The organism is Mycolicibacterium nivoides, from assembly GCF_003855255.1.
GTDB lineage: Bacteria > Actinomycetota > Actinomycetes > Mycobacteriales > Mycobacteriaceae > Mycobacterium > Mycobacterium nivoides.
In genome coordinates, this window is sequence record NZ_CP034072.1 from 3,675,184 (window position 1) to 3,729,235 (window position 54,052).

71 protein-coding genes are annotated in these 54,052 nt (G+C 63.7%); 25 read left to right on the top strand and 46 right to left on the bottom strand.

Annotated elements, in window-relative coordinates:
- Positions 1-365: 365 nt before the first annotated feature.
- The 31 genes from EH231_RS17985 to EH231_RS18135 all read right to left on the bottom strand — a co-directional run bounded on the left by EH231_RS17985 (position 366) and on the right by EH231_RS18135 (position 19,048).
- The gene (locus EH231_RS17985; protein WP_206429592.1) at positions 366-548 is read right to left on the bottom strand and encodes a hypothetical protein; all 183 of its coding nucleotides are present in this window, start codon (positions 546-548) and stop codon (positions 366-368) included.
- Between the two features lie 114 nt (positions 549-662).
- Positions 663-1,589 (bottom strand): phosphatase domain-containing protein, encoded by a 927-nt coding sequence (locus EH231_RS17990; protein WP_124712975.1) that lies wholly within the window; start codon positions 1,587-1,589, stop codon positions 663-665.
- 86 nt (positions 1,590-1,675) lie between these two features.
- Positions 1,676-3,160, bottom strand: a complete 1,485-nt coding sequence (locus tag EH231_RS17995) for a nicotinate phosphoribosyltransferase (RefSeq protein ID WP_124712976.1) — start codon at positions 3,158-3,160, stop codon at positions 1,676-1,678.
- Positions 3,157-4,020: a phosphoribosyltransferase family protein gene (locus EH231_RS18000; protein WP_124712977.1), complete on the bottom strand. Its 864-nt coding sequence runs from the start codon at positions 4,018-4,020 to the stop codon at positions 3,157-3,159. The genes EH231_RS17995 and EH231_RS18000 overlap by 4 nt, the downstream gene beginning before the upstream one ends.
- A complete protein-coding gene (locus EH231_RS18005) occupies positions 4,005-4,145 on the bottom strand; it encodes a hypothetical protein (RefSeq protein ID WP_164481212.1) in 141 nt (46 codons plus the stop codon). Before EH231_RS18005 ends, EH231_RS18000 begins: the two co-directional genes overlap by 16 nt.
- 98 nt (positions 4,146-4,243) lie before the next feature.
- Positions 4,244-4,474 (bottom strand): WhiB family transcriptional regulator, encoded by a 231-nt coding sequence (locus EH231_RS34810; protein ID WP_420891975.1) that lies wholly within the window; start codon positions 4,472-4,474, stop codon positions 4,244-4,246.
- 20 nt (positions 4,475-4,494) lie between these two features.
- On the bottom strand, positions 4,495-5,760 hold the full coding sequence (locus EH231_RS18015; protein WP_124712980.1) for a replicative DNA helicase: 1,266 nt from the start codon (positions 5,758-5,760) through the stop codon (positions 4,495-4,497).
- Positions 5,757-6,437 carry a hypothetical protein gene (locus tag EH231_RS18020; protein WP_124712981.1) on the bottom strand — a complete coding sequence of 227 codons (681 nt, stop codon included), beginning with the start codon at positions 6,435-6,437 and terminating at the stop codon, positions 5,757-5,759. Before EH231_RS18020 ends, EH231_RS18015 begins: the two co-directional genes overlap by 4 nt.
- Complete coding sequence (locus EH231_RS18025; RefSeq protein WP_124712982.1) at positions 6,434-6,667, bottom strand: hypothetical protein; 234 nt, start codon at positions 6,665-6,667, stop codon at positions 6,434-6,436. The genes EH231_RS18020 and EH231_RS18025 overlap by 4 nt, the downstream gene beginning before the upstream one ends.
- A gap of 373 nt (positions 6,668-7,040) precedes the next feature.
- Entirely contained in the window at positions 7,041-7,400 is a 360-nt protein-coding gene (locus tag EH231_RS18035; protein WP_124712984.1) for a hypothetical protein, read from the bottom strand.
- 9 nt (positions 7,401-7,409) lie between these two features.
- A complete protein-coding gene (locus tag EH231_RS18040; RefSeq protein WP_124712985.1) occupies positions 7,410-7,682 on the bottom strand; it encodes a ParB N-terminal domain-containing protein in 273 nt (90 codons plus the stop codon).
- 196 nt (positions 7,683-7,878) lie between these two features.
- On the bottom strand, positions 7,879-8,634 hold the full coding sequence (locus tag EH231_RS18050) for an ERF family protein (RefSeq protein ID WP_124712987.1): 756 nt from the start codon (positions 8,632-8,634) through the stop codon (positions 7,879-7,881).
- Positions 8,635-8,949 (bottom strand): hypothetical protein, encoded by a 315-nt coding sequence (locus EH231_RS18055; protein WP_124712988.1) that lies wholly within the window; start codon positions 8,947-8,949, stop codon positions 8,635-8,637. It abuts the gene before it with no gap.
- Positions 8,930-9,862, bottom strand: coding sequence for a hypothetical protein (locus tag EH231_RS18060; RefSeq protein WP_124712989.1), 933 nt, complete (start codon positions 9,860-9,862; stop codon positions 8,930-8,932). Before EH231_RS18060 ends, EH231_RS18055 begins: the two co-directional genes overlap by 20 nt.
- A gap of 41 nt (positions 9,863-9,903) precedes the next feature.
- The gene (locus EH231_RS18065) at positions 9,904-10,119 is read right to left on the bottom strand and encodes a hypothetical protein (RefSeq protein ID WP_124712990.1); all 216 of its coding nucleotides are present in this window, start codon (positions 10,117-10,119) and stop codon (positions 9,904-9,906) included.
- Positions 10,120-10,293: 174 nt separating this feature from the next.
- The gene (locus EH231_RS18070) at positions 10,294-10,620 is read right to left on the bottom strand and encodes a hypothetical protein (RefSeq protein WP_124712991.1); all 327 of its coding nucleotides are present in this window, start codon (positions 10,618-10,620) and stop codon (positions 10,294-10,296) included.
- Complete coding sequence (locus EH231_RS18075) at positions 10,610-10,945, bottom strand: hypothetical protein (protein WP_124712992.1); 336 nt, start codon at positions 10,943-10,945, stop codon at positions 10,610-10,612. Before EH231_RS18075 ends, EH231_RS18070 begins: the two co-directional genes overlap by 11 nt.
- Positions 10,938-11,069, bottom strand: a complete 132-nt coding sequence (locus tag EH231_RS34620) for a hypothetical protein (protein WP_277425607.1) — start codon at positions 11,067-11,069, stop codon at positions 10,938-10,940. The genes EH231_RS18075 and EH231_RS34620 overlap by 8 nt, the downstream gene beginning before the upstream one ends.
- Positions 11,070-11,443: 374 nt before the next feature.
- Entirely contained in the window at positions 11,444-12,874 is a 1,431-nt protein-coding gene (locus tag EH231_RS18080; RefSeq protein ID WP_124712993.1) for a DUF2828 family protein, read from the bottom strand.
- 126 nt (positions 12,875-13,000) lie between these two features.
- Positions 13,001-13,240 carry a hypothetical protein gene (locus tag EH231_RS18085; RefSeq protein WP_124712994.1) on the bottom strand — a complete coding sequence of 80 codons (240 nt, stop codon included), beginning with the start codon at positions 13,238-13,240 and terminating at the stop codon, positions 13,001-13,003.
- Complete coding sequence (locus EH231_RS18090; protein WP_124712995.1) at positions 13,240-13,665, bottom strand: hypothetical protein; 426 nt, start codon at positions 13,663-13,665, stop codon at positions 13,240-13,242. Before EH231_RS18090 ends, EH231_RS18085 begins: the two co-directional genes overlap by 1 nt.
- 181 nt (positions 13,666-13,846) lie before the next feature.
- Positions 13,847-14,791 carry a membrane protease subunit, stomatin/prohibitin gene (locus EH231_RS18095; protein WP_241177761.1) on the bottom strand — a complete coding sequence of 315 codons (945 nt, stop codon included), beginning with the start codon at positions 14,789-14,791 and terminating at the stop codon, positions 13,847-13,849.
- Positions 14,792-14,897: 106 nt separating this feature from the next.
- A complete protein-coding gene (locus tag EH231_RS34625; RefSeq protein WP_277425608.1) occupies positions 14,898-15,026 on the bottom strand; it encodes a hypothetical protein in 129 nt (42 codons plus the stop codon).
- Positions 15,027-15,063: 37 nt separating this feature from the next.
- Entirely contained in the window at positions 15,064-15,309 is a 246-nt protein-coding gene (locus tag EH231_RS33920) for a hypothetical protein (protein WP_164480708.1), read from the bottom strand.
- 194 nt (positions 15,310-15,503) lie between these two features.
- Entirely contained in the window at positions 15,504-15,827 is a 324-nt protein-coding gene (locus EH231_RS18105; RefSeq protein WP_206429593.1) for a hypothetical protein, read from the bottom strand.
- Complete coding sequence (locus EH231_RS18110) at positions 15,820-16,653, bottom strand: metallophosphoesterase family protein (RefSeq protein WP_206429594.1); 834 nt, start codon at positions 16,651-16,653, stop codon at positions 15,820-15,822. Before EH231_RS18110 ends, EH231_RS18105 begins: the two co-directional genes overlap by 8 nt.
- 190 nt (positions 16,654-16,843) lie before the next feature.
- Positions 16,844-17,200, bottom strand: coding sequence for a hypothetical protein (locus EH231_RS18115; protein ID WP_124713000.1), 357 nt, complete (start codon positions 17,198-17,200; stop codon positions 16,844-16,846).
- 476 nt (positions 17,201-17,676) lie between these two features.
- Positions 17,677-17,985: a hypothetical protein gene (locus EH231_RS18120; RefSeq protein ID WP_206429595.1), complete on the bottom strand. Its 309-nt coding sequence runs from the start codon at positions 17,983-17,985 to the stop codon at positions 17,677-17,679.
- 192 nt (positions 17,986-18,177) lie between these two features.
- Positions 18,178-18,540 carry a DUF6197 family protein gene (locus EH231_RS34815; protein ID WP_124713002.1) on the bottom strand — a complete coding sequence of 121 codons (363 nt, stop codon included), beginning with the start codon at positions 18,538-18,540 and terminating at the stop codon, positions 18,178-18,180.
- Positions 18,537-18,752 (bottom strand): helix-turn-helix domain-containing protein, encoded by a 216-nt coding sequence (locus EH231_RS18130; RefSeq protein ID WP_124713003.1) that lies wholly within the window; start codon positions 18,750-18,752, stop codon positions 18,537-18,539. Before EH231_RS18130 ends, EH231_RS34815 begins: the two co-directional genes overlap by 4 nt.
- Positions 18,749-19,048, bottom strand: coding sequence for a helix-turn-helix domain-containing protein (locus EH231_RS18135; protein WP_206429596.1), 300 nt, complete (start codon positions 19,046-19,048; stop codon positions 18,749-18,751). Before EH231_RS18135 ends, EH231_RS18130 begins: the two co-directional genes overlap by 4 nt.
- Positions 19,049-19,173: 125 nt before the next feature.
- Here EH231_RS18135 and EH231_RS18140 point away from each other — a divergent pair, with 125 nt between their 5' ends.
- Both EH231_RS18140 and EH231_RS18145 read left to right on the top strand, forming a co-directional pair.
- Positions 19,174-19,554: a hypothetical protein gene (locus EH231_RS18140; protein WP_206429597.1), complete on the top strand. Its 381-nt coding sequence runs from the start codon at positions 19,174-19,176 to the stop codon at positions 19,552-19,554.
- 149 nt (positions 19,555-19,703) lie between these two features.
- Positions 19,704-20,489, top strand: a complete 786-nt coding sequence (locus EH231_RS18145) for a hypothetical protein (protein ID WP_124713005.1) — start codon at positions 19,704-19,706, stop codon at positions 20,487-20,489.
- Here EH231_RS18145 and EH231_RS18150 read toward each other — a convergent pair.
- A complete protein-coding gene (locus EH231_RS18150) occupies positions 20,486-21,787 on the bottom strand; it encodes a tyrosine-type recombinase/integrase (RefSeq protein WP_124713006.1) in 1,302 nt (433 codons plus the stop codon). The genes EH231_RS18145 and EH231_RS18150 overlap by 4 nt on opposite strands.
- Before the next feature lie 487 nt (positions 21,788-22,274).
- Between EH231_RS18150 and EH231_RS18155 the strand changes: the two genes are divergently transcribed.
- The 7 genes from EH231_RS18155 to EH231_RS18185 are packed head-to-tail and all read left to right on the top strand — an operon-like array spanning position 22,275 to position 30,325.
- Positions 22,275-23,885 carry a gamma-glutamyltransferase family protein gene (locus EH231_RS18155; RefSeq protein ID WP_234940017.1) on the top strand — a complete coding sequence of 537 codons (1,611 nt, stop codon included), beginning with the start codon at positions 22,275-22,277 and terminating at the stop codon, positions 23,883-23,885.
- Between the two features lie 29 nt (positions 23,886-23,914).
- Positions 23,915-25,111 carry a M24 family metallopeptidase gene (locus EH231_RS18160; RefSeq protein ID WP_090426709.1) on the top strand — a complete coding sequence of 399 codons (1,197 nt, stop codon included), beginning with the start codon at positions 23,915-23,917 and terminating at the stop codon, positions 25,109-25,111.
- A 29-nt stretch (positions 25,112-25,140) separates the two neighbouring features.
- A complete protein-coding gene (locus EH231_RS18165) occupies positions 25,141-26,793 on the top strand; it encodes an ABC transporter substrate-binding protein (protein WP_090426707.1) in 1,653 nt (550 codons plus the stop codon).
- 31 nt (positions 26,794-26,824) lie between these two features.
- Positions 26,825-27,775, top strand: coding sequence for an ABC transporter permease (locus tag EH231_RS18170; protein WP_205264740.1), 951 nt, complete (start codon positions 26,825-26,827; stop codon positions 27,773-27,775).
- Positions 27,772-28,644: an ABC transporter permease gene (locus EH231_RS18175; RefSeq protein WP_090426700.1), complete on the top strand. Its 873-nt coding sequence runs from the start codon at positions 27,772-27,774 to the stop codon at positions 28,642-28,644. Before EH231_RS18170 ends, EH231_RS18175 begins: the two co-directional genes overlap by 4 nt.
- The gene (locus EH231_RS18180; RefSeq protein WP_124713008.1) at positions 28,641-29,495 is read left to right on the top strand and encodes an ABC transporter ATP-binding protein; all 855 of its coding nucleotides are present in this window, start codon (positions 28,641-28,643) and stop codon (positions 29,493-29,495) included. Before EH231_RS18175 ends, EH231_RS18180 begins: the two co-directional genes overlap by 4 nt.
- Positions 29,492-30,325 carry an ABC transporter ATP-binding protein gene (locus EH231_RS18185; protein ID WP_124713009.1) on the top strand — a complete coding sequence of 278 codons (834 nt, stop codon included), beginning with the start codon at positions 29,492-29,494 and terminating at the stop codon, positions 30,323-30,325. Before EH231_RS18180 ends, EH231_RS18185 begins: the two co-directional genes overlap by 4 nt.
- A gap of 11 nt (positions 30,326-30,336) precedes the next feature.
- Here the strand turns inward: EH231_RS18185 and EH231_RS18190 are convergent, their stop codons facing one another.
- The 4 genes from EH231_RS18190 to EH231_RS18200 all read right to left on the bottom strand — a co-directional run bounded on the left by EH231_RS18190 (position 30,337) and on the right by EH231_RS18200 (position 32,479).
- Entirely contained in the window at positions 30,337-31,041 is a 705-nt protein-coding gene (locus EH231_RS18190; RefSeq protein ID WP_241177762.1) for a YoaK family protein, read from the bottom strand.
- Entirely contained in the window at positions 31,038-31,193 is a 156-nt protein-coding gene (locus tag EH231_RS33925) for a hypothetical protein (protein WP_164480936.1), read from the bottom strand. Before EH231_RS33925 ends, EH231_RS18190 begins: the two co-directional genes overlap by 4 nt.
- Positions 31,194-31,293: 100 nt before the next feature.
- On the bottom strand, positions 31,294-31,971 hold the full coding sequence (locus EH231_RS18195) for a TetR/AcrR family transcriptional regulator (RefSeq protein WP_090426692.1): 678 nt from the start codon (positions 31,969-31,971) through the stop codon (positions 31,294-31,296).
- A 142-nt stretch (positions 31,972-32,113) separates the two neighbouring features.
- Positions 32,114-32,479 carry a group I truncated hemoglobin gene (locus tag EH231_RS18200; RefSeq protein WP_090426691.1) on the bottom strand — a complete coding sequence of 122 codons (366 nt, stop codon included), beginning with the start codon at positions 32,477-32,479 and terminating at the stop codon, positions 32,114-32,116.
- A 190-nt stretch (positions 32,480-32,669) separates the two neighbouring features.
- On the opposite strand from EH231_RS18200, the gene EH231_RS18205 reads away from it, so the two are divergent.
- Positions 32,670-32,996: a DUF732 domain-containing protein gene (locus tag EH231_RS18205; protein ID WP_234927289.1), complete on the top strand. Its 327-nt coding sequence runs from the start codon at positions 32,670-32,672 to the stop codon at positions 32,994-32,996.
- 5 nt (positions 32,997-33,001) lie between these two features.
- On the opposite strand, the gene EH231_RS18210 is transcribed toward EH231_RS18205, so the two are convergent.
- Positions 33,002-34,012 (bottom strand): oxygenase MpaB family protein, encoded by a 1,011-nt coding sequence (locus tag EH231_RS18210; RefSeq protein WP_090426685.1) that lies wholly within the window; start codon positions 34,010-34,012, stop codon positions 33,002-33,004.
- 80 nt (positions 34,013-34,092) lie between these two features.
- Between EH231_RS18210 and EH231_RS18215 the strand changes: the two genes are divergently transcribed.
- Positions 34,093-34,677 (top strand): TetR/AcrR family transcriptional regulator, encoded by a 585-nt coding sequence (locus tag EH231_RS18215; RefSeq protein ID WP_090426682.1) that lies wholly within the window; start codon positions 34,093-34,095, stop codon positions 34,675-34,677.
- A gap of 15 nt (positions 34,678-34,692) precedes the next feature.
- On the opposite strand, the gene EH231_RS18220 is transcribed toward EH231_RS18215, so the two are convergent.
- A complete protein-coding gene (locus tag EH231_RS18220) occupies positions 34,693-35,133 on the bottom strand; it encodes a hypothetical protein (RefSeq protein ID WP_090426679.1) in 441 nt (146 codons plus the stop codon).
- Positions 35,134-35,313: 180 nt separating this feature from the next.
- On the bottom strand, positions 35,314-35,763 hold the full coding sequence (locus tag EH231_RS18225; protein WP_090426676.1) for a hypothetical protein: 450 nt from the start codon (positions 35,761-35,763) through the stop codon (positions 35,314-35,316).
- A gap of 198 nt (positions 35,764-35,961) precedes the next feature.
- On the opposite strand from EH231_RS18225, the gene EH231_RS18230 reads away from it, so the two are divergent.
- The 4 genes from EH231_RS18230 to phoU all read left to right on the top strand — a co-directional run bounded on the left by EH231_RS18230 (position 35,962) and on the right by phoU (position 41,514).
- Positions 35,962-36,966: an acyl-ACP desaturase gene (locus tag EH231_RS18230; protein ID WP_090426674.1), complete on the top strand. Its 1,005-nt coding sequence runs from the start codon at positions 35,962-35,964 to the stop codon at positions 36,964-36,966.
- The gene (dusB, locus tag EH231_RS18235) at positions 36,963-38,138 is read left to right on the top strand and encodes a tRNA dihydrouridine synthase DusB (RefSeq protein WP_124713010.1); all 1,176 of its coding nucleotides are present in this window, start codon (positions 36,963-36,965) and stop codon (positions 38,136-38,138) included. The genes EH231_RS18230 and dusB overlap by 4 nt, the downstream gene beginning before the upstream one ends.
- Positions 38,139-38,375: 237 nt before the next feature.
- Positions 38,376-40,760 carry an LCP family protein gene (locus tag EH231_RS18240; RefSeq protein WP_241177763.1) on the top strand — a complete coding sequence of 795 codons (2,385 nt, stop codon included), beginning with the start codon at positions 38,376-38,378 and terminating at the stop codon, positions 40,758-40,760.
- Between the two features lie 85 nt (positions 40,761-40,845).
- A complete protein-coding gene (gene phoU / locus EH231_RS18245; protein WP_124713011.1) occupies positions 40,846-41,514 on the top strand; it encodes a phosphate signaling complex protein PhoU in 669 nt (222 codons plus the stop codon).
- 1 nt (position 41,515) lies between these two features.
- Here phoU and EH231_RS18250 read toward each other — a convergent pair whose 3' ends face one another.
- Positions 41,516-42,034 (bottom strand): MarR family winged helix-turn-helix transcriptional regulator, encoded by a 519-nt coding sequence (locus tag EH231_RS18250; protein WP_164480939.1) that lies wholly within the window; start codon positions 42,032-42,034, stop codon positions 41,516-41,518.
- Positions 42,035-42,121: 87 nt separating this feature from the next.
- Between EH231_RS18250 and EH231_RS18255 the strand changes: the two genes are divergently transcribed.
- On the top strand, positions 42,122-43,096 hold the full coding sequence (locus EH231_RS18255; RefSeq protein WP_124713012.1) for a quinone oxidoreductase family protein: 975 nt from the start codon (positions 42,122-42,124) through the stop codon (positions 43,094-43,096).
- 19 nt (positions 43,097-43,115) lie between these two features.
- Here the strand turns inward: EH231_RS18255 and pstB are convergent, their stop codons facing one another.
- The 6 genes from pstB to EH231_RS18285 form a co-directional block, all read right to left on the bottom strand.
- The gene (gene pstB, locus EH231_RS18260; protein ID WP_029110412.1) at positions 43,116-43,892 is read right to left on the bottom strand and encodes a phosphate ABC transporter ATP-binding protein PstB; all 777 of its coding nucleotides are present in this window, start codon (positions 43,890-43,892) and stop codon (positions 43,116-43,118) included.
- Positions 43,893-43,901: 9 nt separating this feature from the next.
- The gene (gene pstA, locus EH231_RS18265; RefSeq protein ID WP_090426665.1) at positions 43,902-44,816 is read right to left on the bottom strand and encodes a phosphate ABC transporter permease PstA; all 915 of its coding nucleotides are present in this window, start codon (positions 44,814-44,816) and stop codon (positions 43,902-43,904) included.
- Entirely contained in the window at positions 44,813-45,868 is a 1,056-nt protein-coding gene (gene pstC, locus EH231_RS18270; protein ID WP_124713013.1) for a phosphate ABC transporter permease subunit PstC, read from the bottom strand. Before pstC ends, pstA begins: the two co-directional genes overlap by 4 nt.
- A 54-nt stretch (positions 45,869-45,922) precedes the next feature.
- Complete coding sequence (gene pstS, locus EH231_RS18275) at positions 45,923-47,050, bottom strand: phosphate ABC transporter substrate-binding protein PstS (protein WP_124713014.1); 1,128 nt, start codon at positions 47,048-47,050, stop codon at positions 45,923-45,925.
- Between the two features lie 121 nt (positions 47,051-47,171).
- Complete coding sequence (gene mshD, locus EH231_RS18280; protein ID WP_090426655.1) at positions 47,172-48,050, bottom strand: mycothiol synthase; 879 nt, start codon at positions 48,048-48,050, stop codon at positions 47,172-47,174.
- Positions 48,047-48,841: a winged helix-turn-helix transcriptional regulator gene (locus tag EH231_RS18285; protein ID WP_124714311.1), complete on the bottom strand. Its 795-nt coding sequence runs from the start codon at positions 48,839-48,841 to the stop codon at positions 48,047-48,049. Before EH231_RS18285 ends, mshD begins: the two co-directional genes overlap by 4 nt.
- A gap of 163 nt (positions 48,842-49,004) precedes the next feature.
- Between EH231_RS18285 and lmeA the strand changes: the two genes are divergently transcribed.
- The 9 genes from lmeA to EH231_RS18330 all read left to right on the top strand — a co-directional run bounded on the left by lmeA (position 49,005) and on the right by EH231_RS18330 (position 54,020).
- Entirely contained in the window at positions 49,005-49,820 is an 816-nt protein-coding gene (gene lmeA, locus EH231_RS18290; protein ID WP_124713015.1) for a mannan chain length control protein LmeA, read from the top strand.
- Positions 49,817-50,239 (top strand): thioredoxin family protein, encoded by a 423-nt coding sequence (locus tag EH231_RS18295; RefSeq protein WP_044520471.1) that lies wholly within the window; start codon positions 49,817-49,819, stop codon positions 50,237-50,239. The genes lmeA and EH231_RS18295 overlap by 4 nt, the downstream gene beginning before the upstream one ends.
- A 50-nt stretch (positions 50,240-50,289) precedes the next feature.
- Positions 50,290-50,358 (top strand): Ms5788A family Cys-rich leader peptide, encoded by a 69-nt coding sequence (locus tag EH231_RS34820; protein WP_350355364.1) that lies wholly within the window; start codon positions 50,290-50,292, stop codon positions 50,356-50,358.
- A 90-nt stretch (positions 50,359-50,448) separates the two neighbouring features.
- Positions 50,449-50,931: a DUF4395 domain-containing protein gene (locus EH231_RS18300; RefSeq protein WP_090426652.1), complete on the top strand. Its 483-nt coding sequence runs from the start codon at positions 50,449-50,451 to the stop codon at positions 50,929-50,931.
- A gap of 47 nt (positions 50,932-50,978) precedes the next feature.
- Complete coding sequence (locus EH231_RS18305; RefSeq protein WP_044520474.1) at positions 50,979-51,815, top strand: sulfurtransferase; 837 nt, start codon at positions 50,979-50,981, stop codon at positions 51,813-51,815.
- A gap of 1 nt (position 51,816) precedes the next feature.
- The gene (locus EH231_RS18310; protein ID WP_044520476.1) at positions 51,817-52,119 is read left to right on the top strand and encodes a DUF1416 domain-containing protein; all 303 of its coding nucleotides are present in this window, start codon (positions 51,817-51,819) and stop codon (positions 52,117-52,119) included.
- A 286-nt stretch (positions 52,120-52,405) separates the two neighbouring features.
- Positions 52,406-53,089 (top strand): heme-binding beta-barrel domain-containing protein, encoded by a 684-nt coding sequence (locus EH231_RS18320; protein WP_170856283.1) that lies wholly within the window; start codon positions 52,406-52,408, stop codon positions 53,087-53,089.
- Complete coding sequence (locus EH231_RS18325) at positions 53,089-53,340, top strand: hypothetical protein (protein WP_090426649.1); 252 nt, start codon at positions 53,089-53,091, stop codon at positions 53,338-53,340. Before EH231_RS18320 ends, EH231_RS18325 begins: the two co-directional genes overlap by 1 nt.
- A 221-nt stretch (positions 53,341-53,561) precedes the next feature.
- Positions 53,562-54,020 (top strand): hypothetical protein, encoded by a 459-nt coding sequence (locus tag EH231_RS18330; RefSeq protein WP_124713016.1) that lies wholly within the window; start codon positions 53,562-53,564, stop codon positions 54,018-54,020.
- The last annotated feature ends 32 nt before the right edge of the window (positions 54,021-54,052 follow it).

The following is a 54,052-nucleotide window of genomic DNA, read 5'->3' on the forward strand; positions in this document are numbered from 1 at the left end:
GAATCGGTAGCGCGCCGAGTGGGCGTGTACCAGAGGAATGACACGACGGACGGACCTAAGTCCTTAATGCCCGCCCGCCGTGCCAGTAGGGCCACCACGTCCCCTACCTCTTGCTTAGCCTTTCGGACCACTGCCCAATGTGCGCGCCGCTGATCGTTGGCGGTCATTGGTGGCCGTTTGAAAGGCGCTACTAGCAGGTGCTCCAAAACCATCCCCCGTTAGGGGAGGGGGAAAGTTAGTTAGATGGGTGCGCAGCACAGACCTCTCCGCTTCGATTCGGGTCTTGGGCCAGGCTTGGGGCGTCATGGGAACCATCCCGCCTTGGGATAGGGTCAACCACCCTTTAACGCACCCATCCAAGTCATTTACTGAAACTCGATGCGCAATTCCTGCACTTCTGCGTTGCAGTCGCGGGTCTGAACAACCCTGTCTAGCCAGTCCAGCCCGGCAACCTCAAGCACACGCTTCTTTGCGTCGTACTTAACGACTGCGTTAGTGCCCGGCACCGGGAACGTCGCCCCGGCTGGCGTGATGCTAATGGTCGCCATCAGGCCCCTCCTCGGAATAAAGCTCATCCACGTAGGTGTCCATCGCCTTGATTGCCCGCGCTAAGACAATGACCACTACGACTGCCACGAACCCGAAGATCACCAGGCCGAGCATTAGAAGTCCCCCGGCTGCACTTGCAGGCACTTAAGGCCCAGCGACCGCCACAGGTTCACAACCTGGTCCCGGTCGTCCAGCACAAAGCGCACGTTGTACTTGCCGCGAATGTTCTGGTCGAACAGGTCGTACTTGACCAGGTAATCCGGCAGCTTGTTACCGTGCTCATCCTTAGCGCCGGTAGGCCGCATGTGCAGCTCGTCGTAAGGAATGGCGTTCTTCCACAACCATTCCTGAGTCGCCACCCGGCACGAGTCGTCCCGGCCCGACACGATCAGCACGTGGACACCGTTCGGACCGCCGTAGTAGTCCACCAGGCCGACCAGCCACCGAATCTGCTCATCAACCACGTCGGTGTGGACCTGCGTGTAGTCGAACGGCGACCGGCCCGCCATGTGCGCCACCGTGCCGTCGATATCAACGATGATGGCCTCCGGCAGACCCTCAATCCACTCGACCGGCTTAGGGTCGAACGACGGGGGAGCCTGAATATTCGGCCAGTTCTTAATCGGGTGACGCTTAGCCATCCGGTTAATCACTTCGGCACCCACCGAGCGCTCGCCAGCCTCGCCGCGCTTAAAGTCCCGCACGATGCAGTACGAAGCGGGAGTGAGCACGTCGACACGCTCGAAATTCGCGCCGTACATGCTCGCCATCTTCGCCCACTTACGCAGATAAGACGGCTCCAAGTGGGTAGCGTCGACCACCACGGAGATACCGGCCTTAAGCAGTGCGCTAACCTGCGCACGCTCAACTACCGTTACCTCATCCTCGCGCTCTTTCACGCCCGAGAAATACGTGCCATGAAGCATGTAGCGCAGATCGTCGCGGCATACAACAACCGCGCCGTTCTCATCAGCGATTTCACGCGCCCTGGTGGACTTACCAGAGCCGGGGTAACCCCGCATCGCCCATAAGGTCGTCATTCCGACCCCCTCTCTTGCTCGCTTTCAAGTACAACACGTGTACTCCGGAAACATGCGAAAGTGTCCGAAAAGTCGGACACCCTCACCTACCTCTGACGCGCTAGAACGTCTCTGACCTGCGCAAACGACTGCCGGCCTAGGAACTTTCCGTTCTCCCACACAGGACGGAGCAAGCTCGCCTTCTCGTCCTCAATCGTGGCGTTCTGCTTGAGCGCCAGATCGCCCCAGATGTTCTCCAACACCGACAACCGGCCCGTAGCGGACTTCTTGGTCCCGTCGTCGGTCACCGGATTCTTGAGCAGGTTGTAACCCTTGCCGTCGACCTCAGCCCACGTCGCTTTCATCGCGGACCCGAACGTGTCGCGGGTGTTGTACTGGTACGTGTACGACCCGACGCCAAACACCACGTTGGACGACGCGTAGCCCAGCTTCTCCATACGCGCAGTGATGCTCGCAGCGCGCTCAACCGTGATTGAGTCGCCGTAAATCACACCGACGTGCGGATCAAGCTCAATGAACCCGGCAGCGTTTTTCTTGCCGCCGAAGTGCTCGTAGAGCAGCCCCAGCACGCCCATCCACTCGTTAGAGGAAACTGGCGCGTCTGTATCGCCACAAATGATCTTCTCTGGATCGCCAGAGTCGGGCCGGATCACCAGCTTGCCGTCCCGCGCCATGATTTCCTTGCGCAGGGTCGGCAAATAAGTATTCAGCACGCGCCAAAGATCGAACGTGTCACTGACAACGCTAACGATGCCGGACGGGTACAGGTCCAGCAGCCGCTTAAACGTCTCAAGCTCCCCGACCGTCTCAATGCCGGTACACATAACCGAATGCTCGGTAGCCGGAACTGACCCCGCCACGTAATCGCCGCCGTAGTAGCGGTCGATCCAATCCAGCGACACCAGCGAGTCCGTACCGGTAAAGCTCAGCAGATGAGCCGCGCCCGACGCCGCCGCGCTCTCATGCGACGACATGCCCCGGTATGAGAAGTCATGGCACTGCCAGTCGACGCCCGCCAGGTCCGCACCGGTCCGCAGAGCCGCGCTCTCAAGCACCCGCCGGTACTGCTTAGCGATGGTCGCGCTCGTGCTGGCCTGCCACACCCCGGCGCTAAGGCCGGTCTCGATGTAGTTGGTCAGCCAGTAGAACGACTCGTGGGTGTTCTCCACCGTGAACGACGGCACCCCGATAGGCACTAGCGTCCCCTCAGGCACCGCGCAGAACCGCAGCGGCAGGAACCCCAGCCCATGCAACTGCCGAATATGGTCCGACCCAATCGAGTGGGCTACATCCGGCCCGAGAATCTGAGCAACGCGCTCCTCGTAAAGCGCTGCAACCTCATTCTCCTTAGCCGCGAAGAACGGTTCGAAAGCCTCCATCAGGTGCTTAGCGATGTAAGCCTGCAACCCGAAATGGACGACCTTATCGACGCCCGGCAGCCGAGACTTGCGGTTGGTGTAATTGGAGTAGACCCGCGTCACGTCGCCGCTAAGCGCGTACTGGTCGACGTGGCCCAGCTTGTACGCGTCCGTCTCGAATAGCGCCGCGACCGGCGCAAATTTCGTGCTCACCCTATCCCCTTAAGGTCAACCATTGCCTGGTGCATGTAGGTAAATGTCGGCACAATCGACGTAGCGACACCCACTCGGTTATGGCCGGGGTGAGAGTCTGTCGTCATAATGCGCCCGTAGTAATTGCGCAGATTGGTAGCGGCCCCAGAGAAGATGCCGTGGGTAACCCACAGGTCGATATTCTCCTTAGGGAGGAACGTGTCATGCGACAGCATTAGGAAAGTGCTACCGCCGTCGCAGATATCGTCAACTACCAGGTACTTCCCACTCTTGGGCAGGTTGGGCACCTTAATTTCGTAAATCTGGCCGGTGTCAAAGTCGCGGTCCTTCTCGGCCACATACAGGTCCAGCCCGTATTCCTTAGCGACCGCCTCGGCCCGATCCCTCGCGCCCTTATCTGGCGCGATGATGCCGTCATACCGCCAGTGCCCCTGGCTCTCTAACGCCCTATTCAGCAGGGGCAGAGGATCAAGCGGACAGATGTTCCTGACCAGCCGGTTAGCGACCGGCGAATGCGGGTCAATGACAATGACGTGCTCCGCATACGCGCAGTTGTTGATCATGTCCGCATACACCCGCAGACCGAACGGCGTCCCCCGGTCCGCGCGGGCAGCCGGAAGGTACGGCAGGAACAACACGAACGCCTGGCCCTGTTGCGCAGCGTGGTCGGCCAGCAACAGCGCGGTTACCAGGTCGTCCGTACTCGCGCCCCGAACGTCCGCAATCCACGTCACGCCCTCCAAGTCCAGAGGCGACAACATGTTCTTAAGGTGCAGCTCCCCGCCGGGGAACTTGAACGGCTCCGCAGCCGCGTTAATGGTGCCTAGTTTCTCCGCATAGACCTTTAGATGAACGGCCACTTGCCCCCCAGCCCTAGAAACTTGGAAATGTTGTAGACCAGGTGTGACTTAGCAAGCTCGTCCACGGTCTCGTCGTCCAGCACTTCCCCTATCGGGTTCTCGTAGTCCTCGTCAGAATTAGTCACGCGGGTAGTCCTCCTCGTCGTCGTAACCGCCCTCGCAGCGCTCACAAGCACCGTGGCGGCATCCATAAGTCGACTGGCCGCAACCTGAACAGCGGTCTCTAACTGGCGTAAACGTGCTCACTCGGGTACCTCCATTGCCCCGCCGCGAATACCTCGATTACCTGTTCACGCTCAGCCCACTTAGCGCACTCGTTAAACACCGGACACTTGTCACACAAGAGCCGCATTTCAACGTGGTCACGCCAGCTAAGCGTTTCGACCCGACCGGTAAAACGGTCGTCGTTATCGCAAACCGCCTCGTCTTGCCAACGCAGCGGCTTACCTTCCATCAGGGCCTTAATATCAACGCTCACGTGATCCTCTGGTAGTGGCCCTCGAAATTCAGAGCCAGATCGCCCATTCGGCCATTCCGGTTCTTACCGATGATCATTTGGATAATGCCGGGATCGTCCTCGTCGTTATGCAACAGGAGAACCACGTCGCTATCCTGCTCAATCGCTCCCGACTCGCGGAGGTCCGCAATAGTCGGCGCACGCGGCTTACCGTCCTTAACGGGACCGCGATTCAACTGCGCACACTGGACCATCGCCACGTTAAGCTCACGCGCCGCAATCTTTAGCGACCGCGACATGTGCGACACCTGCTGCTCGCGCGAAACCTTGCTATCGGACGGCTTAACCAATTGCAGGTAGTCAACGACTACGACGCCCAGGTTTCCGATTGCCCGACAGTGAGCCACGATCTGCTCCGTGGTGATCGTTGCCCGGTCCACGACCTGTAGCGGAATGGCGTCGTTCAGCTTAATGAAATTGTCGATCTTCTCGCGGTCCGTAAGGTCCAAGTCCTTACGCATGATCTTTGAGAAGTCGACGCTCGACCCGGCAGCCATCAACCGCGAAGTAACCTCGTCGGTCGACATTTCCAGCGTGAAGAATGCGGACGGGAAACCCCAAAAGGCTGCATTGCTCGCTAGCTGCAATGCAGCGACACTCTTTCCGACGCCCGGCCTGGCGGCAATGGTGTAGAGCCTGCCGCGCTGTAGCCCACCGTTCAGGCGTGCATTGAGCGCTTCCCAAGGTGTCTTGATATAGCCCTCTGCGGTTGTCTGCCAGTGTTCCCAGGACGCGATCATTTGCCCGAACTCGAGCGCCCGGTCGTCCGGCTCGTGTTCCTGGCGGAAGAACTTCTCACCCTCCCCCATCAGGCAGGCAACGTCGTCGGTCGTCGTGGTCTCGGCGTAGGCCAGTTGCTTAAGCCGGTTGCCCAGCTCAGCCATGCGCCGGAGCTTGGCCTTGTCGAGAACCATCCGCGCGTACGCCTCGGCGTTAGTAGCAGTAGGCGTGTTCTCCATGCAGGTCAGAAGGTACGGTGCCCCGCCGATCCTGCGGAGCTGGCCGCGCGTCTCTAGTTCCTTAGCGACGGTCATTGCGTCGACAGCCTCACCGGCTGCCAGCAGGCCCATCGCCGCCGCAAAGATATCGGCGTGGATCGGACGGTAAAAGTCCTCGACCGTGATTAACGTCGAAAGCGTGTTAAGCGCCTTAGACGACAAGAGCAGCGACCCAATAACGCACTGCTCGGCAGTCTGATCATTAGGTGGCTGTGCCTCAGTCAAGCTGCAACCCTTCCACGGAGTTCATTCAGCCAATCCCGTTTAGCGCGGTCCATCCAAACCCGACGCTCACTCACGTCAAGGCCATCCGGCGGAACGGGAGGCGAGAAGATATATCCGTAAGCCTTAAGCGGCGAAACCTGCCCCGTCTTAAGGCACTCAGTGATCGTGTTCCTAAGTGTGGCCGCGCGCTGCGCCTCTTTCTGCGCCTCACTAACCAAGCTGGGCAGAATGCCCGGCCCGAAGTCCTTAGCGAGCCAGAGGTTAAGCGCACGTTCCAAAATTTCTGGGTCGATACCCTCACGCAGCAGCTCAGCCGTCTTTTTGACTAGCTGTTGCCGGATAGCGAACGGGTGGGATTCCGGAATTACCTTCCGGACCAGCTTGCCCGCCTCGGTGTTCGGCTCAACGTCGTCGTTCCAGTGCTCGTAGTCGTTGAACTGAATGCCGATGAACTCGCCGTCCTTATCGACCCTGCGCCAAAGCCTGGCTTTCACCAGTGCGTTAGCCTCGTCGCGTGTTCCCAGCTCTAGGGCCACATCGCGCGGGACGAACCCGCCGGATCGGTTATCCCGAGTCCACGCGTTGGCTTTGACCCAAAGGCCAAGCGCAGCGTTACCGGCCTGCTTAGCCTTTGGGTGGTCCCAGAACTTCCGGTGGATTTTCCCGAAGTCGCTCATCCCAGCGGGAGGCCCCCGAAGCCGATGCCGCCGGTCGACGGGTCCAGGTGGATACCGCCGCCCAGGTCGATACCGATACCGCCCTTAGGGCTGATAACGAAGCCTGAGCCGGAGTCGCCGGAGCTGGTGCCAGAGTCGGTGCTGATCCCGTTCTCAGCGCTCGGCTGGCACGCGGTCATAGCTAAAGCCGTCCCGAATGCTGCCAGGAGCACCTTGAGGTTTCTCGACATGCTGAATCCCTCCATCGTTGGTTAAGAGAACCCACGTCGACCCCCGCCAAAGCAGGGGAATCTCAGCAGGGTTTTGCCAAGGGCGCACATGCCAGCCCTGCGTTTCCGCTTGGGCTGGGTGGTGCTCAATCCATCCGTGGCAGCCGGTCGTACCGTGACCGCACACCAGGACGCAGTTTTCAGCCGTCCACAAGCCGCCCTGAGAGCGTTTGAGGCGATGGTGAAGGGTGAGGTTGCCCCACCGGGTACATCGCTCACAGAAGCCCTCAGAGCGGACCTTGAGTAGACGGCGGCATTTCGCCTCAGACAAGGGCTAGGACGAACAGGATGAACACGACGGTCCAAACCACCGCCCACACTTGGGAGTCATCCATTACCACTCACCCCTGCCTGCATTCGCATACGCCTGACGCACCGAAGCGCCCACCGAACGAATAGCGTCCAACTTCGAGCTAAGCGCCCGGTTGTTGTCCTTCGCGTACTCGTAAGCGACAGCCCACGCGTCCCGCTCATCTTCGGCGGTCATGACTTCATCAACGATGTTCGCCGCGACCTTTTTCTCAGTCTGCGGACCCTTATGGGCCATGAACGCCCGAGCGTAAGCACGCTTATATGCGCGCTCCGTTTCTAGCTTCTTCTCGTGAGAATCCCGCGCCGTGATAATCCCTGCCGAGATATCGTTAACGGTCGCTAAGATGTCCTGCTCTACGGAGACCGGATTGTACTCACTCAACGTTCCCCCTTACTTGACGAACTCAACCGGCAAAGGAATGCGCAAAGCCAGCGCGATAGCTACGCGGTGGTGCCCATCCCAAACCCGCTTATCGGGGCCAACCGAAACCGGTTTAGTGATTCCACCCGACGAGACAACCTCGTCAAGCAGCGCCAAGGTACGTGCCTGGTCTGCCGTCCAGAGGTATTGCAGCTCGTTAGGCCAGCCGTGGTCGCTATCGCCGGGCTGGTAAATGCCGATGAACGTGTCCGCATCGAACACCTGAGATTTGACATCGCTCAAAGCGCCTGCCTCGGTTCCAGATTCCAGAACCGGCGCGAGTCCCCGTAATCAAGACAGCCCTCGCACACCAGCTTGTGATCGTGCGAACCGACCGCGAACTCAGCCTCCTTAACGAAGCAAAGCTCACACGGAACCACGATGCCCTGTGGAGCGTCGACCAGCTCCACAGGGATACCTGCAATCGTGTTGTTGAACATTAGACGGTGACCGCCCCTGTCTCTAGAAGGTTCGTAAACGCCGTGACCTCTTCGGCAGTGGCGTCCTTAAGCTCCCGACCCTTGTTGTGCTCCGCGAACTTGTTAGCGATGCCGTTCAAGTCCCAGCTCTTAGCGGTCGCCAGCTCACGCAGCTTCGCGCGGGCCGTAGCGGAATCCGCGTTCCCGACCGGCGCGGGAGGCTGCATCCGCGCGGCGGTAGCCGGAGTGGCCCGCTCATGCGACTCAGCGTCAGGGTCCGGATCGTCCGTAGGAATCATCAGCGATTGCAGCAGGAACGTCCGCAGCGCGACCGATTCGGCCTTAGTCATCGACTTATCGCCGGAGTCGGCAGCTTCGCCGTACGCCTTACCGTCGAAGTAGTCACCGGCAGGCCCATACACACGGAAACCCATTTCCACGGTCCGGTTACACATCTGACCGCCCTTAGCGGTCTGGTAACGCTCCGCGTCATGAGCGCGCGCCTGAGGAACAACCGTCACGCCATGCGCGCGCAGCGCCGGGCCAACCGCATTCATTACCGCGTCGATGCCACGGAAATTGAACTTCTGGCCCTGGTTGTACGAATCCTTGCGAATGGACTGCACGTCCCGCATGACGAGGTTCCACGCCTCAAAGACGGTGGGGACCTCGGACTTGTCCCACTGGGGAGCGTTCTTAAGCTCCTCCTCAAGGGACTCGATCTTGGCGTCGGACTCCGCTAGCGCGGTCTCCAACTCAGCTTTGGTTGCGGTCAACTACGCCCCGTTCTTTGCCTTGGCCCACACCACGGACTGACGACCACTCGCCAGCCGCTTACGCGCGCCGGTATCCACCACAAGCCCCTGCCGCACCAGCTCAGACCGACGAGTCCGCAGACCCGAAGGCGACTGAGGCAGCACCGCGCCCCACTTGGACCGGTTGTAAACCCGCGCGATATCCGTATCGGTACCGCCCTTACGCAACCGGCCCAGCGCCTTAAGCACTGCTTTCTGCGACTCCCGCAGATAGTCCTTATCCAGCGACGCGTACGCCGCCAAGCTGGTCTCCCGGCTACCACTGATAACGGTCAAGGCTCAACTCCTTAAGCTCTGAATCCTTAGAATTGAAAACGCGGCGCGTAGCCTCGACTTGCTTACCGAGCATCGCCGCCTGCAAACCCAGCTCAAGGTCAACCCAATAGAACTTGACCTGAGGGTTCTTAGTCATGATTGGGAAATGAACCATCACTCCCCACTTGTCATTGATCTGGTTATGCAGCGGAGTCCGAGTGTTCGTCTCCTGGTCGTAACGCAGACCCGTCCCATAAGCCGCCAACTGGCACGTCACACCCATAGGGCGCTTAGCGTCCCAGCGGCCCGTCTTAAGGTCGCCCACGACGACAAGCTCTTGGTTGTGCTTAACGCCGTCCGGCGTGGTGATCCCCGGCGGCAACGCCATGAGGTAATCGACCGACCCGCACAGTTCCAGCTTGTCGTTAACGATCAGCATTTCCTGATCAATGAACTCGATAGGCTCAACCGCTTTGTCGTACTGCGCGAGCGGGGCCTTAAGGTGCTCCTGAACTACGCGTGGCGTTTCGCCCTTATTGCGAAGCTCACCGAGCTTATGGAACTCAGTGCCAGCGCTAGCAGCAGTGTGCTGACCGGCAGTGTTACGCGCTTGCTCAACAGCAGCTTTAAGCCGCTCTTTGCCGGAGCGGGTGCCGCCGTCGTCTCCCTTGTACCAGGGGTCGGCGTCGTACTCGTTGATAAGCGTTGCGACCTCTGAGCGCGCGGAGGCGTCCAAGAGGATGCCAACGGCTGCCTGACAGGCTGCCCAGTCGATAAGCCCATCTTTGGTGTCGAGACCTTTGCCCGCACCGGACGCCCGGCTATATCCCTTGGCGTCTTTGGAGTACCACCAGCGCTTTTGCTTTCCATCGCGCCCCCTGCCTTCGCGCCATTCCCCCGTTAGCGGACCCTGGAAGTCCGGTGGGTAAACCATCGGACGGTCCCAGTAGTCGCGCTTTACTTGATAATCAGTGATTAATCCTCGCTAACCTTCGGCGGGAACCGGACAAACCCGGCAGCGCGCTTCCACGGCTTGCAGGCCGCGATTCCCTTAACGATTCCCTGAGGGCCGTACTGGTCGACCAGAAGCCAACCATCCAGCGTCTTGACGTACATGTCGAAACATGGACCAGCGCCACAGCCGCAATCAGGTTCGTAATCCTTGCGATAAACAGTGCCGACTTTAGCCATCTTTGTGTTCCTTAACTCCGTAGCTAATCCAACGACCCGGCCCGTAACACAGGTACGAATCGGTAAGCATGATGGTCAGCGACCCCGCCGCACTTTCCTGCGGCAGAGTCTTTGATACAAAGTCGAACTTCTGTCCATCGTTAAGTAGGACGCTGACAAGATTCTTTGACGGCATCACCATGCGTCGATCTTCTGCGTCCAGCCAGTGACCTTGCCCCGGTCGGCGTCCGGACCATTTTCGAGGTAATCCTTAAACCCCCGCTTAACGATCTGGCCACGCGGCTGGGGGCGCGACTTACCGCGCTGAATACGCGACCGGTACGGCCTCACCAGGACGAACGAATCGCCGCTGCCCAAGCCCTCACGGAACCCGCCGAAACGGTGCGCGCGGATAGACCGGCGGTTAGGCACCCGGTAGAACTTCTCCGGCAGCGTCTCGCCCCGCTTCTTAGCCTGCGCCTCTTTGTAGCGAAGAATCGCCTCGCTAACGCTAACCGGCATCCTTAACCTCCAAGACGGTCGGGAACATCGAGAAGAACCCGTTACGCAGCCCGCCAACCTTGAGGTCGTAGGACTTGCCCTCTTCGAGCTTGGCCCACAGGTCGTAGCTGTTCATGTGGCCGACCTCGATAGCGTCCTCAACGTCGAACGCCCCGCACGTGGTGCTAATGCGCTTAGTGCGCTTAGTGGCACCCTCGCTGTCGCTGCCGTACAGCATGTCCTTTGACTGGACCTTGCAGCCGCGCTCCCAGTGCTGATTCTGGGTGGCACACCCGACCAGCGACAACGCGCCGACGAGCATTGCGGCGACGATTCCCTTACGCATTTTTCTTCTCCCCCTTACGGGCTTTCACAAGCTCCGTCTTGCCGGTCCGACCGGCTTTCTTGCGCGCCTCGGCGCTGTAGGTGATCAGCGCGTTTCCGTTGGGCGCGGACATTGGTCCAGGCATGTAAGTCCTCCCTCAAGGCAACAAAAAACCGCCCCCGGTTAGTCAGCTAGACTGGACCGGGAGCGGTATTGCGCGGCGGAACTGGTCACATTTGTTATCTATTCAGTGGAAGATGTTTTAGTTGCTGTTAGTGACCACAGCCGCTTAACTGGACTCCGTTTTTTGCATACGCGCTCTGCCCTTAAGCTACAGCGACACAGGGCCGCTACTGGGACTCGAACCCAGACCTCGCCATTAACAGTGGAAGCGTTGTAATTGCTGTAGGAGTCCACACGTTTTAACTGGACGCATTTCTTTGTTATCCGCAACAGTTTTAATTGCTGTTAGCGTCCACAAGTTTTACGATACCGGGCGGCACCCGGCATTCGGAAACATTAGGAACCGTAAACGTTGATCTGCGAGTACCGCTCGCTATTGATCACGTCATTTACCAGCTCACGAGGCGTCTTACCCTCCACAGCCATGCCGAAAGTCGTAGCCGCCAAGCCAGACACCAGCGTCACGTTCCCGTCAAGGATCGTGGCCGGGAGCTGATCATGGCGCGCGTTGACGTTCCAGAACACAACGTGCGGCAGCTCAAGGCCCGCCCTCTGGAAGTCCAGCTTGGCCGACTCAAACACGCTCAGGTCGGCGCGGTTGAGCGCCTGATTGAACTGCATGTCCGACACGACGTAGAGCGTGGCCGGGACGGTGCCCGACTGCTTACCGGCCCGCAGGATCGCCTTGAACGCCGCCTCCAAGTCCGTCGACCCACACCAGCCAGTCGAGTGCTCGATAGCGTGAAGCTTCTGCTCCAACGTCTTACCGGTCACCTGCACCAGCTCCGGCGTAGAGGCAAACGTCATGAAGTAGCCCTTATACGGCCCTGTGTTGCGCTCTGCGAAGTACAAAGCCAGCGACACAGACACGGACATAGGCCGACCCCACATGGACCCTGAAACGTCCGCCAGAACGATCGCGTCCTGGCCGGGGCGCGTGTAGTCCGGCAGGTTGTTCCAGAGCGTGTTAGCCGCAGCCGCATCGCCGCCCCGCACCATGTCGTACAGCTCGTACGGATACAGGGTCGACGTGTTCACCTTGGCCTCGCCACGGTCAACCGCGTCTAGGAACGCCTGGTACCGCTCACCGTCGTTGCGCCGGAACGCCTTAACGTGCTTACGGTGCGCCTGCGCCGGGAGCTTGCTGTAGTCGACGTTCGCGTAAACGCCCTCCGACATAGCGTGCTCAAGCAGGTCGATACGACCCCGCAGCGCGCTAAGCGTCTGGCGGTACTCACGCTGAGTCAGACCCAGCATTTCGCGGACCTCGATAGCCAACTCCAAGTTGGACCGGCTCTTATCGGACGGCAGCCACTTAGCCAACAGTGACACCTTCTCGCCACGCTCGTAGGCCGCAACGTCGGCGGTCCACTGCGCAGTGATCAGGTCGCGGATCGGCCCCCAATTGACTGGCCCAGCGGCGAACAAGTCGTCCCAACGCCCGTACGTCGGAATGTGCTCAACGACGCGCGACAGCTTGGCTGCCGACAAGGCACCCAGCCGCTTAATGCCCGCGCGGAACACGTCACGCTCCCCCTGGCCCCCGCGCACATCACGCAGATAGAACAGGGTCCGCACCGCAGCCTGCGGGTCAACGCGGAACGCCTTCTCAAACAGATCAGCGCTCGCCTCGGCGCGGTCACGCATAGCGCCCGCCAAACCGAAGTAATCGACCACTGGATCAAGCGACGACTTATGCGCCTTATCGCCGTTCTCCGTGCGAGTCGTGTTGAGCTGGCCGCTTAGGCTCTGCAAAAACGTCGTCATTAGTTCTCCTTAAGGGCAAGTCGTAGTGTCATCGTGTTTCATCACGAATTTCAGCGAGGGTGGGAAACCTGCCGCGCTCCTTACGGAAGTAATGAAGCGCGGACAGGTTCCGCCAAACGAAATTGATCATGCGTCGAGTAGCGCCCTAATGTTCCCGGCCACCTTGAGCGCCTTGTCGTGCTCTACCTCATGCTCCTTAGCGGCGTTCCGCGCCTGCGCCGCGAGCATGTTCTGAAACGAAACCTGCTCGGCCTGGTCGTTGGCGTGCGCCTCAAGCTCCGCGAGCGTGTCGCTCAGCCCCGCCGTGATAGAAGCCACGGACTTAGGGGCGACGAATACGGGCGCAGCCTTTTTGAACAGCGCCATCAGAAGATATTCCCGAAGCTCGCCAGCATCCCATCCAGAATGGGCAGGCCGGTCAGGGTCGCGGGGCCAGCCTTAGCGAAGGCATCCCCGAGAGCGACGACGAGCGGCAGCACGGACTTGAGGGCCGCGTATTCCTGCGCGGTGCCGATGACGATGGTCTCCCGGTCGTCGCTCAGCATCATGTAGTCGCCCGCCTTGATATCGACGGTGCCGTCCTCGTCAACCAGCCGGACGTGCGACAGCGAGCCGTCCGCCTCAAAGTAGGACTTGACGATGGTCCGCTTACCAAGCGTCTCGCCGCTCACCGACGCCAGCAGGGACACGGCGTGCATGTTGCGCCCGGTGACCTTAACGCCGACCGGCAGGTCCGCGCCGGGGATCAATTGCTCGACACCCGGTTGCTTGAACAGGGACTTTTTGGACATGTTTTTCCTTAGGTTTCATGAAAGGGTTTAGGTTGCGCGTGCGTTAATCACCCCTAGATATGCGCGCCCCATCTAGGGAGGGTTAGTTAGGCGAGGAACGCCAATCCGATCAGGACGCCGATAATGACACCAACGCAGATCAGTAGAAAGCGCCTATCGCCCGGTGTAATGCGGCTAAGCATTAGCGACCGGTCGCGCCAACGCCCGCCACAATGGGCGACGGGTACGGGTTCAGGCCACGCGCGATAGCCTCACGCTTGGCGGCGATTTCCTGCGCGTCAAGGTAAGCCTCAACGGACGGGTAACCGCGCACCTCAGCCTGACGCTTAAGCGCCTCCTGCTCAGCCACCTTGGTCTGAGCCTCAGCGGCCTTAACATCCGCGTCAGCCTTAGCCTCCGCAGCCTCAGCGTCAGCAACGCCCTTCGCCTTAGTCGCGTTGGCCTGAGCGATGGCCTGCTGTTCCGCAATGATCGCGGACTTGAGGTTAGGGTCAACCGGGTCAGGCTTCATCACCGTCACCTGAAAGTTGGTGAAGTAGTCGACGCCGTTAGTACGGTCCCGCGACACCTTAGGCAGCGTCTCGCGCAGCGCGTTCTGGAACTCGACGCGCACGGCCTCGTCGTTCCAAATCTTGCGCCACTCATACTTCTGCGCAATCGACACCAACGTGTTCTGCAACGGCTGGCCGACGACGTAATTCAGCAGGTCTTTCCAGCCCTGCGAAGTGGTGCCGTCATCGTTAAGCCAGCCCTGGTACTTGGTACCGAAGTCCCGATGGAACTGCTTAAGCAGCTCACAGTCCGACGTGAGGTCGAACGTCACCGTCACCGGCACCTTAAGCTCAGCCGGAGCCGCCGCATTGGACACGACGACGGTGGCCGGGGCCTCCGAACCTTGCGCGTCCAGAGCGTCGTAGCTGATCTGCCGCGCCGGGTACATGTACGCCTTGAACCCGCCGATGGGATTAAACTCGTTCGTTTCCGGCTTCATGCAGCCCTCGACGGTCGGGTCGGTCGGAATGAACGCGTAGTCCTCCACCTTGACCGCAGTCACGCCAGCCGGGACGGAAGTAGAGCACGCAACAACGGGAAGAACGGCAGCCGCCGCCAGGGCGATAGCCGCCACTTTCTTACGATTCAACGTAAGGGTTCCTTTCTAAAGGGATTTGTTTTTAAGGCACAACAAAGCCCCCACCAACCGGAGTCAGTGGGGGCTTAGTTGGGAAGTGCGGTTAGTAGGTCAGCGAGCCGTCCTCGATACCGGCCTTGAGCTGCGCCTGGTCGGTCTCGTCCAGCGCCTTCCACTCCTTCATGAAAGCGCCAGCCGACGTGAAACCGAAGAACTCCATGATCTTCTTCATTTTGGTGCGATTACCTTTCTTAGAGGGTGACCCTGAGTTACAGGATCGGGGTGACGCGAAGCATGTCGTTAAGGCGCTGGTAATACGCCTCGTCTTGCTCCGACAGGTGGCGCTTAGCGAGCGCCCGCGCATGTTCCCGGCGCTCCTGCCGGGTGAGGTACTGCAACGGGTCGTTAGCTCGCCTGAGGCGACGGTCCAATACGGCGTTTCGCAACCACTGAATCGTCGCCACGATCACCAGGCCGATTACCGCCAGTAGCAGAACTGCTGCTAGTAACCTCACGGTTCTTTAACCTCTCGTCAAGCTCAGGCGCTTTGAACCCGAGCGAGTTAAGTTCCGCCTCCAAACCCCGGCGGATATCCAACTTTTCCCGCGCCTCCTGCGCCGCGCGGAAAGACCTAACGCCGATAAGCCCGGCCAACTCGGAATCAATCTCAGCGATGACTTCGAGAATGTCGTTACGCTCCGCTAGCCGTTCACTCGCCTTCATGGCGCGCCGCCTTAAGGAAGGCCACCCACCAGCGCTTATCGCGGCTGGACATGTCCCGATAGAGAACCTGATTGCTGCGACCACACGCCTCGTTGGCCTTGCGGATAGCGAAGTCGATAGCACCGCCGTACTCCCGGTCCTCCTGTTCAAGGAGGTAGCGCTTAGCTTGGAAGATGTCTGCTAAGCGTTGCGCGCATACCTGACGCTCCCGCTCCAACTCGTCCGGATCGGATGGCAACCAAACGTTGGTCCCCTTGACCGACAAGTTGCCGTCGGGTGAAAGGACAACCTCCCGTGCAAGGTCAGTCATCGTCGTCATCCTGCGTCCCTCCGGTGATGAAATGGGTGTTCTTAGCCATCGTGGTTTCGTCCTTATCCAGGCCACGGCACAACGTGTAACCGCCGCCCTCGTGACGCGCCAAGGACTGATAAGCGCGGTGGTAATGGCCGTGGTAGAACTCCACCGGCTTAACCGTGTCCACGACCTGCTGGATGCGAGCGCGGTGCTCCTCGGCCTTAAGCAAGTCCACCTGCGGAACCCGGCGCTTAAGACCACCGATGTTCAGGTAAATAGCCCTACCGGGCACGATGCCGGGAATGGTGACGTTCGTCGGCGCATCGTGGGCAACGATGATGTCGACCTTGCCGGGCCGCATGGCGTACTCAAGCTGGTCGTCCTGCAACCACTCGCCCGGCCACCAGGTTTCACCCTCCGTCGACCAGCTCCGGTCGACCGAATGAGCGCCACCCAGCGCCATCCACGTATCGCCCCACCACTTCCACCGGAAGCCACGCGGCAAGTGCGTGATGCTTGAGTAAGACATGGTGGTCAGCGGATACGACCCCGGCTTGTTGAACTGGTGCCAAAAGGCGTGGTCCTCGTGATTGCCGTCGACCCACAGAAGGTCAATGCCGGTCGTCTTAAGCTCTTTGTCGACCTCAGCGAGGAACTGGAACGTCCGCTCAATCGGTGCCCACCAGCCGAAGTCGCCAACGTGCAGAATCGTGTCTGCGCCGTTCGCCTTAGCGAAGTGGATCGCCTTGAACGCCCACGGCAGATTGCCGTGCCAGTCCCCGGCCAGCATTAGCTTCTCAGGCTGCCTCAAGTCCGATTGCAGCGTGATCGCCTCCGGCATAGCGTGCCTTTCGTTCGGCCCCCCGACCACACGTCGGAAGGATGCCCTTTTCGGATGCGTATTCGTGAAGGTGAAGCTGGTACTCCTCGGAGTAGGAGGCTCCACATTCCAGCGGGCAAATAAACTGCTTCGCCACTTTCTGAACTCCTCGCAGTCATCACGGTACAGCGCCTGTACCTTTGGTGTCAACTCATTCACGCCAATCCCGCATATTCCAGGGTTCGACGCGCTGCCCATGTTTCGCAGCCTCTGCGCGTTCGTTGCCTGCCGTAATCTTTCGTTTCGACCCGCCAACACAGCCGGGCAAGTTCTTACCCAAAACCACTTCGCCCCGTACCCGCATACGGTCGGAGTTAAAGTGGAACTGGATTCCGCGCCGCTTAGCTAAGGCGCTTAGTGCTCGCGTGAAGTTGACGGGAATGTCGTGGTCGCGCGGACCGCCATGCTCAAGCGCGTCTGACAGCCATTCGTCAAGCTCGCGTTCTTTCTCCCGGCTCACGCTCCGCAGTCGTGGCCCGGTGGGTTCACCCAGATAGATAACCGCCATAGCGCGCCCTTTCGTGGTGATGTGGTGATCGGTGGTTAAGAGAATGGCCGGGAGGGAGCGCAAACAAGGCAGCGCGAACGCCACACCCTTACGTCCCGCGCCCAAGCACTAATGCCCGTTAGTGCCGTGCGCCTCAACCTCCCGGCCCAGTGCGATACCCCAGAATCGAACTGGGATGCTCCGACCCGTAGATAAGGTCACGGACCCCGCCAGAGCGTTTTCATGCGGTCACCCTCAGGTGCCAACCGCGTATCGCTACCCCGCACGTCTCCGGCTGCCTCATATATAGAGGGGACCGGTTCATTGTGCGGACGTACTCATGCTGACTTACTTGCAGGCGAACCACTCTGCCGTCTGGACACTGAACACAGACGCTCCGGCAACGGAGTTACTTCGTATAGGTCAACAGATAGAACTAGGTACTTCTACAATGTGCAGCTGATTTGTTTAGTCAGCCTCAGGTGCTTAGCTGAAATCTAAATGAGAGTCGCGTCGGCCATCGCAATAGCGATAATCCACGAATCCCCGTTATCGGCAGCAGCTTGGACCTTAGCGATCCATAGCCGCTGGTATTCGTTAGGTTCTGCGATGCCCCAATGTAGCCAGGGCAGTTCAGCAAGTGTGTAGGTGTTAAAGAGGGCAATTTCCCATTTGGCGACGGGAAGTCCGAGACGTTCCAAGACGTGACCGAAGAAGCAGCAAGGCTCTCCGTACTCGTAGTAACCCTTACCGGTGTTACGTGCGAGTGGATTCAACATTGCGACCTTTCGCGCTTCGTTGATCACGTCTCGGAACTTTCTCATCCCCTCCCCCTCTACTAATAACTCTACGTAGTTTTCGGGGGATATGGAAACAATAGAACCGAGTTTCTGTACGGGCGCTGTACTCATGCGTGCCACGCCGCGAACAGATCATTAAGGACGATGGCACCCAGCAGGATCAGCGCCGCCAGAGACAGCGCGGCCAGCAGGTTATCCCTAACGGCCTTCTCGGACATAGACGCCTTTACCCTCCGCGTAACGGATAGCGGCGAGGAATGCAGCCTCAACGTCCGCCCACTTTCGGCCATGTGCATCGTTGAAACGAATGACGACGGACATATCGGGCATGTCTGCCGGGTATGGATGCCCACCTTTGCGGGTTCGGATTGCGTAGGCGAGGTACTTAACGCCGGGCGAGTCCGTGGGGAACGCATAGCCGAATGCCCCAAGAGCACAGCACTGGCCTGTTGTGACATCGTGAAACTTTCCACGGTTCCATCCGTCCTTTCTTAGCCGCTCTAACGCGGCCTTAAGTTCTTCGACAGCTTCGGTATCGGGTTCGATGCGGGTTCTAGTCACTGGTCAAGCTCCCAAGGCAGGTCGTTAGCGAAACGCTCAAGCTCTTTCACCGGGAACAGCACCTTTGAGCCGTGCTTCTTCGCCAGCAGCTTTCCGGCCAAGCGCAGCCGGTCAATCTCAGGAACGGATAGGGACAGCATTCGTGCGGCTTCTGGGCGAGTGACAAGCAATCTGTCAGGTTCATCGGACAGAAGCGGTGTGGCGGCAGTCATCCGGCTAGCCGGACAGTTTTGCGCCGCCCGGTCCCGCTACCCGGCTCCGTGACAATGCGGTTCAACGGGACGCGGAAGTGTCCGGCCATCTTCGCCAGCATCGTCATACTCGGCTCACCGGACCAGTCGTCATCGAACGTGCGGTACACGGTGGAACGCGCTACACCCAGCGTGTTTGCAAGCTCGGTGCGCGTCAGAATGTCGTGGTTATGCAGGAGATTCTGCACGGCGTCGGGAATCCAGCGAATTGTGTGGGCTGAGGTTTGGGAGGTTGTCGGCGTCACGGTTTGAACCATACACAGTCCGGTCCGATCCGGAAGTGTTTTGTCCGACGAATCGGACAAAATTACAGCCGTGTAAGACCGTCTTTGCTGGTCAGCCGGGTTGACACTTGTCCCGTAAGTCGGACAAGATGATCGGCATGTCGGCCAGAGATGAAGACAATGACCTGATCGTTGTAGTGAGCTACCTGCTTAAACGGCAGGTGCGTATGCAAGAGGCGCTGAGCGCGCTGGGCATGTCCCGTTCCACCTATTACGAGCAGCGGGACAAGGGCGTGCTCAACAGCATTCCCAACCTCATGGCGGTCGCTGAGCACTTCGGCCTAGACAAGGTTGATCTGTTGGTGCGCTTCGGCCACCTGTCCAAGACGGACCTGATCGACTTTCTAGAGCGGGAGGGTGAAGTCATAGCCGACGTGAGCGATGCGACGTTGGACCCTCCGGTGCTAACGACAGTGAGGAGACGGACCAGAAGCCGACTTAGCCGCCCCCAGGCACGCACCGATATTCCGCCTCTGTAATGCGTGTTTTACGGGAGTTTGCCGGGAGGGAAAACGGCCATTGACGGCCGGGTAACAGGGCAGTACATTCCCTGTAACGGCCTGAGCCACAAGCCGTTTCCACCCTCCCAAGGACGTGAGTCCAGGCCCTCCCGTAAAGGCACGACCCTATGCTCGAACAGTTCCACCTTGCCAATGAACTGACCCCCCTCGTGGACCACGCGCTCATGTGGACTCTCGTAGGCGCAGGAATCGCCAACCAGGTATTACGACGACAAACCTGGCGAGTGCGCTGGGAGGTAGGCACAACTGCCAGCGCCGCACTCACGCTAACCGCGCTGATCTTGCTTTCCCCCTGGCTCGGGGTGCTTAATCCGTTGGCCCCCAACACATTTACGTATAGCTATCTCCCCGCACAGTTCCTCATCGGGCACATCGCCCTAATCTGCGCCCACGCAGTCTTTTTGAGTGACCTCATTTCACGCATGACGTGGACCCGCCGCTACAAGGTCGCGCGACTCAATGCCCATGTCAGCCTGCCGCTCACGGTGGTCTTACCAACAGTCGTCGGACTATGGCTCACCGGCAGTCACGCAGTAATTACGCCGCTCGTGGCCGTGATCTACGTCTGGCTCCTCGCCAATACGTATTGGTTGTTCTGGTGCATCCGCACGAGCGACCCACGTACCCCGCTAATCGTGAACCTCTACCTGATCGCTACCGGCATCGCGCTCACTGCGCCCGTCCTGTCGACCATCGGGTTAGCTGAGGGGCGTTGGCCGTGGCGAATCACCGTCGTTGCCGCGATTGTCGGATATGCCACCATGAGCCTTTCGTGGACCCGCAAGCAGCGTCACCTTAAGGCCCATGTGTGGAAGCGCATCCGCGCCCAGAAGCCGCTTAAGCGCAAGACCCGGAAGGCACCCGCGCCTAAGCAGCTCGACGGCGCAGTCTAACCAGGCAGGAGGGCGTCGAAAGCATTGCTGACGGCGCTCTTACCCAGCTCCAAACTGACCCGCTGATACTCCCGCGTCTGCAAGATCGACGTGTGCCCCAAAATCTGCTGAATAACCCTAGCGTCGATACCCGACTCTAAGAGCATCGTCGCCGCCGTATTCCGCGCCTCATGCAGCACCACTTGCCGGGGCAACTTCTCAATCCCGGCGGCAGCCATCAACATGTTCCACTGCTCGTTGTCGTCCTCTTGGCTTAACGGCCTGCCGTCACGGTGATGCCACACCAGCCCATACGGGTTCGGGTCGGTATCTAGCCGGGAATGCACCTTAAGCGACTCAGCGAGCAGTGGTGCCATCGGCACAATCCGCTCCCCTGCGTACGTCTTAGGCCGCGTCCAGAACAGCGACCGGTGGCAGGGCCGGAACTCAAAGCCGGGCGGCGGAACAAACCTCCGCTCAGGGCAATACCCAACCCGCACCTTGCCGCACGGATACTCACCGTCCTTAGGCTCCCCGCAGCCATGCTCATACGAAAGCCGCTGCAACTGCCACGAGATATCCAGCACGCCGTTCTTAATGTCGACCCGATCCCACTCCAAACCGATCAGCTCGGCCTGACGCGCGCCGGTCATGAACGCCGCCGCCCACCGGGACGCGAGCTTAGGTCGCTTCGGGGCGTCCTCGTCGTCCCGCTTAGCCGCCGTCCGCAGAATGTGGACCGCCGCGTTCTTCTCGAATGCGCCGCGCTGCTGCTTCCGGTGCTTCGGCTTCTTGATCGCATCGCACACGTTGCGCGGAATCACGGACTCGTTGACCGCCTGCTTGAGTGCGTTGTTTAGCGCCTGATACGCCTTCTCAGCGTTCCGCGTCGAACCCTTGGCGTCTCCGGCCCCGTCCTGTAGCGCGGAGAGCGTAGAGCGGACCTGAGCGACCGTCAGCCGGTCCAGCCGGACATGGCCGATATGCGGCTTGAGGTACAGCCGAACAGTGCTCTCGTAACTCGTGTACGACTTCGGGCGAACCTCACGCTTCTTAACGGTCAGCCAGTAGTCCAGCCACTCGCCCACCGTTCGCACCTTCCCCGGCGTGGTTCCGACCTTCCCGGCGAGCACGTCGGCGCGCAGTTTATTGAGCTTGGCAGCGGCCACCGCTTTGCTCTTGCTGGCTACTCGCTTCTGCTTCTTTTTGCCGTCAGGACCGGTCACCCAGACGATGCCGACATGCAGCCCGTTGGCGTCCTCGTACAGCCCTCCATCGCCCTTCGCGCGCCTCTTATTTTTGGCTGGCTCGTCGGCCATGTTTCGCCCCTCTCGCGGTGCCTAGGTATCAACTACAGGTATCAACTACGGGTGAGTCATCATGAGTCCTCTAGGGACTCTAAACTCGCCTTAGCTGCATGTTTGACACCATACACCCACGTGTGCGGGGGGTGTATCTACGGGCTTTTAATCCGCAGGTCGTAGGTTCGAGCCCTACTGGGGGCACTGGTCAAGGCCGGTACCTGGAGTTTCCCGTACCCGATCCCCGCCGCACGGCGCATCGGATGCCCACACTCAGCGAGACCCAACATCTTCCCGGATGTTGGGTCTTCGCTTTTCGTGCCCAGATAGCCCCTGTCGCCAAGCCCTTCCCCTATCGATCAATAGGCCCTATCATTCGATAGGCTGGTGTGGCTTACGCCACTCCGGAAGCCCACATGGACTGCGGTCACACACGACCGATATTGCAGGACCCACGCCGTCGTCGGCGGCGCGTTGGACACTCACGAGAGGAGTTGCGGGTACCTTGCGCACCCCTGCCGAATCCCCCGACGCCACCCGTGCGTCGTTCACAGGAGCCATCGCGGCCCCGCACACCCTTGCCACCGAGGCGGGCCTGAACGCGTTCCGTGACGGCGGCACGGCGATCGATGCGGCCATCGCCGCCGCGGCCGTGCTCACAGTGGTCTACCCACACAATGTGGCGCTTGGCAGCGATCTGATCGCCCTGGTGCGTGAGCCCAACGGAGAGGTGCACTGCGTCAACTCGTCAGGATGGGCACCGCTCGATACCGATGCGGCAACACTGCGCTCGAGGTTCGGCCGTGCCCTGCCGGCTCGTGACGTACATACGGTGACCGTCCCCGGCGGCGTACGCGGGTGGGAAGCTCTCCGCAACCATGGATCTCGGCTCTCCTGGTCCGACACCCTCGCGGCGGCAGAGGTGGCCGCCGCAGCAGGAGTGCCCCTCGCCCCGTCCGCGGCATGGCATCTACTTCATCCCGAAAACGCCGATCTGCACGGCACAACCGACTTCGACCGGGTATTCCGCCCCGATGGGCAATGCCGCCGGGCCGGGGATGTCCTGCGGCAACCCGAACTCGCCGCGAGCTTCTCACGCCTGCGCGCCGGGGGCCCTGACGAGTTCTACGCGGGCGACCTTGCCGCGAGCTCCATCGCCTACCTGCGATCACGCGGATCCCAGCTCGTTTCAGACGACTTCGCGGACTTCCGTCCCGAGATCACCGCACCACTGGAGACCACCTTCGGAGACCTCACCGTCCTGACCAGCCCGCCGAACACCCACGGTTTCATCCTGCTGCGCGTCCTTCGAGCGGTGGAGCAACTGGGTCTCGCCGACCCACTGGGCGCGGACTTCGGCACCGTCATGCGACTGTTCCATCGCGCCAACCGGCTTCGCGATGATTTGCTGGCCGATCCACGCCAGGCCAGCGTCGACGCCAACGCCCTGGTGGGCGACGACCTCACGTCGTTCGCACCGGTCGGCCACGCCCGCGATTCGGCCCTCGTCCCGAACGGTGACACCGTGGGCGTATCGGCGATGGACAGCGACGGCTATGCGGTGTCGTTGATCCAGAGCGTCTTCTACGCGTTCGGGTCAGGATTGATCGACCCGGAGACCGGAATCTTGTTCCACAACCGAGGGACGAGCTTCTCGCTCGACGAGCACGCCCCCAACGTGATTGCCCCGCGTAAGCGACCCGCCCACACGTTGATGCCGGCGATGACGTTGAAGGACGGCTCCGTTCGGCACATCCTGTCCACGATGGGGGGACAAGGCCAGCCGCAGATCCTCGCGCAGATTCTTCTGCACGCCACGCGCGGCGCTACGGCGCAGTCCGCAGTCGCCGCGCCACGCGGCATCGTCGGGCCGCAATCTGACGGCGCCACAGACGATTTGGTGTCCTTCGAATCAGACTCGTCATACACCACCCGGGAGGCGCTGGTCGGCAGCGGGCTCTTCCTGCTGGAGGTGCCGCCGAAAACCGAGTCGCTCGGTCAAGCCAACGTCGTCTTCGCGGAGTCCGACGGCCGTATGTCCGCAGCCTCTGATCCCCGATCAGACGGTTCGGCCGCCGTCGCCCACTACCCGCGCACCATCAGCCCCAACAGCTAGCCGCCTCGAAGCCCAAGGAGCAGGAAAGAATGCAGAGCACAGCAACGACAGCCTCGATCTCCAGCGAGGAGTATGAACGGCGAATTGCCAACCTGCGCACTCAACTCGCCGCCGATGACATCGACGCCGTCGTCATCTGGGCTCGCGGCGGCGGAACGGTGGAGCGCTTCGCGAACGTTCAGTATCTCTGCGGCCACTACCCGTTCTTCCCGATCATCCGCGACGTCCCGGGCGCGTGGGCGGATCGCGGGTATGCAGCGCTCGTCGTCACCCACGACAATGCGGTGCTGTGCTCGGATGACCGCTTCTCCGAGCCCCGTGCGGTGACCGACCACCTCACACTCGACGTCGGCAATGGGGAAACCCTCGGCGATCTGATCGCCAATGTCCTCGCCGGCAAGCGCCGCCGAGTCGCGGTGTGCGGCACCGACACGATGACCGCACGCCAATTCGGCCACCTGGAGAAGGCCGTCGCGCCCGTCTGCGACGCTGAACTCGTCATCGTCGACGATCTGGTCGAACGGCTGCGGTCGATCAAATCTCCCGCCGAGATCGCTCTTCTCGAGCACGCCGGACGGATCGCCGACGCGTCGTTTCGGACCGCGCTCGACGTACTGCGGGCGGGTGCCCGGGAAGCTGATGTCGTCGCGGCTCTCGTCGCCGAGGCGACCCGCAGTGACGCCGTGGTTGCGAACGCCTTCGTCGCTACGTTCGGCGAAGATACCGACGGCCTCCCTGACGGCGCACCCACCTGGTCGCAGCGCGTGTTGCGGCCAGGTGATCTGTTCACCGTCGACTTCAGTGGCGCCTACCGCGGGTATTTCTTCGACCTCGCGCGCAGCCGCGTCATCGACCACGCACCCACCGATGCCCAGGCGAGCGCGTTCGCGCTCGCCCAGGACTCTGTGAACGCCGCCGTTGCCGCGGCAGTTCCTGGCGCCACGGTTTCCGATGTCGCCAAGGCCGCCGACGACCTGCTGCGGGCCCAGGATTACGACTTTGCCGCGGCAGAGTTCCAGGCCGGCGGCCACGGTCTGGGGCTCGGGTTCGAGGCCCCGTGGATCCGCGCGGGCGACCCTCGACCGATCGAGGTCGGGATGACACTTGCCTTGGAGCGCTTCGTCATTCGCGAAGGCACCGGCGCAACCTTCGAACGCAACATCGTGGTGACCGAGGACGGCCCCCGCGATTTGCACCCCGTCATCGACATCTGGTCCGAAAACTGATCCGTCACCTCGCGACAAGGGAATCGTCCATGTTGACAAACGCTCGCTCCGCCGTCACGGCGACCGCGCTGGTCGTCGCCATCACCGCGGCCATGACCGGCTGTTCCGGCGACCGGCCACCCGCCGGTAATGCACGCAACGGCGAAGGCACGGTCGAGACCGCCTTCACCACGGCCCCGGCCAAGGGCCCGATCGATCACTTCACCTGGAATCTGGCCAACGGCGAGCCCGCCTCACTGGACTGGATCCTGGCCTACTCGGACTCCGAGAACGCGACGCTGGCCAACATGTGCGAGAGCCTCATGGTCCAGAACGAGGACATGACGCTGTCCCCGGGCCTGGCCGAACGAATCGACCGACCGGATGACAAGACGATGGTGATCACCATCCGCGACGGCGTGAAGTTCTGGAACGGCGCCCCCATGACGACCGAGGATGTGGTGTTCAGCCTGTCCCGGAACCTTGACCCGAAGGCCGGATCCTATTGGGCCTCTCCGTTTTACGACCGCGTAGATTCGATCCAGGCCACCGGCGACCGTCAGGTCACCGTTCGGTTCAAACAGCCCGATGCCATCTTCGAGCGAATGCTGTCCACCGCGGCGGGCGTAATCGGCAACAAGCAGTTCGTGGAGCACGCGGGTTCGGCCTACGGGACCGCAAGCGGCGGCATCATGTGCACCGGGCCGTTGCGCTTCGACAGTTGGAAGCCCGGCAAGACCATCGAGATGACGAAGAACCCCGACTACTGGAACGCCGCCAACGCCGCCAAGGCCGACCGCGCGGCTCTCACGTTCGTCACCGACGAGGCGACCATCACCAGCAGCCTGTTGTCCGGAGACATCGACGGAACGCACCGCACACCGCTTTCGGCCATGGAACCGCTGCGCTCGTCCGGCAAGGGCAAGTTCTACCTCGGTGCCGGCACCGACTGGCTGGCCATCCGCCCCACGGAACGCCCAGGGCCCATGCAGAACAAGGATGTTCGGCACGCACTGAGCATGGCGTTGGATAGGCAGGGCATCGTCAACGGGGTGTACCACGGCACCGCCGAGGCATCGTTGACCCCGATCCAATCCGGCGCCTGGGGCTACAGCCGTCCGATTTTCGAAGCGGCAGCAGCCCAGTACGCCAACCCCGCCCGTGACGTCGAGGGTGCCAAGAAGCTCACCGCCGATGGCGGGCACACCGGACAGAGCATCTCGGTGGCCTACCCCGCCGAACTGGAAGCGGAAACCAAGACCGCACAACTGCTCGCGGACGCCGGCCGCGAAATCGGGATCGACGTCAAAGTCGTTCCGCTGCCCGTCACGAGTTTCACCAACCTCTACTTCGACAAGGCCGCCCGCGCCGCCTATGACGCATTCATCGTGGGCGAATACGGTGCCGGTGTCGCCGAACCGTTGGTGAGCCTGAGCGAGTTCACCCCGCTGAGCGCATACAACTACGGCGCGCTCAACGCTCCTGGGCTCACCGACAACGTGCGCGCGGCCTATGAGACGTTCGACAATGACGAGCGGGCTCGCAAGCTCGTCGCGGCACAGGCAGCCGCCGTCGACGAAGTAGCCATGATCAACGTCGCCAATCCCAGGATTCCGATGTACATGAACAACCGGATCACCGGCGCGACACCGTCTATCGCGTTCCTGTACTTCCCGTGGGCAGCGAAGGTGGGAGCCGCATGAGCCTACTGACGATATGCCGGCGAGGTCCGGCGTGATCCGCTTCATCTCGATCCGGCTGGCCGAAGGCGCAGTGACACTGTTGCTGTCGTCGTTGCTGATCTTCGGCGCGTTGTATCTGGCGCCAGGCGATCCGCTCGGCTACCTGATCGGCAATCGGACGCTGGCTCCCGAGGCGATCGCAGCGTTGCGTGAGCACTACCATCTCGACGATCCGTTCCTGACCCGCTGGTTCAGCTGGCTCGGCGACGTGTTGTCCGGCCGGTTCGGGCAATCGATCACCTATCGCGACGACGTGGCCAACCTGCTCGGCCCTCGGCTCATCACCACGACGAGCCTGGTGGCGTACGCGATGGTCGTCATCGTCGTGGTGGGCGTCGGCCTGGGAATCGTAGCCGCGCTGGCGCGCCGCACTGTCAGCGACGCGATCCTGGGCCTGACGTCGGTGGGGGTGGCCGTGCCGAGTTTCGTTGCGGCAGCTGTGCTCATCTTCATTTTCTCGGTCACCCTGCGGTGGTTTCCCACTTTCGGCTCGGGCGAAGGCGTGGTCGATCGTCTCCACCACCTGACGCTTCCCGTGCTGGCGTTGACGCTGGCCTCGGGGTCTTACGTCATCCGGGTGACTCGGGCGGCGCTGCGCGAAGAGGCGGCACGTGACCATGTGCGCGCGGCCGTCGCACGTGGGCTGCCGCGGCGCACGGTTGTCACCAAACACATTCTGCGCAATGGGCTTACCCCGGTGGCCACGGTCGTGGGCCTGACGATGACCAGCCTCATCGTCGGTTCGGTGGTCATCGAACGCGCCTTTGCCCTCGACGGAATCGGGTCACTGCTCACCGAGGCCGTCGCCAAGAAGGACTTCGCTGTGGTTCAGGCTGTCTCGCTCGTACTGATCACGGTGATCGTCGTCGTGGTACTGGCCGTCGACATCCTCCAGGTCCTGATCGACCCCAGGGTGCGCAACCGATTTGGAATCGACGCATGACCGCCGTCCTGCTCGAGTCGTTGCGCCGCCGCAGGACTCCAGGCAACCGGCGGGAGAGCCTGGGCACGCTGGGAATCGTTGCGGCCGTTGTCGTCGCCGTCGCTGCGGTCATCGCGTTGTGTGCACCGTGGGTGGCACCGATGGACCCCACGGCAGTCGATTTCGCCAACACCTATCGGCCGAGCGGAGCGGGTGCGCTCCTGGGCACCGACGGCTCGGGGCGCGACATCCTGAGCCGCTTGATCCAAGGCGCCCGGACCAGCCTGCTGGGGCCGACGATCGTGGTGCTGATCTCAGCGTCACTCGGAACGGCTCTCGCGTTGACGGCCGCCATGAGCGGCGGATGGGCCGACCGCGTGCTCAGCAGACTGTTCGACGTCGGATTCGCCTTCCCAGGTCTGCTGCTGGCCATCCTGGCGGTGTCGGTGCTGAGGCCGGGATTCACGACGGCCGTTCTGGCGCTTTCGGTTTCCTACGTCCCGTTCGTGGCCCGCATCGTGCGCAGCGTCGCGATCGGAGAACTGACGCTGCCCTACGTGGCCGCACTGGTAACACTCGGACAGTCTCGATGGCGCATCGCGACTCGGCACCTGCTGCCTGCGGTTCTTCCCACTGCTCTGGCCCAGTCCACCATCTGCTTCGGCTACGCCCTGGTCGATCTCGCCGCGCTGTCCTACCTCGGTCTCGGGGTTCAACCACCCGATTCCGACTGGGGTCTGATGGTCGCCGAGGGACAGCGCGGACTCATCCAGGGTTACTGGGAGGAGGCGCTTTTCGCCGGCGCCGCCCTCGTCGTCATCGTGACGTGCGTGTCGCTGCTGGGCGACCGGATCGCCGACCGCGTCAGCCTGAACGGAGAACGCCGATGAGCTACCTCCTGGAGGTCGATCGCCTCGCCGTGACCATGCCGGACGGGACCCGCGCCATCGACGATGTGTCGTTCACCGTCGATCGAGGCGAGATCGTCGGCTTCATCGGCGAATCCGGATCTGGAAAGAGCACCACCGCCAACGCGATTGCGCGGCTGCTACCCGAGGGTGCGACGGTCACCGGGCGGATCATGTTCGACGGCCGCGATGTGCTCGCCCTCGGCACCCGCGAACTCAACCGATTCCGCGATGTCGACCTCGGCATGGTGTTCCAGGATCCCCGCGCCGCGGTCAACCCGGTGGCCCGTGTCGGCGAATACGTCACCGAGGCGCTGCGCGTGAACCGCCGGATGTCGCGGGCGGCAGCGCGGGCGCGTGCGATCGAATTGTTCACCGAGGTGGGCATTCCCGAGCCTGATCGCCGGCTCGACGAGTACCCGCATCAGTTCTCCGGAGGCATGCTGCAGCGCGCGGTGATCGCGGCGGCGTTGTCCACCGATCCACGGTTGCTGCTGGCCGACGAAGCCACGACGGCACTGGACGTGACCCGACAGGCTGAGGTCGCGGCGATCCTGCGAAAGGCGTGCCACGATCGCGATCTGGGATTGGTGTTCATCACGCACGACCTTGAACTGGCCGGCGCCCTGTGCGACCGCGTATGCGTCATGTACCGCGGACGTATCGTCGAGCAGGTCGAGGCCGATCGACTTCACACCGACGCCACCCACCCCTACACGATCGCGTTGCTGCGCTCACGGCCGTCGGTCGACGAACGCTCACAACGGCTTCCGGTCATCACTGCCGCCGACCGTGAAACCTTCGAATCCGCACTGGAGGAAACCTCCCCATGACCGAAGGCGTTGAACCCCTGGCACTCATCGAGGTGACCGACGTATCGCGGATCTTCAGCCGTCGCGGCGTCGACACCCGCGCCCTCGACTCTGTCTCCTGCCAGATGACCGCGGGCCGCGATCTCGGCATTGTCGGTGAATCCGGTTCCGGGAAGACCACTCTGGCACGAATCATCATGGGTCTGGAAACGGCGACCGCTGGGACGGTACGTGTCCTGGGCGAAGACCTGACCCGCCCCGCGCGCCGACAACGCGAGCGACTGCGGCGCGCCCGGCTGGTGCAGATGGTCTATCAGGACCCGTACGGCTCGCTCGACCCGCGCTCGACCGTGCGCGCCTGCCTCGACGAGGTACTGCGCCTGCATCCCCCAGCCGACGGAGCATCCCGGTCTGACCGGATCAGCAGACTCGCCGACCTGGTGGGACTGTCGGCCACGCAGCTGGACCGCACACCGCGGGAACTCTCCGGCGGTCAGTGCCAGCGGGTCGCGATCGCCCGTGCGCTGGCGGTCGAGCCTCGGATCATCGTCCTCGACGAAGCCGTTGCAGCACTGGATATCTCGATTCAGGCGCAGATCCTCAACCTGCTCGCCGACCTGCGCGACGAGCTCGGTACGGCCTACCTGCTGATCTCGCACGACCTCGGTGTCGTCCGTCAGCTGACTGACGACGTCGTCGTCATGCATCGCGGCCGTATCGTCGAATCGGGAAGCACCGAACAGGTTCTGAGCAATCCGCGGCAGGCTTACACCCAGCGACTCAAGGCCAGCATACCCAGCGAGCGGTGGCGTGAGCCCGGGGTACTGGAACTGCTCGGAGCCGGGGACTGAAATGGGCGGCGCTAGACAAGCGCCGACGTCCGCTCCCAATAGCGGTGCCCCACCAGCGCGGTCACGAGTGTGACGACCGCCGCCACATACACCGGAACGCTGATGTGCAACTTCATCATCAGGCCACCGAAGAGCGCACCGGCGAAAATCGCCACCACAGCCCACAGCCGCCGGTGGGTGAACCAGACCAACCCACCCTTGAACAGGGTCTCGCTGGCGTATGAAGTGAGGGTCGACGTCACCACCACCGTGGTCATGTCGATCACCGCGAGGAACCGCGCGGTCGACGCCTGGGCTCCCATGACGACGGCGATGGTCGCCGCCGCGGCGATACCGGCCAGCGACTGCCCAGGCATGGGTACTCGCAGCAGAACGGTCGCGACCACCGCGAGCACTACGGCGTTGACACAGACGATCGCCGTGATGACGCCGCTCCATCCGCGGTCGCGGCCGCGGATGAACCTCCCGACGATGGCCGCCCCCAGCACGTAGCCGATCAGCGCGATCAGCGGCCCAGCGACCGGCAGGCCCTCCTCAGCGGCGATGCCCATGCCGAGGATGACGATGTTGCCCGTCATATTGCCGGTGAAGACGCGGTCCAGGCCCAGGTAGCCGACAGCGTCGAGGGCACCGGTCACCACGGTCAGCGTCATCATCAGCCACAGGTGCAGATGGCGATGCACAAACGGTCGCGAATTCGCCTGCTTCAAAGTCATTTCGCCACGCACCGGATCGCGCGGTGGCGGGCGTACCGCCCCGCGACGGCCGGGCCGTCGGCACGGAATGCGCCCATCGCCGCTTCCGTCGCCAAGCTGCGCGATGTCGCGATGACACCGAAGAATGCGGATGACCCGTCGGATATGGGCACGGCTGAACTATCCCCTCGTGCGGAATTACGTCTATCGAACGATAGGCCACTATCGGTCGATAGGGAACTCCAAGGGCGGGATCTTGTCCCCTACGGTCGGCTAATTCGCCTTGGCCAGCTCGAGATCACGGAGTCGAACAGCGGTCGCTTCTCGGATATCTGCCAACCGCGACTGGTCGACGAGCAGCGAGCGCACGACGAAATCGGCCGCCTGCAGCGGACGTTCGTGACGCATCTGCCCGGACGGACCCCCCTGCTCGCGCAAAGTCTCGAACAGCACGCCGTTGATGGCCCTCAGCACGAAACTCGGTTCAAACGCCACGAATTCATGTGCCCGGCGGCCACCATCGATCACGCGCTCGACCTGATCGTGAAACAGCGCAATGCCTTCACGTTCGGCCTCGAAGTCGTCCAGGGCGAGTACGGCGTCCTGGTACAACCCACGGGCGTCGAACGGTTGCAACAGGATCTCACGCACGTCGCACGCTATGGCGAGGTGCAGCTTCTCAGCCCAACTCGATTGCTCGTTCAGCCGCTGGTTCATCCGGTCGATCGACGGACCGAGATCGAGTTCGATCAAGGCGCGGAAGATCTCATGCTTGGCCTGAAAGTGGTGGAACAGCGAGGGCTGCCGGATCTGGACAGCCTCGGCGATGTCGCGCGTCGAGGTACCGAAGTATCCGCGTTGAGCGAACAGTATCGACGCCGCCAGTAGGATCCGGCCGCGCGTCGAGGACCAATCGACCGCCTTTGACTCCGTGCCCTGCCCGTATTTCACCTGTCAACTGTGACACACAGCTCCCCAGTGCCGACCTCCCCGGGAAAGTCGGTACCCGTCACCGACGCTCATCGCGCCGATCGAATTCTCCGCTCGTCAGCAAAGTGGCGCCCGCGCATCACGCACTCCGCGCACCCCCGGTTTACGCGCTCCGCGCGGTCGCGATCTCGTCGGCCAGCGGTGCGATCGCGGCGATGATCTGCCCCACGGTCGACTCGGGCACCCCGGCCTCGGCGAGGCTGCCTCCCAGGTGGCCGGCCACAAGGTTGAAATGGTGCATGGTGATGCCACGGCCCTGGTGGACCTGACGCATCGCTGCGCCGCTGTACTCCACGGGTCCACCCAATGCGGCGGCGAAGAACTCCACCTGCCTGCCCTTGAGCCGGCCCATGTTGGTTCCGGTGAAAAACCCGGACAACTGGTCGTCCGCCAGCACCCGCCGGTAGAAGTCGTCGACGACGGTCTCGAGTGCCTCGGCCCCGCCGATCTGGTCATAGATGGTCGTCATGGCGTCAGCATCGAGGAACGCCGTTGCCCTGCAATTACCGCCGCGTAGCCGCTCCGCTACAGCGGCCTCACAGTTACGGGGTATGCGTGAGCGCAACGGACCACTCCCGTTTATCGTTATGGCCGGGGGTCGTCAGCAGTTGGAACGAAGGAGTCACCGAATGTTGTCCCGGCGCCCGCGCACTCGAGTCATGGTCACCACGATCGGTGCCGCCGCGCTGGCCGCGAGCGCCGCATTCGGGGTCGCCCCGGCCCACGCGGACGCTCAGGATGACCAGTTCTTCACCATCGTCAAAGACCTGAACATCCCCACCAACTCGGCCGAGGAGGCCGGCCAGGTCGGCCGCGGAGTCTGTGACGCGCTCACGAAGGGCAAGATCGAGCCCGCACGTACAGTGCGGGGAGTCATCAGCCAGCTGATGAACCAGGCCGGCATCGACAAGCACCAAGCCGCCAACCTGGTGCGGGGTGCGGTCAAGGTTTACTGCCCGCAGAACGCGGCGTTCGTCGGGCGCTGAAGCCCTCAGACCTCGGGGCAGTAGTGCATCCCGTTGTCGCGGTGACCGATTGGCGGCAGGTTGCGGGCCGGGGTGTGCACCAGCGGAGCGTCGGCAGGAATTCGTCCCTTGACGCGGTCCCATGCGCTGCGCGCCCGTGGATGCATGCGCTGTCGAACGGGCACCAGTTTGAAAACCTTGCCGATCACCTTGCCCAGCAGTCGATGTATCTTCTCGTCGCGCTCAGACCAGGTGTATCCCATCAGCTCTCGCACCGCCGGGTGGTACAGGCCGACCGTGAACCATACGAACAACGGGTGCACCACATACTTGCGCTGCAGCGCCCACATCCAGTCGGGCATCTTCGACGCGAACGGCGGCTTCGGCAGCTCACTCAGGTCCAGCACATCGCGGGCAGCCTGGTTGTTCTCTAACACGTTGCGGCACATGTGTTCCCAGTAGACCTGGAACTCCTCCCAGGTTTCCGGCACGGGCCGCATGCTCATCCCGTACATCGAGTACCACTGCTTGTGCTCCTCGAACAGCTGCCGCTTGTCGGCCTCGGAGATCCCGCCCGCGAGCCGGTCCGCCACGATGATCGTGCCGACGAAGAACGTCGAATGCGCCCAGTAGAAGACCTCGGGATTCAGCGCGTGGTAGCGGCGCCCCTGAGCGTCGACCCCTTTGATGTCGACGTGGTAGTCGCGCACCTCGGCACCGGTCTGCGGCGCGCGGTCCCCGTCGAACACCACGCCACCGATGGGGTACAGCGAGCGCAGCAGGCGGGGCCAGCGTTCCTGGAAGAAGATCGAGTGCTCCGTAACCGCCGCGCCGAGCTGCGGGTGCATGTTCTGCATCGACCCGGCCCACGGCCCCTGGAGCATGCCTCGCCAGTCGCCGAAGTACTTCCACGTCAGCGAATCCGGTCCGAGCGGGATCGGCGGCGTCTCATAGCCGCCCGGGGCGGCCGGGCAACCCGCCGCCACAACAGCGGATCCGCTGGTCACGGGGCATGTCTCAGAAGTATCTTGTGTCACAGGTGCGCTTTCTGCCGGCAAGACGATGGTCCTGTTTCAAAAGTGACTACATACGTTGTCATCAAAGCTTAGGAGTAGATGTGCCATCCGGTCAACGACGCGGCCGATGGTCGGGTGTTCCACTTCAGGAACGCACGGCTCGCCGGCGCGACGAACTGATCGCCGCAGGCGTCAACTTGCTGGGCAAAGCCGACGGCCCGGCCCTCACGGTCCGTGCGGTGTGCCGCGCAGCCGAACTCACCGAACGGTACTTCTACGAGAGCTTCACCGACCGCGACACCTTCGTCCGGGCCGTCTACGACGACGTTTGCGCCCGGGCGATGTCAGCGCTGACCACCGCCGTCACCCCCCGCGACGCGGTGGAACGATTCGTCGCACTCATGGTCGACGACCCCACCCGCGGCCGCGTGCTGCTGCTGGCCCCCGAATCCGAACCGGTGCTGACCCGCTCGGGCGCGGAGTGGATGCCCGACTTCATCGGCCTGCTGCAACGCAAACTGACCCGCATCGCCGACCCGGTCCGTCAGGCGATGGTCGCGACCAGCCTGATCGGCGCACTGACGGCGCTGTTCACCGCGTATCTCGACGACAGGCTGCCGGCCAGCCGCGAGCAGTTCATCGACTACTGCGTCGACATGCTGCTCGGCCGGGCCGGCAGCTTCTGAGGAAATCCCGGCTACCTACTCGTCAGGCGTGCTGGCCTCGGCGATCGGCTCTTGCTCCGCCGCGGCCGCCTCATCTTCAGCGGCCTTGGCCTCACGGCCCGCCGGGCTGGCTATCGACGCGCCCGGATGTTCCTCGGTGGCGTGATCGCCGTCGCAGTTGAGCGCCACCTGGGTGACGTCTTCTTTGTATTCGTAGTAGGTGTCGGAAGTCTGCGGCACCAACTGCCGGACGGTCCACGCGTTGGTGACGATGCACTCGTCACGCGGCAAACGGCTGCCCACGGTGACCGCGACATGCGCAGTGCCTCCGCCGTCCTCGATAGCGGTGACAGCGTCGCTGTAGGTCTGCCCCACCACGTCCGGTGCCGCTTGAGCCGCCCCCGCGCCCACGACCGCGAACGCAAAACCCGCCGCGGATACACCGATGACACTTCCGAACCCGATCGCGATCTTCATCTAGCCCGACCTTCCCCGTCCGGTGATCTCTCCCGGAGAGGTGGGGTGCCAGCGTTTACGCCCGCGTTTGTCAGCCGCCCCTCGTTCCGCGGCAAGGTGCCACAGAAGACTCTTTGGGAGCTGACCTGAAGTTTAGTCGGCGATCAGGCTCACATCGAGTAATTAACGGCCACTTAACCGCTACTCGTCAGGCGTGCTGACCTCTTCGAGCTGCTCCTGCTGGGCAGCGGCGGCCTCCGCCTCAGCCTTCGCCTCTTCCTCGTCGGAAGCCGCCTTGGCCTCTCGGCCCGCCGGGCTGGCCACCGATGCGCCGCCGTGGGTGGCGGTCGCATGGTCACCGTCGCAGTTCAACGCGACCATGACCTCGCTGTCGGCATGCCCGAAGGAGCCGCCGCTGTCGCGCACGAACGGGGCGTCCCACGCGTTGGTGACGATGCAATCACCCTGGGACAGCTTGCTTCCCACCGTGACCGCCACCTTGGCGCTGGCCCCGCTGTCTTCGATCGCGGTCGAAGCGTCCGAGTAGGTTTGGCCGACCACGTCCGGTGCGGCAGCCGCTACACCGGCACCGAACAGCAGGGATACGGCCGCACCGGTGGCAATTGCAGCTCCGGCACCAACGACAACCATTTTCACGTGTGCCCAACCTCCGAGCGTGGGTATCCGACAGATGTTCGTGCGGATCTTACAGTCGCCGCGGGCGTGACGCAGGGCTCGCGAACGCACCCGCGGGGCAACTTGATGTCACCGGTTTACACAGATATATTGACTGCTACCAACAGGTACAGATAACTGAGCGTCCCAGGGACGCGAGGAGGGTGAGCGCATATGACGCAGGAATACACCGACCTGCAGCTCCTGCACGAACTCGAGCCTGTCGTTGAGACCAGCATCAACCGCCACATGCGGATGCGTAAGGACTGGAATCCCCACGACTTCATCCCGTGGTCGGACGGCAAGAACTACTACGCACTCGGCGGCCAGGACTGGGATCCCGAGCAGTCGAAGCTGTCCGAGGTCGCCAGGACCGCGATGATTCAGAACCTGCTCACCGAGGACAACCTGCCCTCGTATCACCGCGAGATCGCGATGAACATGGGCATGGACGGCGCTTGGGGCAACTGGGTCAACCGCTGGACCGCCGAGGAGAACCGCCACGGCATCGCCCTACGCGACTACCTCGTCGTCACCCGCGCCGTCGACCCCGTCGAGCTGGAAGAACTGCGCGTCGAGCAGGTCACCCGCGGCTTCTCCCCCGGCCAGAACCAGCAGGGCGATCTCTTCGCCGAGAGCCTGTTCGACTCGGTGATGTACGTGTCGTTCCAGGAACTCGCGACCCGCGTCAGCCACCGCAACACCGGCAAGGCCTGCGACGACCCGATCGCCGATCAGCTGCTGCAGCGCATCTCCGCCGATGAGAACCTGCACATGATCTTCTACCGCGACGTCTCGGCGGCCGGCCTGGACATCTCCCCCAACCAGGGCATGGCGTCGCTGCACCGCGTGCTGGACAACTTCAAGATGCCCGGATACACGGTGCCCGACTTCCGCCGTAAGGCCGTCATCATCGCCGTCGGCGGCGTCTACGACCCGCGTATCCACCTGGACGACGTCGTGATGCCGGTGCTGCGCAAGTGGCGCATCTTCGAGCGTGAGGACTTCACCGGCGAGGGCGCGCGGCTGCGTGACGACCTCGGCCGCATCGTCGAAGAGCTCGAGGACGCCTGCGACAAGTTCGAGGTCGCCAAGGAGCGTCGCCTGGAGCGGGAGCGCAAGGTGGCCGAGAAGAAGGCCATGAAGAACCTGTTGGTGTCGTCCTCGTCCACTGCATGACAATGACAGCCGCCCCCGCGATGTCGGCCCGATCCCAACTTCGGATCGGGCCGTTCGCGTTGCCCAGTCCAGTTGTCCTGGCCCCGATGGCCGGGGTGACCAATGTGGCGTTCCGCACACTGTGCCGCGAACTCGAGATCGCCCGTGCCGGAACCGTCAGCGGGCTCTACGTGTGCGAGATGGTCACCGCCCGGGCGCTGGTCGAACGCCATCCGGTCACCATGCACATGACGACGTTCGCGCCCGACGAATCGCCGCGGTCGCTGCAGCTGTACACGGTGGACCCGGAAACCACATACCGGGCGGCCAAGATGATCGCCGACGAGGGCATGGCCGACCACATCGACATGAACTTCGGCTGCCCCGTGCCAAAGGTCACCAAGCGCGGCGGCGGATCGGCACTGCCCTACAAGCGGCGGCTGTTCGGCCAGATCGTGGCCGCCGCGGTTCGCGGCGTCGAGGGCACCGACATTCCGGTGACGGTCAAATTCCGGATCGGCATCGACGACGCCCACCACACTCACCTGGATGCCGGGCGGATCGCCCAGGAGGAAGGCGCGGCAGCCGTCGCGCTGCACGCCCGCACCGCGGCCCAGCGCTACTCCGGCACCGCCGATTGGGACCAGATCGCCGCGCTCAAAGCCCACGTCACCAGCATTCCGGTGCTGGGCAACGGCGACATCTTCGAAGCCGACGACGCACTGGCGATGATGGCCGCGACCGGCTGCGACGGCGTGGTCATCGGCCGGGGCTGCCTCGGCCGGCCCTGGCTGTTCGCCGAGCTCTCGGCGGCCTTCACCGGGCGCCAGGCCGCCACCCCGCCGACCCTGGGCGAGGTGGCCGACATCGTGCGCCGCCACGGCGAGCTGCTCAGCGAGCACTTCGGCGAGGACAAGGGCATGCGGGACATCCGCAAGCACGTTGCCTGGTACCTGCACGGTTTCCCGGCCGGCGCTGATCTGCGGCGCGGGCTGGCCTTGGTCAAGACCCTCCAGGAGCTCGACGACCTGCTCGACCAGCTGGACGGCGACGCCCCGTTCCCGCCGGCGGCCACCGGTCCGCGCGGCCGGCAGGGCTCGGCCGCCTCGGTGTCGCTGCCCGAGGGATGGCTCGACGATCCCGACGACTGCGCGGTGCCGGTCGGAGCCGATGTGATGCATTCCGGAGGCTGACCTGCAGTCCCGCCGAGACGACTTCGAGACAGCTCTGTCACCGGGTTGGGTCTAGCTCAGCCTCAGGATGTCTCAGTACGATGAAAACCCTGCCGCGGCCGGCTCAAGTAGCCAGTCCGGCACAGTGCTGCTAGAAGAGATGAGGAGAAAAACCTCAGCAGCACCCAAGTCACAACGCGGGAACGATGCGCACCGACGCGCACGCGCGAGTTCGAAGAGTCGGAGGCCGGTTAGGACATGAGTGACGGTGATAACGCCACTCCCGGCCGTCGGCACCGCGCGCCGGAGGATTCGTCGGACAACAAATGGATTACCCGATCCCGGCAGCCTTTGCCAGGCGCCGCGCCGTGGGAACGCCAAGATGCGCCACCACCCGATGATTCACCGGTCGCCGAGCCCACCGGCAGTCACGCCGACGGGGTAACTGTCGCCGATCTGATCGCCAAGGTCGCCGGGACCGGGTTCACCCCGACGCGGCACCGGCTGGAACCCGACGCCCCGGAAGACGTCGAACCGGAACCAGAACCCGAACCCGAACCCGAACCGGCGTACGTCTTCGAGCCCGAGCCGGAACCATATGTCTACGAGGCCGAGCCCGAGCCGGCTTACCTCGAAGAACCAGAAGCCGAGCCGGTCTACGTCCGCCCGCACGTGCCCGATCCGACGGACATCATCGAAGCGGTGCGCGTCGACCCCGAAGACGACGAACCCCAGGGTTTTCCCGTAGCCGAGGATTACCCGGAGCACTTCGACGACTCTGTCGACGGGCCCTTCCACGAGTCGTTCGACCACGAACCGCGCGAGGACTCGTTCGCGGAGCCGATCGACGCGCCCGCAGAGGACTCGCTGGAGCATCACGAGGCCGAAACCGACAACACCGACACCGACGTGCTGCCAGCCCTGCCCGCGGTCTATGAATACGAGGCGCCCCAGGAGCGCCCGGCATGGCGGGCCGGCCGAGTGCCCCCGGACGAGCACGATCCCGACGAGACCACCGTGATCGAGGCAATACGGCCGCCGCTCAACCGCCGGGTGATTCTCGCCGGGCGCGCCGCCGCCGCGATGCTGGCGGTCCTCACCCTGGTGCTCACCGGCGGGGCCTGGCAGTGGCAGTCCTCGAAGAACAACAGCCTCAACAAGGTCGCGGCGCTGGATCTCAATTCGCGCGACATCCTCGACCCCAACGCCCAGTTCGGCGACGAGAACTTCCTGATCATCGGTACCGACAGCCGGTTCGGTGACAACGGGGGCATGGGTGCCGGCGGCACGGAGGATGCCGGGGGCGCCCGATCCGACACCATCATGCTGGTGAACATCCCGGCCAACCGGGAACGTGTCGTCGCCGTGTCGTTCCCCCGCGACCTGTCGATCACCCCGATGAAGTGCGAACCCTGGAACGCCGAGACGGCGACCTACGGCCCGCTGTACGACGAGGAAACCGAGACCTACGGCCCCGACGAGGTCTACACCGAGACCAAGCTGAACTCGGCCTTCGCCTTCGGCGGGCCGAAGTGCCTGGTGAAGGTGATCCAGAAGCTGTCCGGGTTGTCCATCAACCGGTTCATGGCCGTTGATTTCTCCGGTTTCTCGAAGATGGTCGATGCGCTCGGCGGGGTCGAGGTATGCAGCACCACCCCGCTCGAGGACTACGAACTGGGCACGGTCCTGCCCAATGCCGGACGTCAGATGATCGACGGCCACACCGCCCTGAACTATGTGCGGGCCCGCCAGGTGACCACCGAATACAACGGGGACTACGGGCGCATCAAACGCCAGCAGCTGTTCTTGTCCTCGCTCCTGCGCGCGCTGATCTCGCGAGACACATTTTTCTCGCTGAACAAGCTGAACAACGTGGTCAACATGTTCATCAGCGACAGCTTCGTCGACAACATCAAGACCAAGGACCTGGTCGACCTCGGGCAGTCCGTCCAGGGCGTGAACGCCGGCCGGATCACCTTCGTCACCGTGCCGACCGTCGGATACGCCGACGAGTACGGCAACGAGGTCCCGCGCACCGACGACATGCGGGCCCTGTTCGACGCGATCATCAACGACGACCCGCTGCCCGGTGAGAAGAACCCGGACAACACCCCGGTGCCCGGCACCCCCGAATCGGCGACGTCGTCGGTCCAGGCTGCCGCGCCGTCTGAGACGCCCCAGTCGACCGCTCCGGCCCCCGTGCCGGCCACGACCGACAGCGGCGAGATGGTCAACGCCGTCACCACCGAACCGCAGCAGGTCACGGTGCAGGTGTCCAACTCGACCGGCCAGAGCGGCCTGGCCTCCACAGCGGCCACCGAGCTGCAGGAACACGGCTTCAACGTCAACACCCCGGACGACTACCCGAGCACACTTCCGGCGACCACGGTGTTCTTCTCCCCCGGCAACGAGGAGGCGGCCGCAACCGTGGCCAGCTCGTTCACCAACCCGACCATCGAACGCGTATCGGGAATGGGCGACGTGGTGCAGGTGGTGCTGGGCTCCGACTTCTATACGGTCAACGCGCCGACCCCGAGCGGGTCCGAGGTGCAGGTACACGTGCTGAAGGGCACCGGCGCCAGCCCGACGCACCTTCCCGAGGACCTGACCGTCACCAACGCCGCCGACACCACCTGCGAATAGTCCGACGGCCCAGGTGGGACGGCATTCACCGTTCGTTCATCGTTGCATCGTGACTACAGGCCCGTTGACCGCCTAATCTTGCAGCATGCGTACCCAGTACAACGAGCAATTGCGTTCACTGACGGACCAACTCGGCCAGATGTGCGAGTTGGCGGGTACCGCAATGGAGCTGGCCACCCAGGCCCTCTTGCAGGCCGACCTCGCGCTCGCCGAGCAGGTCATCAGTGACCACGAGAAGATGACCGCGCTGAGCACCCAGGCTGAGGAGTCTGCGTTCGTGTTGCTCGCGCTGCAGGCGCCGGTGGCCGGCGATCTGCGCTCGGTGGTGGGTTCCATCCAGATCGTCGCCGACGTGGACCGGATGGGCGCCCTGGCGCTGCATGTCGCCAAGATCGCGCGCCGGCGCCACCCCCAGCACGTGCTGCCCGAGGAAGTGAACGGGTACTTCGCCGAAATGGGCCGGGTTGCCGTCGAATTGGGGCACGCCGCGCGCGAGGTGCTGCTCACCCAGGATCCGGAGAAGGCCGCCCGGATCCAGGAGGAAGACGATGCGATGGACGATCTGCATCGCCACCTGTTCTCGGTGCTGATGGACCGGGAGTGGAAGCACGGAGTGACCGCGGCCGTCGACGTGACGTTGCTGAGCCGCTTCTACGAGCGCTTCGCCGACCATGCTGTCGAGGTGGCGCGGCGGGTCATCTTCCAGGTCACGGGCTCCTACCCGGACGGGGATTCGGTTTCCTCGAACAAGTGACTCAGGGCCGGTCCGCGGGCGGCACCAGACGGACCCCGTCCTTGTGCGCCCCGGCCAGATCCCCCAGCACCTTGACCAGCACTTGTAGGTCCGTGCCGCTGTAGCGCAGCAGAAAATCACGGGTTCCGCGGTCCATCTCCTCGTGCAGCTTCCGGTGCAGGTCGGCGACGAGTTCTCCGTCCGCGGTCAGGCCTAGTTCGATCTCCTTGCGATTGCCGGGCACAGGTGTGCGGGCCACCAGGCCGGCCTCGACCAGCCGCTGCACATGCTTGGAGACGGTGCCCTTGAGCCGGCCGGAGCGCGCCGCCAGCCCGACCACGCTGACCGGGCCCTCGGCGATCTCCGCCAGCAGGTGCATCGACGACGTCGGCAGCGTCCGCACCAGCGGCTGCAACCGCTGGGGGCATCCGGCTGCCATGAAATCACGCTCGGCGTCGCCCTCCCCGTCGTTCCCGAGCCGGTCGCCCACCGTGGCCATCAGCCCGGTGATGGCGTCGATCAGCTCAAGTTTGGTTTTCACGGAAACCATCTTGCCACTCACGGCGGTGCCGAGTAGATTGTTTCCACAGAAACCATATCTTTGGAAACCAACTACGGAGGAGTCACCATGAAGGCCGCACTGGTCACCGAATGGGGCCGGGACCCCGTCTACACCGACGTATCCGACCCCGAGCCGCGCGACGGCGCCGAGGTGGCCGCCGTCGAAGCATCTGCCCTGACCAACCTCACCCGGGCCCTGGTATCGGGAAAGCACTACGCCAGCAAGGAGATTCAGCTGCCGGCCATTCCCGGTGTCGACGGTGTCGCGCGGCTCGCCGACGGCCGTCGCATCTACACCGGGGCGCTCGGATATTCCGGGATGATGGCCGAGCGCGCACTGGTCGACCCCCGCGGCGGGGTTGAAATCCCCGAGCATGTGGACTCGGTGACCGCCGCCGCCCTGCCCAACCCCGGCATCTCGGCTTGGACCGCGCTGTCCCACGCCGCAGCCGTCAAGCCCGGCGATCACGTGCTGGTGCTGGGCGCCACCGGTGTAACCGGTTCCATGGCAGTGCAATTGGCCGGTGCGATGTTCGGCGCCGAGACGGTGGTGGCTGCCGGCCGCAACACCGAACGGCTGGAGTGGCTACGGTCGGCAGGCGCCCACGACACGATCGCCCTCGGCGAGCAGGATCTTGGTGCACAAGTCGCCGAGATGCATGCCCGACGCCCGTTCGACGCGGTGCTCGACTACCTGTGGGGAGACCCTGCTGCGCAGGTGCTCACTGCCCTGGCCGCCAGCCATCCGGCCGCGCACTACCACCCGACCCGGTTCGTGCAGATCGGGTCGATGACCGGGCCGACACTGCCGCTGGACGCGGGAGTGCTGCGCGGCACCGGGATCACCCTCAGCGGGGTCGGCATCGGCAGCGTGCCGCCCGAGGTGCTGGTCCGCGCCCGCACCGAGGCGTTACCCCGGCTGTTCGCCATGGTCGCCGACGGTCAGCTCGAATTACGCACCCAGCCAAGGGCATTGGCCGAAGTCGCCGAGGTATGGGCAGGCGGTGAGCCCTCGGGAACCCGCGTGGTACTCACCCCTTAGCGCGAGTTTCGCGAGAAACTCAGCCGAAGCGGCCCGAGATGTAGTCCTCGGTCGCCTTCTGGGTGGGGTTGGAGAAGATCTTCTCGGTGTCGTCGATCTCGATCAGCCTGCCGGGCTTTCCGGTGGCCTCGAGGTTGAAGAACGCGGTCTGATCACTCACCCGGGCGGCCTGCTGCATGTTGTGCGTGACGATGACGATCGTGAAATCCTGCTTGAGCGTGGAGATCAGATCTTCGATGGCCAGCGTCGAGATCGGGTCGAGCGCCGAGCAGGGCTCATCCATCAACAGCACATCGGGCTGCACCGCGATCGCGCGGGCGATACACAACCGCTGCTGCTGACCACCCGACAGACCACCGCCGGGCTTGTCCAGCCGGTCCTTGACCTCGGTCCACAGGTTGGCACCGCGCAGTGAGCGCTCGGCGACCTCGTCGAGGGTCTTCTTGTTGCGGACGCCCTGCAGCTTCAGCCCGGCCACCACGTTGTCGCGAATCGACATGGTGGGGAACGGGTTCGGACGCTGGAACACCATGCCGATGGTCTTGCGCACGCCCACCGGGTCCACCCCGGCTCCGTAGATGTCCTCACCGTCGAGCAGCACCGAGCCCTCGACGCGGGCCCCGGGGATCACCTCATGCATGCGGTTCAGCGTGCGCAGCACGGTCGACTTGCCGCAGCCCGACGGGCCGATGAAGGCCATCACACTGCGCGGCTGCACCGACAGCGAAACCTCGGAAACGGCGTGGAACGCGCCGTAGTAGATGTTGACGTCCTTGAGATCCAGCCGCTTGGCCATGGATAACTCCTACACCTTCTTGGGGGAAAAGAATCTGGCGACCGCACGCGCGCCGACATTGAGCAGGGCGACCAGCAGGATCAGCGTCAGCGCCGCACCCCACAGGCGGTCGGTGGGCACCGGGTTGGCACCTGCCCCCGCCGAGATCTGGTCGTACATCATGCCCGGCAGCGATCCCATGAACCCGCCGAACATGTCGAAGTTCATCGCCTGGGCGTAGCCGACCAGGATCAGCAGCGGCGCAGTCTCACCCATCACGCGGGCCAGCGCCAGCATGATGCCGGTGACGATGCCCGACAGCGCCGTCGGGATCACGATTCGGACGATGGTCTTCCACTTGGGCACGCCCAGTGCGTAACTCGCTTCGCGCAGGTCCATCGGCACGATGCGCAGCATCTCCTCGGTGGCCCGCACGATCACCGGAATCATCAACAGCACCAACGCCAGTGACACCGCGAACCCGGACCGGCCGAACCCGAGCGTGGCCACCCACAATGCGTAGATGAACAGCGCGGCGACGATCGAGGGCACGCCGGTGAGGATGTCCACCATGAACGTGGTGATCTTGCCCAGCCGCGTACCACCGCCGTACTCGACCAGGTACACGCCCACCATCACACCGATCGGGATGGAGATCAGCGAGCACACCAGGCCTTGCAGCAGGGTGCCGACGATCGCGTGGTAGGCACCGCCACCGGCGGTGAACGTCGTCATCCCGGCCTGGGAATTGGTGAACCACGTGGGTGAGCTCAATGCGGCCCAACCCCGGACGATCACCGAGTACAGCACCCACACCAGCGGTACCAGGGCGACCAGCAACGACGAGGTCACCAGCACCGTGGCGAGGTGGTTGGTCAGCTTGCGGCGCAGGCTCACGCCCTGGAACGCGGGCGCCTTGACCGGCCGCTCGAGAGTGGAGGTCATGAGCGCCCCTTTCCGGCGACCGCGGCACGGGCCAGCGAGTTCACCACGAAGGTGAGGATGAACAGCACCAGGCCGGCGGCAATGTAGGCGCCCGCCTTGTACTGGTCGTTGAATTCGCTTGCGGTGGCTGCGATCTTGCTGGCGAAGGTGTAGCCGCCGTCGAACAGCGTCCAACTGAACGCGGTCTGGGTGCCGCGCAGGATGATCAGCAACGCGATGGTCTCACCGAGCGCGCGGCCCAGACCGAGCATCGCGCCGCTGATGTACCCGGACAGCCCGAAGGGCAGCACCGTCGTGCGCACCACTTCCCAGCGGGTGGCGCCCAGCGCCAGCGCGGCCTCGATCTGGCCGCGCGGGGTCTGGGTGAACACCTCGCGGGTCACCGCGGTGATGATCGGCAGGATCATCACCGCCAACACGATGCCTGCGGTGAAGATGGTGCCGCCGCCGGCCACCGACGCGTTGCCGGTCTTGAACAGGAACAACCAGTCCAAGTTCGTATTGAGCCACACCGCAAAGGGTTTGATCGCGGGCGCCAGCACGTACAGGCCCCAGACGCCGTAGACGATCGACGGCACGGCGGCCAGCAGGTCCACCAGATAGGCCAGCGGGCCGGCCAATCGCCGCGATGAGTATTGGGTGAGATAGATCGCGATGCCCAAGGCCACCGGCATCGCCAAGACGAGCGCGAAGACCGAGACGAACACGGTCACCTGCAGCAGCTCGAAGATGCCGAAGTGCATCGCCGAGGTGTCGGTGGTGATCCAGTTGCCGCCGTAGAAGAAGAAGTTCTCCTCGTTCCGGGTCAGCGCCGGAACCGCGCGCCAGAGCAGGAACACCCCGATCGCCGCGATGAGCGCGACGATCAGGATGCCCGAGCCTTCGGCAAGCCCACGGAAAATTCGGTCGCCGAGGCGAACCTTGGCTCCCTTGGACGGATCGGTCGAGATGGGTGCCGGTTCGGGATGGGGGGACGCGAGCGTCTCCCCCGAACCTGAATCAGCTGGATTCGGCGTTGTCACTGTTGTCCCGTCAGGGCCCCTGTTGGTCATATGGTCGGAAAACCCATCCTCGCCCAGATTCGTCCTCAAATGCCAGCCGGGCTACTAAGCGATGGCCTCGACCGAGGTCAGCAGGCGCTGCTTGAACTCGTCGGGGAGCGCGATGTATCCGGCCTGCGACAGGCTGGCCTGGCCCTCGTTGGCGGCCACCGTCAGGAAGGACTTGACGGCCGCCGCGGTGTCGGCGTCGTAGCCCTTGGAGCAAACAATCTCGTAGGTGGCCAGCACCAGCGGGTAGACGCCGGCCTCCTTCGAGGCGTACAGCGCGTTCAGGTCGAGCACGAGGTCCTTGCCGTCACCCTTGACCTTGGCGGCGCCGACGGCCTTGGTGGTCGACTGGTCGTCCAGCGCGACCGCACCGGCACCGCTGTCGATCTGGGCGTAGGGCAGGCCGGCCGCGGCAGCCGGGCTCTTCTCGACGTAGCCGATCGAGCCGGGGGTGGCCTGCACGGCCTGCACGACACCGGAGGACTTCTGCGCGCCCTCACCGGCGCCGCCCTGGAACTCCTTGCCCGCGCCCTTGGTCCAGGTCTGCGGCGCGGCCGCGGCCAGGTACTTCTGGAAGTTGTCGGTGGTGCCCGAGGAATCCGACCGGTAGATCGGCTTGATGTCCACGTCCGGCAGGGTGGCGCCGGCGTTGAGTGCGGCGATGGCCGGATCGTTCCACTTGGTGATCTGGCCCTGGAAGATCTTGGCGAGCACGTCCGGGCTCACCACGAGCTTGTCGACACCCTCGACGTTGTAGGCCAGTGCGACCGGGCCGAACACCAGCGGCAGGTTCCAGGCCTCGTTGCCACCGCAACGCGCGGCGGCCTTGGCGACCTGATCGTCCTTGAGCGGCGAGTCGGAGCCGGCGAAGTCGACCTGCTTGGCGATGAACTGGTCCACACCCGCGCCCGAACCGGTCGGGTTGTAGGACAGGTTCTTGCCCGAGCAGACCTGGCCCCACACCTTGTTGAACTCGGCAATGGCATTCTGCTGCGCGGTAGAGCCCTCGGCCGTCACAGCGTTCTTGCCGCTGCACTCAGCGGACACGGCCGAGCTGGTGCCCGCGGCCGACGAGCCGGTGCTGGCGGCGTTGTTGTCGCTACCACAGGCGGTCAGCGTGAGGGCCGCGATCGCCGTCGCGGACAGCGCGACACCGAACGGCTTGCCAATGCTGATGAGCTTCACTTGTCCCACTTTCAGTTGACGGCTTCGAACTCTCCGGCAACGTATTAGGCCCCAGTGGACGGCTCGCGGACGGCAGGTGAATCAGCAGTGAATAGGTTCAGCGTGTTCACAGCTAAACGGGTTAACCGGCGGCGTACGCCACGTCGACGCCGAACACCTCGAAACCCAAGTTTCGGTAGGTCGCCACGGCCGCCGAGTTATCTGCCTCGACGTAAAGTAGCACCGTCGCCAGGGACCTGCCGGCCAGGTGATGCAGACCGATCAACGTGAGCACCGAACCAAGGCCTCGCCCCTGTGCGGCAGGGTCGACTCCGACGATGTAAACCTCGCCGAGATCGCCCCCGTGGACCTTCGTCCAGTGGAAGCCCAGCAGCGTCCCGGTGCGCTCGTCGAACGCCTCGAAAAGCCCTTCGGGGTCGAACCACGGTTCGCTGCGCCGCTCTTCGATGTCCTGTTCGGTCCAACCGCCCTGTTCCGGATGCCAGGAGAACGCGGCGTTGTTGACCCGCAGGATCTCGGCATCGTCGGCAGGACCTGCGTAGGTGCTGATCCGCACCCCGTCGGCGGTGCGCAGCGGCGGCAGGTCGGTCAGCGGACGGCGCATCTGCAGCAGTTCGCGGACGGTTTTGAGGTCCAGCGAGGCCGCCAGCGCCCGGGCCGCCTCGAGATTGCCGTGCGCCCAGATCCGCGTGCCCGCCCTCCCCTCGGCGAGTCCAGCACGAGCCAGCGCCGCACCGATGCCGCGCCGTCGGGCCTGCGGATGAACCACCAGTTCAGCCATCGCCGGGTCTTCGTCGCCGGCCGGGGCCAGGTTCAGGTACCCGACGAGGTCTGCACCGTCGGTGGCCAGGAGGTGGCGGGTGCGGTCATGGCCGAGCTCACGCAGCACCTGATCGCCGACCGGGGCGACGCCGTCGACCGCCGTCGCAGCGGCAATGAGTGCCCGGATCCCGGTCTGCTCGGCTTCTGAGAGCCCGGTCCGCCAGTCGAGGTCGGTCACTGGCTTGGCAACCGCTCGGCCAGCGACTCGTCCGCGTCGTCGGTCGCCGGGTCGAAGTCGTCGTCGCCATCGTCCTGCGTGGCCTCGGCGGCGCCGCTCGCCTCGGGGGCGGGGGTGCGGCCGCGCGACGGGCGTACCGCCTTGTATCCGACGTTGCGGACGGTGCCGATCAGCGATTCGTACTCGGGGCCGAGCTTGGCGCGCAGACGACGGACATGGACGTCGACCGTGCGGGTTCCGCCGAAGAAGTCGTAGCCCCACACCTCCTGCAGCAGTTGCGCCCGGGTGAAGACCCGTCCGGCGTGCTGCGCGAGGTACTTGAGGAGCTCGAATTCCTTGTAGGTGAGATCGAGGGGACGCCCGCGCAGGCGTGCGGTGTAGGTGCCTTCGTCGATCGCGAGCTCACCGAGGGTGATCTTGCCGACGTTCTCCTGGTTGGCGCCGCCTCCGCGCCGGCCCACCAGCAGTCGCAGCCGGGCGTCGATCTCGGCGGGGCCGGTGCTGGGCAGCAGGATCTCGTCGAGACCCCACTCGTGGTTGACCGCCACCAATCCGCCCTCGTTGATCACCGCGACGACCGGGACGGATGTACCCGTCGTTCCCAGCAGTCGGCACAGGCCGCGAGCGGCCGCGAGATCGGTACGCGCGTCGACGATCGCCACATCGGCACTACCCGCTTCCAGCAGCGAGGACACCTCTGTCGGTGCCGTGCGCACGGTGTGGGCCAGCAGGGTCAGCGAGGGCAGGACCGACTCGGGGTGCGGGTCGACGGTCAGTAGCAGCAGATCCAACAGGTCCTCCGGCGCGCCGGCAATCACTTCCCGCGACCGCCCGGACCCCGATGTCCACACAGTCGGATTCATGACTGACATGTAGCCGTTACCGGCCTTTAGTGATCTAACGATAACGCCTCACCTGCTGATTAGCCGCGCCGAGCGCTTGGATCCGCCGGCCGTGGGCGACAATGTGGCGGTGCGCAAACTGCTGATCGGGCTCACCGCAACCGTCACCGCGCTCGTCGTCGGGGTTGTCGGTACCGATTTCGGCTCGGCCATCTACGCCGAATACCGGCTCGCCCGCAACGTACGCACCGCGGCCGGGCTGAACTGGGACCCGTGGGTCGCCATCCTGGGCTTTCCCTTCCTCACGCAGGTCCGCAACCATCGCTACAAGGAGATCGAGATCCGCGCCGCCGCCGTCGACCACCCGGTGGTCGGCAAAGCCTCGCTGGAGGCCACGCTGCACGGAATCGACCTCACCGACTCGTCGTGGCTGATCCGGCCCGACGCGAAACTGCCCGTCAGGAAGGCCGAGAGCCGCATCATCATCGACTCCACCCATATCGGCAGGTTCATGGGCATCGATGACCTGTTGGTGGAGGCTCCCTCGCGGGAAACCAACGACGCCACCGGGGGCACCACCGAGTCCGGCATCTCCAGCAGTCAGGGCTTGGTGTTCACCGGAACCCCCAAGCAATCCGGACTCGACAAGCGCGTGAGCGTCTCGGTCGACCTGTCCTTCGCCGACGGCAACGAAACCACCCTGGTGCTGACCGCGACCGGGATCCTGACCGGCCCAGGAACCGCCGACGAGCCCGTGCCCGACGACAAGATCGCCGCGGTGCTGTCGGAGTTCAGCCACACGATCACCGGCCAGAAGCTTCCGTTCGGCATCGCCCCCACCACCGCGGGCGCCCGTGGCTCCGACGTGATCATCGAAGGGATCGCCTCGGGAGTAACCATCGACCTGGCGGGGTTCAGACAGTCATGAGCTCTTCAATGGTGCTGGTGATCGTGGTGCTGATCGCCGCGCTCGGGGTCGCCTACGTGATCGGTCGCCTGATCACGCTGCGCGCCGGCATGATCAGGGCAGGTGAGGAGGCCGCCAACGTCGACACCAGCGATCTGGGGTTGTCCCACACCGGCCCGACCGTTCTTCATTTCTCGGCCGAATGGTGCGGCCCCTGCGCGGGAGTGCGACGAGTCGTCGACCAGGTGTGCGCGGAGCTACCCGAAGTTGCCCACGTCGAAATCGACATGGACGCCAATCCCGAAGCCGCGAGGCGGCTTTCGGTCCTGTCGCTGCCCACCACCATCATCTTCGACCGGGACGGGCGGCCCCGATACCGCACCAGCGGGGTGCCGAAGGCCGCTGACCTGCGCTCGGCGCTGGAACCACTGTTGGCCTGACCCGGCGGTTATTGGGTAAGCTGTCGCTCGTGTCAGCCCGCCTTGAGCTTGTGCTCACCAAGCGCCGCGCAGTCGATCTGTGCCGCGTCGCGGGTTGCTGCTGTTGTTGTTGCTGTTGAGGGCAGCCGCGCGCTTTTGCGCGCCCGCTCAGGCCTCGTGCCTGAGCCTGCACACCATCAGACCTTCTACAACAACAGGAGTTCGTTCTCATGTCATCGACATCAACCCAGCCCGGCGCTGATGGTCGGCCCGCTCAGGTCGACGTGCGGGGCCCTCGGTTCGCAGCCTGGGTCACCACCGCGGTACTGATCGCCACGCTGCTGGTCGCCGGGGTGAGTGAGCTCGCGGCCGCGGTGCTGCTCGGCGCCCAGGCCGTGGTGTTCGCCATCGGCGCGGTCGGCGGTCCACGCAAGCATCCGTATGGCCGGCTGTTCGCCACTTTCGTCGCGCCGCGCCTGGCACCGGTCACCGAGCGCGAGCCGGTGCCGCCGCTGAAGTTCGCCCAATTGGTCGGCTTCGTGTTCGCGATCGCGGGTACCGCAGGGTTCGCCTTCGGCATCACCGCGCTCGGCCTGACCGCCACCGCATTCGCGTTGGTGGCGGCCTTCCTCAACGCCGCCTTCGGCATCTGCCTGGGTTGCCAGATCTACCCGCTGGTGGCGCGGCTGCGTCGCGTCCCCAGTCCCGCGTGACACCCGCCTGACAAACCAAATCTGAAGCAACCGAAAGGAATTCGTACATGGCACGTTCCGACGTCCTGGTCTCGACCGAATGGGCCGGGAACAACCTCGACACCCCCGGCGTGGTGTTCGTCGAGGTCGACGAGAACACCAGCGCCTACGACGACGAGGGGCACATCCCCGGCGCCGTCAAACTGGACTGGAAAGACGATCTGCAGGACGCCGTCAAGCGTGACTTCGTCGACCAGCAACAGTTCTCGAAGCTGTTGTCCGACAAGGGCATCAGCAACGACGACACGGTGATCCTGTACGGCGGCAACAACAACTGGTTCGCGGCCTACGCCTACTGGTACTTCAAGCTGTACGGCCACGCCGACGTGAAGCTGCTCGACGGCGGCCGGAAGCGCTGGGAGCTCGACGCACGCCCGCTGGTCAAGGACGCCGTCAGCCGCCCCGCCACGTCGTACACGGCCCAGCCGCTCGACAACAGCATCCGGGCGTACCGCGACGAGGTCATCTCCGCGATCGGCGCCAAGAACCTGGTCGACGTGCGTTCCCCTGACGAGTTCTCCGGCAAGATCCTGGCGCCGGCGCACCTGCCGCAGGAGCAGAGCCAGCGGCCCGGGCATATCCCCGGTGCCATCAACGTTCCGTGGAGCAAGGCAGCCAACGAGGACGGCACCTTCAAGTCCGACGAGGATCTGGCCAAGCTGTACGCCGCGGCCGGCCTCGACGGCGAGAAGGAGACCATCGCCTACTGCCGGATCGGTGAGCGTTCCTCGCACACCTGGTTCGTGCTGCAGGAGCTGCTGGGACACGAGAACGTCAAGAACTACGACGGTAGTTGGACGGAATACGGCTCCCTGGTGGGCGCCCCGATCGAGTTGGGAAGTTGATATGTGCTCTGCACCCAAGCAAGGACTGACGTTGCCGGCCGGCGTCGACCTGGAGAAGGAAACCGTCATCACCGGTCGCGTGGTGGACGGCTCCGGCCAGGCTGTCGGCGGTGCCTTCGTGCGCCTGCTGGACTCCAGCGATGAGTTCACCGCTGAGGTCGTGGCCTCGGCGACCGGCGATTTCCGGTTCTTCGCCGCTCCGGGCACCTGGACGCTGCGCGCCCTGTCCCCCGCGGGCAACGGCGACGCCAGCGTGGCGCCGGCCGGTGCGGGCATCCACGAGGTCGACGTCAAGGTCGCCTAGCGTCGATCAAGGCGAGGTACGAGCCGATGAGGAGCTAGGCCATCGGCACCGCTTGATCGCTTGATCCCGCTCGAACGTGGGCTTGTGTATGAGGATTTGCACGTATCTCGCACACAGGCCCACGTTCGGCGTGTATAGGGCGCCCCGACCCGGGACGCCGACACCCTCGACTAGGAACTAGACTCACTCCCGTGGTGCTCTTCTTCGAGATAATGCTCGTCGCGGCCGTCGTGGTCATCACGTGGTTCGCGTTGTACGCGCTGTACCGCCTCGTCACCGACGAGTCGTGACCTCCGACCGGGACATTCCAGCCGAGGCCTCCGGACCCGAGCCGGGCTCCGGTGACCGAGCCGTAGCGGCTGCCGCCGAGCGGGCCAAGGCCACGGCAGCCCGCAACATTCCGGTCTTCGACGACCTCCCGATGCCTGCCGACACCGCCAACCTGCGCGACGGCGTCGAACTCAACGACGCGCTGCTGGCGCTGTTGCCGTTGGTCGGCGTCTGGCGCGGTGAGGGCGAAGGCCGCGACACCCATGGCGACTACCGGTTCGGTCAGCAGATCGTGGTCTCCCATGACGGCGGCGACTACCTGAACTGGGACTCGCGGTCCTGGCGGCTGAACGAATCGGGTGAATATGAATCCCCCGGCCTCCGCGAAAGCGGATTCTGGCGATTCGTGACCGATCCCGATGATCCGACCGGCCGTGACGAGTCGCAGGCCATCGAACTGCTGCTGGCCCATTCGGCCGGCTATGTCGAACTTTTCTACGGCAAGCCCCTCACCCAGGCGTCCTGGGAGCTGGTGACCGATGCGCTGGCCCGCAGCAAGTCCGGGTTGCTGGTCGGGGGCGCCAAGCGCCTCTACGGCATCGTCGACGGCGGCGACCTTGGCTACGTCGAGGAACGTGTGGACGCTGACGGCGGTCTGGTACCGCATCTGTCGGCCCGGCTGTCACGGTTTGTCGGCTGATGCGCCGGCCGATCATCGCGGCAGGTCTGCTTGCCGCAGCAGCTTTCCTCGGCGCGTGTTCGTCGGAGGGCCCGCAACCGGCTCCGACCTCACCGCCGCCCGAGCACGGGACCTATGCGCACTGCCTGTCCCAGCACGGCGTTCCCGCCGCGCCCGGCCCGGTCGCCGGTCCGCCGTCCGGGGTCGACGATCAGACCTGGCAGCAGGCCACCAAGGCGTGCTCGACGCTGGCGCCGGGCCCGAGCAGCTAGGGCTAGCCTCCGCGCCCTGACTTGCGCGCCCAATCATGGATCGCCGCAACCGATCTCGGTGGCTTCAACCTGACTGCACCGGGCAGCTGTGCGCGAATTTGCGGAGAATCGTCTGACACCGTTTCGCAACCAATCACACAGCCGGCTCCAAGGGTGCTGATAACCCAAGCCCATTCAGCCGAAATAGCGTCGGTCGCGCACCAACCATCGAGGAGGTAAATGTGTCCTTGTCATCGCTGCGCGCGGCCGTTTTCGGCGTCACCGGTGCAGCACTCGTCACTGGCATGGTGGCGTGTTCGTCCGGTTCGAGCACAGAGTCGCCCGATACCTCGGCGGCCACGTCGGCCTCGGAGTCGACGTCGGCCGCACCGGCAGCCTCGCCTCATGGCGCGTTCACCGATTGCCTGACCCAGCACGGCATCCCGGCCCCACCGAAGGGTGCGCCACCAGGTCCGCCGCCGGTGGGCGCGACCCCGCCCGCGGGCGCCCCGACGCCACCGCTGGACCCGGACGGGAAGCCGCTGCCGCCCCCGACCGACGCGAATGGCGAGCCACTGCCACCGCCGCCACCGATGGGCGAGGACGGCAAGCCATTGCCTCCGCCCGGTGTCGACCAGGCCCAGTGGGACGACGCCATGCAGGCCTGCCAGTCACTGGCGCCACAACCGCCACCGCGATAACAGGGTTCGGCCTACCCCAGACATGGGGCGGC

What these genes read in the sequence shown, in the direction of transcription:
- EH231_RS17985 (WP_206429592.1), bottom strand. Translation starts at nt 548, where the DNA reads ATGGCGACCATTAGCATCACGCCAGCCGGGGCGACGTTCCCGGTGCCG.
- EH231_RS17990 (WP_124712975.1), bottom strand. Translation starts at nt 1,589, where the DNA reads ATGACGACCTTATGGGCGATGCGGGGTTACCCCGGCTCTGGTAAGTCC.
- EH231_RS34810 (WP_420891975.1), bottom strand. Translation starts at nt 4,474, where the DNA reads ATGGAAGGTAAGCCGCTGCGTTGGCAAGACGAGGCGGTTTGCGATAAC.
- EH231_RS18020 (WP_124712981.1), bottom strand. Translation starts at nt 6,437, where the DNA reads ATGAGCGACTTCGGGAAAATCCACCGGAAGTTCTGGGACCACCCAAAG.
- EH231_RS18025 (WP_124712982.1), bottom strand. Translation starts at nt 6,667, where the DNA reads ATGTCGAGAAACCTCAAGGTGCTCCTGGCAGCATTCGGGACGGCTTTA.
- EH231_RS18060 (WP_124712989.1), bottom strand. Translation starts at nt 9,862, where the DNA reads ATGGTTTACCCACCGGACTTCCAGGGTCCGCTAACGGGGGAATGGCGC.
- EH231_RS18065 (WP_124712990.1), bottom strand. Translation starts at nt 10,119, where the DNA reads ATGGCTAAAGTCGGCACTGTTTATCGCAAGGATTACGAACCTGATTGC.
- EH231_RS18070 (WP_124712991.1), bottom strand. Translation starts at nt 10,620, where the DNA reads ATGCCGGTTAGCGTTAGCGAGGCGATTCTTCGCTACAAAGAGGCGCAG.
- EH231_RS18075 (WP_124712992.1), bottom strand. Translation starts at nt 10,945, where the DNA reads ATGCGTAAGGGAATCGTCGCCGCAATGCTCGTCGGCGCGTTGTCGCTG.
- EH231_RS34620 (WP_277425607.1), bottom strand. Translation starts at nt 11,069, where the DNA reads ATGCCTGGACCAATGTCCGCGCCCAACGGAAACGCGCTGATCACCTAC.
- EH231_RS18080 (WP_124712993.1), bottom strand. Translation starts at nt 12,874, where the DNA reads ATGACGACGTTTTTGCAGAGCCTAAGCGGCCAGCTCAACACGACTCGC.
- EH231_RS18085 (WP_124712994.1), bottom strand. Translation starts at nt 13,240, where the DNA reads ATGGCGCTGTTCAAAAAGGCTGCGCCCGTATTCGTCGCCCCTAAGTCC.
- EH231_RS18090 (WP_124712995.1), bottom strand. Translation starts at nt 13,665, where the DNA reads ATGTCCAAAAAGTCCCTGTTCAAGCAACCGGGTGTCGAGCAATTGATC.
- EH231_RS34625 (WP_277425608.1), bottom strand. Translation starts at nt 15,026, where the DNA reads ATGAAGAAGATCATGGAGTTCTTCGGTTTCACGTCGGCTGGCGCTTTC.
- EH231_RS18105 (WP_206429593.1), bottom strand. Translation starts at nt 15,827, where the DNA reads ATGACTGACCTTGCACGGGAGGTTGTCCTTTCACCCGACGGCAACTTG.
- EH231_RS18110 (WP_206429594.1), bottom strand. Translation starts at nt 16,653, where the DNA reads ATGCCGGAGGCGATCACGCTGCAATCGGACTTGAGGCAGCCTGAGAAG.
- EH231_RS18115 (WP_124713000.1), bottom strand. Translation starts at nt 17,200, where the DNA reads ATGGCGGTTATCTATCTGGGTGAACCCACCGGGCCACGACTGCGGAGC.
- EH231_RS18130 (WP_124713003.1), bottom strand. Translation starts at nt 18,752, where the DNA reads ATGACTGCCGCCACACCGCTTCTGTCCGATGAACCTGACAGATTGCTT.
- EH231_RS18135 (WP_206429596.1), bottom strand. Translation starts at nt 19,048, where the DNA reads ATGGTTCAAACCGTGACGCCGACAACCTCCCAAACCTCAGCCCACACA.
- EH231_RS18140 (WP_206429597.1), top strand. Translation starts at nt 19,174, where the DNA reads ATGTCGGCCAGAGATGAAGACAATGACCTGATCGTTGTAGTGAGCTAC.
- EH231_RS18145 (WP_124713005.1), top strand. Translation starts at nt 19,704, where the DNA reads ATGCTCGAACAGTTCCACCTTGCCAATGAACTGACCCCCCTCGTGGAC.
- EH231_RS18150 (WP_124713006.1), bottom strand. Translation starts at nt 21,787, where the DNA reads ATGGCCGACGAGCCAGCCAAAAATAAGAGGCGCGCGAAGGGCGATGGA.
- EH231_RS18160 (WP_090426709.1), top strand. Translation starts at nt 23,915, where the DNA reads ATGCAGAGCACAGCAACGACAGCCTCGATCTCCAGCGAGGAGTATGAA.
- EH231_RS18165 (WP_090426707.1), top strand. Translation starts at nt 25,141, where the DNA reads ATGTTGACAAACGCTCGCTCCGCCGTCACGGCGACCGCGCTGGTCGTC.
- EH231_RS18175 (WP_090426700.1), top strand. Translation starts at nt 27,772, where the DNA reads ATGACCGCCGTCCTGCTCGAGTCGTTGCGCCGCCGCAGGACTCCAGGC.
- EH231_RS18180 (WP_124713008.1), top strand. Translation starts at nt 28,641, where the DNA reads ATGAGCTACCTCCTGGAGGTCGATCGCCTCGCCGTGACCATGCCGGAC.
- EH231_RS18185 (WP_124713009.1), top strand. Translation starts at nt 29,492, where the DNA reads ATGACCGAAGGCGTTGAACCCCTGGCACTCATCGAGGTGACCGACGTA.
- EH231_RS18190 (WP_241177762.1), bottom strand. Translation starts at nt 31,041, where the DNA reads ATGACTTTGAAGCAGGCGAATTCGCGACCGTTTGTGCATCGCCATCTG.
- EH231_RS18200 (WP_090426691.1), bottom strand. Translation starts at nt 32,479, where the DNA reads ATGACGACCATCTATGACCAGATCGGCGGGGCCGAGGCACTCGAGACC.
- EH231_RS18205 (WP_234927289.1), top strand. Translation starts at nt 32,670, where the DNA reads ATGGTCACCACGATCGGTGCCGCCGCGCTGGCCGCGAGCGCCGCATTC.
- EH231_RS18220 (WP_090426679.1), bottom strand. Translation starts at nt 35,133, where the DNA reads ATGAAGATCGCGATCGGGTTCGGAAGTGTCATCGGTGTATCCGCGGCG.
- EH231_RS18225 (WP_090426676.1), bottom strand. Translation starts at nt 35,763, where the DNA reads ATGGTTGTCGTTGGTGCCGGAGCTGCAATTGCCACCGGTGCGGCCGTA.
- EH231_RS18230 (WP_090426674.1), top strand. Translation starts at nt 35,962, where the DNA reads ATGACGCAGGAATACACCGACCTGCAGCTCCTGCACGAACTCGAGCCT.
- dusB (WP_124713010.1), top strand. Translation starts at nt 36,963, where the DNA reads ATGACAATGACAGCCGCCCCCGCGATGTCGGCCCGATCCCAACTTCGG.
- EH231_RS18240 (WP_241177763.1), top strand. Translation starts at nt 38,376, where the DNA reads ATGAGTGACGGTGATAACGCCACTCCCGGCCGTCGGCACCGCGCGCCG.
- phoU (WP_124713011.1), top strand. Translation starts at nt 40,846, where the DNA reads ATGCGTACCCAGTACAACGAGCAATTGCGTTCACTGACGGACCAACTC.
- EH231_RS18255 (WP_124713012.1), top strand. Translation starts at nt 42,122, where the DNA reads ATGAAGGCCGCACTGGTCACCGAATGGGGCCGGGACCCCGTCTACACC.
- pstB (WP_029110412.1), bottom strand. Translation starts at nt 43,892, where the DNA reads ATGGCCAAGCGGCTGGATCTCAAGGACGTCAACATCTACTACGGCGCG.
- pstA (WP_090426665.1), bottom strand. Translation starts at nt 44,816, where the DNA reads ATGACCTCCACTCTCGAGCGGCCGGTCAAGGCGCCCGCGTTCCAGGGC.
- pstC (WP_124713013.1), bottom strand. Translation starts at nt 45,868, where the DNA reads ATGACCAACAGGGGCCCTGACGGGACAACAGTGACAACGCCGAATCCA.
- EH231_RS18295 (WP_044520471.1), top strand. Translation starts at nt 49,817, where the DNA reads ATGAGCTCTTCAATGGTGCTGGTGATCGTGGTGCTGATCGCCGCGCTC.
- EH231_RS18300 (WP_090426652.1), top strand. Translation starts at nt 50,449, where the DNA reads ATGTCATCGACATCAACCCAGCCCGGCGCTGATGGTCGGCCCGCTCAG.
- EH231_RS18305 (WP_044520474.1), top strand. Translation starts at nt 50,979, where the DNA reads ATGGCACGTTCCGACGTCCTGGTCTCGACCGAATGGGCCGGGAACAAC.
- EH231_RS18310 (WP_044520476.1), top strand. Translation starts at nt 51,817, where the DNA reads ATGTGCTCTGCACCCAAGCAAGGACTGACGTTGCCGGCCGGCGTCGAC.
- EH231_RS18325 (WP_090426649.1), top strand. Translation starts at nt 53,089, where the DNA reads ATGCGCCGGCCGATCATCGCGGCAGGTCTGCTTGCCGCAGCAGCTTTC.